We start from the raw sequence: 57,671 nt of genomic DNA on the forward strand, positions 1-57,671 counted from the left end.
CGCCGCACCCAGACCCGCAGCACGGCCACCGGCGAGTCGTATGTCACGTATCGTCTGGTGCGCTCCGAGCGGCGCGCCGGTAAGGTCCGCCAGCGCACCCTGTTGAACCTGGGGCGGCACTTCCCAGTGGCGCAGGCACACTGGTCGGCGTTGTGTGCGCGCATCGAGCAACGGCTCAGCGGCCAGGCGGCGCTGTTCGACGAGGAGGGGAAGGGCCTCCCGCTCGCCGTCGAGCGCCAGGCCGAGCGTATTGCGGCGCGGCTGCTCGCCGAGCAGGGCGGTACGCCGGCACCGGCCGATGCTGGCGGTGTACCCGGCGGTGGGGGTGACGTGCAGTCGGTGGACGTGGACTCGCTCTCACTGGTGCGCCCGCGCTCGGTGGGCGTCGAGCAGCTCGCCCTGTGGGCGCTGCGCCAGGCGGGCTTGGAGGAGCAGCTCCAAGCGCTGGGGCTGACCGGCCCGCAACGTGCGGCGGCGCTGGGGCTGATCGTTGCCCGCATGGCCGCCCCGGGCTCGGAGCGGGCGACGTATCAGTGGCTCGCCCGGCGCAGCGGCCTCGGCGAGCTGCTGGAGGTGGACTTCGAGGCGATGAGCCCGATGCAGCTCTACCGTACCTCCGATATCCTGCTGCGCCACCGCGCGGCCCTCGAAGGGCATCTGTTCGCCCGGGTGAGCGATCTGTTCGCGCTCGCCCCGACAATCACGCTCTACGATCTGACCAACACTTACTTCGAGGGCGAGGCACCGGTCAATCCGGCCGCGCGCCACGGCCACTCCAAGGAGCGGCGCAGCGACTGCCCGCTGCTCACCCTGCGCTGTGCTCGATGCTGCGGCTTTGTGCGCCGCTCGCGGGTCTTCGCTGGCAATGCGGCCGAGGCGCAGACCCTCCAGGGGATGCTCACCGGCCTCGCGGCGCCCGCCGGCGCGCTTGTGGTCATGGACCGCGGGGTGGCCACCGAGGCCAACCTCGCCTGGCTGGCCGAGCAGGGCTACCGCTATCTGGTGGTCAGCCGCGAGCGCCGCCGCGCGGTCGATTTTAAAGAGGCCATCACCCTCGACAACGCCGGCGGGCAGGCCGTGGAGCTACTCAAAGTGCCCTCGGCTGATGGCCAGGAGGTGCGCCTGTATTGTCGCTCCGAGGGCCGCGTGCGCAAGGAGCAAGCGATCGCCGGGCGCCTGATGGACCGCTTCGAGGCTGGGCTCGACAAGCTTGCGACCGGACTCAGCCGGCGGGGCACCACCAAGCGCATCGACAAGCTTTGGGAGCGCATCGGGCGGCTCAAGGAGAAAAGCCGCGGCCTCGGCCAGCACTACCACATTGAAGTGATCGCCGGTGACAGCGGCGAGCGCGCCCGTGCGATCCACTGGCAGCGCCTGCCCGTGAAAGGCTCTCTGGTCACCGAGCCGGGCGTCTATTGCCTGCGCAGCAACGAGACCGGCTGGGACGAGAAGACAATGTGGCGCACCTACATCATGCTCACCGACCTTGAGGCGGTCTTCCGAAGCCTGAAATCGGAGCTCGGCCTGCGCCCGATCTTCCATCACAAGGAAGAGCGCGCCGAGGGGCACCTGTTCATCACCGTGCTCGCCTATCAGTTCGTCCAGCTCATCCGCCACTGCCTCGCCGCCCACGGCATCTGCGAGCGTTGGAGCACGCTACGCGATACCCTCGCCGGCCAGTGCCGGGTCACCGCCACGTTCAACCGCGGCGATGGCCGCACCCTGCACGTGCGCAAGGCCACCCGCGCCGAGCCCGATCAGGCGCGAATCTATCAGGCCCTCGGGGCCGATCCCGCCCCGGGCGGCGTGCAGAAAACAATCGTGTGAGCCCGCTGATTTATAAAATGAACGTAATGTAGTGCCACTCGCCGCCGCGGCCGATCTTAACTCTCTGAGTATCGCGAAGTTATTTTTGGGGACGTTAAACTTGGGCTAGCAACGCTAGTACTACAGTTGTAAATAAATACGCTATACTTCGTTATCAGATAGTTGAACGAAGTGGCGGTAGAGATGAACCATTTCCTGACGCTAGAGAGTTTGCGTGAGCAGGCGGGCGCTTGGGAAGCGGAGCTGGGTAGCTGGGTAGGGCAACTGGGTGGCCATGTCAAGCGTGCCGAAGCCCGTGAGCGGGTGGGGGCCTACCTGCGGGGGCTGCTGGGCGAGGTTGAGCGTCGTAATAGCTGGCAGTTATCCGAATACCAGGGTGAAGCCCATCCGTATGGATTTCAGCACTTGCTCAACCGTGCCCGCTGGGACGAGCAAGGCGTGCGCGATGCCGTGCGGCAGCGTGTCTACGAGGCCCTGAAGGATGCCGCCGGGGTGCTGGTGGTGGATGAGACGGGGTTTATAAAAAAGGGCATACACTCGGCGGGAGTGAAACGCCAGTACAGCGGTACGGCGGGTCGGATCGAGAACGCTCAGATCGGTGTATTTCTCGGTTATGCCAGTTGTTGGGGCCAGGGACTACTGGATCGTGCGCTGTTTGTGCCGCGGGAGTGGTCGGAGGATCGTGCGCGTTGCCGCCGGGCGGGTATACCGGACGAGGTGGTTCATCAGCCCAAGACGGAATTGGCCCGGCAGATGTTGGTGCGTGCCTTGGACAGCGGGGTAAGCGCCCGTTGGGTCACAGCCGATGCGCTCTACGGCGATGATTTTCGACTGCGCTGGATGCTGGAGGAGCGCGGCCAAGGGTATGTGCTGGCCGTCAGCCGCAAAGCCTATGTTTGGCAGGGCTGTAAACAACGCAAAGTGGGGGAGCTGTTGGAGGCCTTGAGGGGCGATGCGCAGGCGCGCTGGTCACGGCTCAGTGCCGGGGCCGGTAGTCAGGGTCCCCGGGAGTACGACTGGACCTGCTTAGCGGTCAACCCGCCGCCGTTCGAAGGCTGGCAGCGGGCGGTACTGGTCCGCCGCAGCTTGGACTCCGAGCAGGAGATGCAGGCGTTTTTCATTTTTGCTCCGAACGGAACGGAGCTGGCGGATTTGGCCTTGGCGGCCGGAGCACGGTGGAACATCGAGCGCTGTTTTCAGGAGAGCAAGTCACAGCTGGGACTGGATCAGTACGAGGTGCGCACCTGGACGGGCTGGCACCGGCATATCACTTTGGTGATGGCGGCTTATGCTCTGCTGGTCACGCTGCGGCGGCACCAGTTGAAAAAAAACCTGCTGCTCAGCCTGGGCGGCCAATGCCCGTGGCCCTCTCTGTGGCCGAGCTGCGACGGTGGCTGTGTCTCACTCCCATCGCCTGGCGACGCGGAGGGCCTGAACAGGCGTTACAGTGGTGCCGCTGGCGTTGGCTACACCAACGCCTCGCTCAGTTCTACCACTGGGTGAGACGGCAGCGAATCGCGGGGATCATCGTCGAGATGTCCGTCGATTATTATTTGCAACTGTAGTACAAGAGTTTGTTGACATTCCAGGTTAAAATACACGCCCAACTTTCTGGAGGAGTTGACCACATGGCTCGAAAATGTCTGCGTGATGACCAGTGGCGACGCATTGAGCATTGGTTACCAGGCAAACAGGGTGATCCAGGGCGCAGCGCGGTCGATAACCGCTTGTTCGTGGAGGCGGTCCTGTGGATCGCTCGCACCGGCGCACCGTGGCGCGATCTGCCGCCAGAATTTGGGCCTTGGAACAGTGTGTACAAGCGTTTCTCGCGGTGGGAGACGAAAGGCGTGTGGCATCGCGTATTCGAGGAATTGGCGCAGGATGCTGACTTCGAGGAGCTGTATCTGGATTCCACCGTCGTGCGTGCTCAGCAGCACGCGGCGGGGGTCGTAAAAAAACGCTCTGCATGACGCGATGGTCGTTGACGCCAGGACAGACGCATGACCTCACTGAGGCGGCGGCGTTGATAGAGGGGCTGTACGCTGAGGTGGTGGTAGCGGACAAACCCTATGATGCCGATGCGTTCTTGTCGAACATCGAACGCAGTGGGGTCACCACGGTCATTCCGCCGCGAACCAACCGACGTGATCAGCGCTGCTTTGATCGTCATCGATATCGGGACCGTAATCTTGTCGAACGATTTTCTGTCGCATGAAACACTTCCGTCGCATTGCCACGCGCTATGAGAAACTCGCCAGCCGCTTCTCGGCTTTTGTTGTACTCGTCGCCGCTTTCATATGGCTGGCTTGAATGTCAACACTCCTCAGCTTAGCAGCCGGTTCAGAATGTGCTCGTATACCGCTGAAATCGTGTTGAGCTCCGCTATGCCAGCGTGTTCGTCTACTTGATGGATAGTTTGGTTGATCGGGCCGAGCTCGATCACTTGGGCACCGGTGCTGGCAACAAAGCGACCGTCAGAAGTGCCACCGGCGGTGGACGTTCGAGCGTGGCGGCCGGTCACGTCATGTACCGCCGCCAACGCCGCATCGAGTAGCGGCCCTTGTTCGGTAAGAAAGGGTTGCGCTGATAATCGCCAGTCGATCTGATATTCCAGGTCGTGGCGCTCGAAGGTGTGTTCTACTTCAAAGCGAATGTCCTCCGCAGTCAGCTCCGTGCAATAACGGAAATTGATATCCGCCTGGAGACTGCCTGGTATCACATTAGTGGCTCCAGTGCCGGCATGAATGTTTGAGATTTGCATGGTGGTGGGTGGAAAACTGGCGTTGCCGTTGTCCCAACGGCGGCTCGTAAGCTCCAGCAGCGCAGGGGCGAACTGGTGAATCGGATTGCTCGCGCGCTGGGGGTAGGCGACGTGGCCCTGAATGCCACGCACGGTCAGATGACCGTGCAGGGAGCCCCGACGACCGATCTTGATGGTATCGCCGATCACGACCTCACTGCTCGGCTCGCCCACGAGGCACATGTCGATGCGCTCACCACGCGCGCGCAAAGCCCGAACCACCCGGGCCGTACCATCGATGGCATCCCCTTCCTCATCGCTGGTAATGAGCAGCGCCACAGAGCCACGTAACGGCCCCCGGTTGTCGCCGAGAAACCGCTCACAAGCGGTGACGAAGGCAGCGAGGCTGCCTTTCATGTCGGCCGCGCCACGACCATACAGCTGCCCCTGTCGCAGACTAGGCTCAAAGGGAGGTGTAGTCCATTGCATCTCGGGACCGCTCGGAACTACGTCGGTATGGCCGACGAAGGTAAGCAATGGGCCGCTATTCCCGTAGCGTGCCCAAAGGTTCTTTACCTCGCCGAAGGCCAGATGCTCGCAACGAAAACCCAATGCCTCCAACCGGGTGGCGAGCAGGGTCTGACAGCCCGCATCCTCGGGAGTCAACGACGGTCGGCGGATCAGTTCGCAGGCAAGGTCGATTGTGGGGGTGCGCTCCATAGTGTCGGAATCCTGTGGCGAGGTGTTGCCACTCACGGTCGCAACAGTTCGTTGATGCCGACCTTGGCGCGGGTCTTCTCATCCACCTGTTTGATGATTACTGCGCAGTAGAGGCTATGGCTGCCGTCCCGCGCGGGCAAACTGCCGGGGACTACCACAGCGCCGGGTGGGACACGGCCGTAACTCACCTCGCCCGTTTCGCGGTTGTATATCTTGGTACTTTGGCCGATGTAGACACCCATCGAAATCACGGCTCCGGCACCGACAATGACGCCCTCGACGACCTCCGAGCGTGCGCCGATAAAACAATTATCCTCGATGATGGTCGGATTGGCCTGCAGAGGTTCGAGTACGCCACCGATGCCGACGCCGCCGGAGAGATGGACGTGCTTGCCGATCTGGGCGCAAGACCCGACCGTGGCCCAGGTATCCACCATGGTGCCCGCATCAACATAGGCACCGATGTTGACGTAGGAGGGCATGAGCACCGCACCGGGGGCAATGTAGGCACCGCGGCGCGCCATGGCGGGCGGGACGACCCGCACACTGTTCGCGGCGAGTTCGCGACTGTTGTAGTCCGTGAACTTGAGCGGCACCTTGTCGAAATATTGGGTCAAGCCGTCACGCATAACCTCGTTGTCGTGTAGACGAAAATGCAGCAGCACGGCCTTTTTCAGCCATTGATTGACCCGCCATTCGCCATCGATTTGCTGCGCCACACGGACTTTGCCGGTGTCGAGCAAGTCCAATACTTCAGCGACGGCATCCCGAAGCTCCGGCGTAGCCGCGCGGGGTGAGAGCTCAGTACGTTTCTCGAACGCCGCCTCGATGACGTTTTTCAATTGCTCCATGGCACTCTCCTGTCTGCCGATAGGTTTTTTGCCCACGGATGGATGATAGCCTCCGAGGCGCGGCTTACTGAGCCCGACTGGCTAGGTACTGCAAACGCTGTGGCACCGTCTCGGCCGTCGAGCGCGCAGCAGTATAAGCCAGTCCGGTCGTATTCCGTAACGCCATCAAACGCCATCGGCGCGTTTGCGCAACTCCTCCTCGTCGGTCAGCATCCGTCGCAGCTGCTCCCGCAGACACTGTTGGCTGGCTGTTCCCAGCGCGCGATTGTTGCGGTCGGTGAGGAAGAAGACATCTTCGGCACGCTCACCCATGGTTGAGATTTTGGCATTTTGCAGGCGTACACCGCAGTGAACAAAAGCATAGCCGACTTGAGCGAGCAGGCCAGGACGGTCGCCGGTGATCAGTTCCATAGCGGTCCGGTCATTATGTGGCTCGGCCGTGAATTCGATTTGGGTTTGGGTGCTGAAATGCCGCAACCGGCGCGGCAGGGTTCGGGTCGACGGCTGTGGCAATGGTTTGCCAGGGCACAGCATAGTGCTGAGATGTTCGATAATCTCGCGTTCGCGGTAGCCGGCGGCGATGGGCTTGCCGGTATCCTCCAGCACCAGGTAGCTATCGAGTGTATGGCCATCGTCGGTCGTGATGATGCGCGCGTCTTGAATATCGAGGCCGAGTTGGTTCAGGGCCGTGACGGTTAAGGCAAAGATGTGGTCTCGATCGCGAGTGTAGACGAATACTTCGGTGCCGCCACGGGTACTGATCGGATCGATTAGAATCAGCGGCCGCTGCGCTGCGCCGCCGAGTTTGTGAATGGCGGCCGTATGCCAGGCGATTTCCGCGGCCGAGTAGCGCAGGAAGTAGTCTGCCGTGAAGGGACGCCAAATCGCACGCACGGTCATGTGGTGCAGTCCGCGCCCGCGCAGCGCCTTGCGTGCCTGAGCCTGCGTCTCGCTAATAAGTTCCTCCGCATCGATGGGATTACCCAGACCGCGTCGGATTGCCCGCTGGGTGAGCTGATAGAGTTCCAGCAGCAACGCCTCACGCCAGGAATTCCAAAGTTTGGGATTGGTGCCCCGAATATCACCGATCGTGAGTAGATAAAGGTAGTTGAGATGCTGCAGGTCACCCACCTTGCAGGCAAATTCGTTGATGACTTGCGGATCGCTGATGTCGCGGCGCTGGGCCGTTGACGACAGGAGCAGGTGATGCCGAACCAGCCAAGCCACCAAGCGGCTGTCGTAGCGGCTCAGGCCGTGATGAAGGCAGAACTGGTAGGCATCCTCGGCACCGAGTTCGGAGTGATCACCGCCCCGTCCCTTGGCGATGTCGTGGAACAACCCGGCTAGGTAGAGTAGCTCGGGCTTGGGCAGGCGATTGATCAGGGCGCTGCAGAAAGGGAATTCATGGGCGAACTCCGGTGCGGCGAAACGACGCAGGTTGCGTACCACCATCAAGATATGAGAGTCCACCGTGTAAGCGTGGAATAGGTCGTATTGCATGCGCCCGGTAATATGCCGAATGGCTGGCAGGTAGCGCCCGAGGATGCCGTAGGTGTGCATTCGGCGCAGCTCATGGGTGATCCCACGCGGTCGGCGCAGGATTTCCATGAACAGGCTGCGGCAGCGTAGATCGTTGCGGAACCGTTCGTCGATGAGGTGATGATGTTGGCGGATCAGTCGGATCGTAGCGGCGCGCACGCCTTTGATTTCGGGGTGTTCTTGAATCAACAGAAACACTTCCAGCAGCGCGAACGGATAGCGCCGGAACACATTGGGATGCGTGACTTCGATGAAGCCACGCTTGATCTGGAAGCGCTTGTTCAGCCGCTGGGGTGCCTCGTCTAGGTCGGCGTAGAGGATTACTTCTTGGTAGAGCTGGAGCAGCATTTCGTTGAGGCAGCTCAATCGCATCACGGTACGGTAGTAGCGCTGCATGAGCTGTTCGACGGCGAGCGTGTGCTCGGTGTCGCGGTAGCCGAATTGTTTGGCGAGGGTGACCTGGTAGTCGAAGAGCAGGCGGTCTTCGCGCCGACCGGTGAGCACGTGCAGGGCGAAGCGCAGGTCCCAGAGAAAATATTGGCCACGCATGAGCGTGCGGTACTCGCTCTCGGTAAGAAACGCATGATCCACCAGATCGTGCAGTGTACCGGCGCCGAACTGGCGTTTTGCCACCCAACCGATCATGTGGATGTCGCGCAGACCGCCCGGGCTTTCCTTGAGATTCGGCTCCAGGTTGTGAGCCGTGTCATGGTGTTTTTCGTGGCGGGCGAGCTGTTCGCGCCATTTGGCCTCGAAGAACTGGCGGCTGGGCCAGATCCGATTCGGGCCGGTGGCCTGTACCATGGATTGATATAGGCTTGGGGAGCCGGCGAGCAGGCGGGACTCCATCAGATTGGTGGCGACGGTGATGTCCTGGGTTGCCTCTCGAACACACTCGGTTAAGCTGCGCACGCTGTGTCCGACCTGTAGGCCGATGTCCCAAAGCTGAGTAACGATGTGTTTAAGAGCGCTGTCCAAACGGTTGCCGGCGGAGTCGGCGAGCACGACCAGGAGGTCGGTATCCGAGCCCGGATGAAGCTCCCCTCGACCGTAACCACCCACGGCGACCAGTGCGGCCTGCTCTGCGGCATCGTCTAGGTGAAGATCCCATACCCGGGTAACCAGCGTGTCCACCAGTTCCGCGCGCAGTGTAACCAGTTCGGCCGCGGGCGTGCCTTCCAGAAAGCGGGCACGCAGGATCTGATCGGCGTTGATAAGACTTTGGCGGAGCAGGGGTGTTGCCGGGTGAGACTCCTGCAGGGCTCGGTCTATCGCATCGACATCGAGCAGGTGGCGATCATCGCGAATGCGGGCAGATGTGCGGCTCATCGGCGTGGGGTTTCACCTCGTAGCGTATTTTCTAGCTGGGTAAGAATCTCGTAGCCGTTTTCGGTTACCAACAGCGTATGCTCCCATTGGGCCGAGAGGCTGTGATCTTTGGTGACGACCGTCCAATGATCCTTGAGCAGCCGGGTCTCGCGACGCCCAGCGTTGATCATGGGTTCGATGGTGAAGGTCATTCCCTCCTGAAGGGCCAGTCCTTGGTCGGGCTTGCCGTAATGAAGCACCTGCGGCTCTTCGTGGAAATTGCGCCCGATTCCATGTCCACAGTACTCGCGCACCACTGAGTAACCATGGCTTTCGGTGAACTGCTGAATGGCGTGGCCGATATCGCCTAGCCGAATGCCGGGGCGTACGCGCTCGATCCCTACCATCATACTCTCGTAGGCTACCTCACAGAGCCGGCGGGCCTGAATGGAGGGTTCAGCCACATAGAACATGCGGCTGGTATCCCCATGGTAGTCATCTTTGATCACGGTCACATCGATGTTGATTATGTCGCCGCGTTTGAGCTTTTTCGCACCGGGGATCCCGTGGCAGACCACGTGGTTGACCGAAGTGCAAATCGATTTCGGAAATCCTCGATAATTGAGGGGCGCGGGGATTGCCTCCAGATCGTTGACGATGTACTCGTGACAGATTCGATCGAGCTCCTCGGTGGTTATCCCAGGTTGCACATACGGCTCGATCATGTTCAAAACGGTGGCTGCCAAACGGCCGGCCAGACGCATCTTCTCGATTTCTTCCGGGCTCTTGATGGTAACGGACATTGAGGGAAACCTTGTTTGAGAACGGGCTTTCGATGAGCCACCAATTCAAGCTCGGCCGCAGCCGAGCGAATGGGTGACAAATTGTGGCTGGGTCAGAAATATGGTATAAAGCGCGCGCTTTCCAGGCAAACGGCGGTTGCATGATCGCCGTATCGTAACCGCAACTACCGGGCTTGGTTCCGGATACACCACACATACATCGTCACACGCGACCGGGTGCCCAATGTGGGTTGTCGCGTGCGGGTGTATGGAGGCTCAACCCGAATGAGGAGACACCAGTCATGGCCAGGGTAACCATGCGGCAAATGCTCGAAGCCGGCGTGCATTTCGGGCATCAGACTCGTTACTGGGATCCGAAGATGGCTCCGTATATCTTCGGCCAGCGTAACAAAATACATATCGTCAACCTTGAGAAGACGTTGCCTCTGTACGATGAGGCCATGAACTACCTAGGTCGGCTTGCCGCCAACGGCGGGCGGATTTTATTTGTAGGGACTAAGCGTGCTGCCCGTGAAGCCCTCCGTGAAGAAGCCGTGCGCTGCGCAATGCCCTACGTCAATCACCGTTGGTTAGGCGGCATGTTGACCAATTTCCGCACGGTAAAGCGCTCCATTCGCCGCTACAAGGATCTTCAGCAGCAAGAGAAGGATGGTACCTTTAACAAGCTGAGCAAGCGCGAGGTGCTCTCGCTGCATCGAGAGATGGGTAAGCTCGAGCGTGCTTTCGGCGGTATCGTCGATATGGAGGCGTTGCCGGATGCGTTGTTCGTCATCGATACCGGTTTCGAGCGGATCGCTGTGCTAGAGGCACGGAAGCTCAACATTCCGGTAGTGGCGGTGGTCGATACCAACAACTCGCCGCGGGCGATTGACTACGTCATACCCGGCAACGATGACGCGTTTCGTGCTGTTCGCCTCTATTTGAAAGGGGCCGCCGATGCGATCATCGATGCTAGGATGGTTGGTATTCGGCCGAGCGGTGACGATGAGTTCATCGAGATCGGGGCGGCGGGCGCCCAAGCAGCCCCCGAGGCTGAACAGCAGGCCGAATAAGCCCCGGCTCCGGCAGGACATTCGATAATGCATCGGCAAGAGGTGAAATCCGCATGGCGATTACCGCGCAAATGGTAAAGCAGCTCCGTGAGCACACCGGCGCTGGGATGATGGAGTGCAAAAAAGCGCTGCAAGAAGCCGACGGGAATACGAATGCTGCGATCGAGGTGCTGCGCAAGCGCGGGCTAGCACAGGCCGATCGCAAAGCCGGGCGCACTGCTGCTGAAGGCGCTATCGTCATCACGTTGAGTAACGATCGTACGCAGGGCGCGATGGTCGAGGTCAATTGTGAGACGGATTTTGTCGCCGCCGACCCGCACTTCAAAGCCTTCACGCAGCGCGTTGCACTGCAAATTCTCGAACAGGCTCCCGCTGATCTCGCAACGCTGATGGGATTGGCGTTGGAGGGTGAGTCGGAAGATACAGTCGAATCGGTTCAGAAATCGCTCATTGCCAGGCTCGGAGAGAATATCCAGATCCGGCGTTTTGTTCGCTACCAGTCCGATACGGGATTGATCAGCTCTTATCTGCATGGCAGCCGTATCGGTGTTCTGCTCGAGATGGAGGGTGGTGATGCCAAGCTGGCACGTGATGTCTGTATGCATATTGCAGCCAGCCGTCCGCTGTGTCTCGACCAAGCCGCCGTTCCTGCTGATGTTTTGGAGAAAGAACGGGAGATCCTGACCGCCCAGGCTCAGAGCAGCGGCAAGCCGGCACAGATCGTGGATAAAATGGTTGCCGGACGGCTCGACAAGTGGTTGGGGGAAATTACTTTACTAGGACAGCCTTTCGTTAAGGATTCGGAGCAGAGCGTCGGTGCGCTCCTTGACCGGGCCAATGCCCGGGTGCTGCGCTTCTCTCGCCATGAGGTCGGCGAGGGCATCGAGAAGAAGCAGACCAACTTCGCCGAGGAGGTCGAGGCTCAGGTCAAGGGTTCCTAAATTTCGTGCGCGCGCCGGGTCCGCCCAGGGTAGGAGACTCCCGCCGATGACCGACCCCAAGTATCGTCGAATACTGCTGAAGCTCAGCGGTGAGGCGCTGCTCGGAGAAGCGCCCTATGGAGTTGATCCCGGGGTTCTGAAACGGCTGGCCGCGGAGATTCACGAGCTCGTCGAGCGGGGCGTGCAGGTTGCGTTGGTTATTGGCGGCGGCAACATTTTTCGTGGCGAGGGTTTGGCCGCCACGGGGATGGATCGAGTAACGGCCGATCAGATGGGTATGCTCGCGACGCTGTTGAATGCGCTCGCGTTACAGGACGCTCTCGAGCAGGAAGCGGTTTTCACCCGCGTGATGTCCGCTATCAAAGTCAATCAGGTGTGTGAAAGCTATATCCGGCGGCGTGCGATCCGCCACTTGGAAAAGGGTCGAGTCGTGATATTCGCGGCGGGTATCGGTAACCCATTTTTTACCACTGACTCGGCAGCCAGCCTGCGCGCCATTGAGATCAACGCTGATATCATGTTCAAGGCGACCAAGGTCGATGGCGTCTACAGCGCCGATCCGGTCAAGGAGCCTGGAGCACAGCGTTACCAGCGTTTGACCTACGATGAGGTGCTCCAGCGTAAGTTGGATGTGATGGACGCGACCGCCATCGTCCTTTGCCGTGATCAGAACATGCCCATCATGGTCTTTGACATCACTCGGCCGGGCGGTCTGCGCGATGTAGTCGAAGGCCGCGCTATTGGGACGTTTGTGGAGAGGGGGTGACGCTCATGACCGAGGACATCAACAAGGACGCCGCCGCACGGATGGGGAAGAGCATTGAAGCCCTGAACCATGAGTTTCATAAGATACGTACCGGAAGAGCCCATACGAGTTTGCTGGATCATATCACCGTGACCTATTACGGCGCGAAAATGCCGCTCAACCAAGTGGCGTCGGTGACTGTTAGTGACCCACGAACACTGAGTGTCACCCCTTGGGAGAAGGGCATGATTCCGGTGGTGGAAAAAGCGATTCTCGAATCGGATCTTGGGTTGACCCCAAACACGGCTGGCGGTGTCATACGTATCCCTCTGCCGCCGTTAACCGAAGAGCGTCGCCGTGAGTTGATTCGTGTCGTCAAGCATGAGACCGAGCAGGCCCGAATCGCAATCCGTAACGTTCGTCGCGATGCCAATAGCGCCCTCAAGGCTCGGCTCAAGGATAAGGAGATCACGGAGGACGATGAAAAGCGTGCTGAGGATGATATTCAAAAACTCACTGATAAGCATATCAGCGAGGTGGACAGTCTGCTCGTCGCCAAAGAAAAGGAGCTGATGGAGGTTTGAGCCGTTACGCCAGGGGGCTGAAGCCCGGCCTGGATGATGAGGGAGGCTGCCATGATGCCTTCGAACGGCGCACTAACCGGGTTACGGCCTTAGGATACTCGAACGAGCCCCGTCGGATGGCCGGCAGCGGTGGAGTTCGGGAGCTGTGATGAGCGACGAGCAAAGCGATTTTCAAGCACCTGACCTGGAGGGTGCCGTTCCCCGGCATGTTGCCATCGTCATGGATGGTAACGGTCGCTGGGCGCAGGCCCGCAGCCAATCCCGTCATCTCGGCCACCGCGCCGGTGCGCGGGCGGTACGCCAAGTCGTTGAGTCCTCGGCGCGGGCAGGAATCAAGGCGCTGACACTGTTCGTCTTTAGCAGCGAGAACTGGCGTCGGCCCGCCGGCGAGGTGGGAATGCTCATGGAACTCCTGATCCGAACCTTGGAAAAGGAGACTCCACAATTGCATAAAAACCGCGTACGGCTACGTTTGATCGGCGAGCGCGATCAGTTCTCACCGCGGTTACAGGCGAACATAATGGCCGCCGAGAATCTCACCGCCGCCAATACCGGGTTACAGCTCAATTTGGCCGCCAGCTACGGTGGGCGTTGGGACATCGCGAGGGCGGCTCGGCGGCTCGCAGAAGAGGTTGCCAACGGCGAGCGGGATCCAGCTTCAATCGATGAATGGGTCTTTGGCACCTACGTTTGCCTAGCGGGACTGCCGGCGCCGGATCTTTTTATTCGCACCGGCGGTGAGCACCGGATCAGCAATTTCCTCCTCTGGCAGCTTGCCTATACTGAGCTCTATTTCACCGAGGTCTTGTGGCCCGATTTCGATGTCAGTGAATTCGAGGCGGCGCTGCGTTGGTTTGCACAACGGCAACGCCGCTTCGGCATGACCTCGGAGCAAGTGGAGCGTCAAGGTCGTGCTTAGATGGCGCGTACTAACGGCTTTGGTTCTCATTCCCGGGGTGCTTTGGCTCGTGTGGCTTGCCCCACCAGCGCTCCTGTCGGTCGCCTTCGCGGGTGTTGCCGTGCTCGGAGCCTGGGAATGGGCGCTTTTGATGAATCTTACCAGCCACGGCAGTCGGTTGGCTTATACGTTCACTATCCTCATTATCGTGTTCGGGGGCTGGCTATGGCTTGGCTCCGGTGGCAGCGCAATGCCGGTGCTGGTCGTGGGTGCGTTATGGTGGCTGGTTGCCATAGCCTGGCTCGTCGCGTTCGTGCGCAATCCCGCTAAGCGGAGGCCGCCTCTGCTTGGCTTTGCGCTGATCGGTGCCGTGGTCCTGGTTGCGTTCTGGTTCGCCATTGTCGCCACTCACGACAAAGAGGCATTTGGTTCTTACTGGGTTACCATGTTGTTGTTCCTAGTCTGGGGCAGTGATACGGGTGGCTATTTTGCCGGCCGGACGTGGGGCCGGCGTAAGCTGGCTCCTCGGCTCAGCCCAGGCAAAACGTGGGAAGGTGTCATCGGCAGCATGATCTTGGGAGTGTTGCTCGGTGGTGTGTATTATGCCTGTGGGCGGGCACTCGGCTTCGCTCCTGCGGGCACAAGCCTGATAGCGTTGCTCGGCCTGGCACTGCTTACCATTGGTATCTCGATAGTCGGTGATTTGTTCGAGAGCATGTTGAAACGACAGCGTGGCATCAAGGACAGCGGCGGTTTGTTACCCGGCCATGGGGGGGTGTTGGATCGCATCGATGGGCTGCTGGCGGCGGCGCCTATCCTAGCATTAGGCGTACGGGGGATTAGCTGAGTGAGCGCATGCAACGCATAACGATACTTGGGGCGAGCGGTTCCATCGGCGTCAATACGTTGGATGTCATTGCTCGTCACCCGCAGCATTTCGAGATCTTTGCGCTGGCGGCCAATCGGGCGGTCGATCGTTTGTTTGAGCAATGCCAGCGATTTCAGCCGCGATACGCGGTGTTGGCCGACGAGCAGGCCGCGGCTACACTGCGCGCGCGGTTGAGCGAGCGGTCTGGCTGCTCGACCCAAGTGCTGGGCGGGACCGAAGCATTGATCGATGTGGCCGGTGCGAGCGAGGTGGATTGCGTTGTCGCAGGTATTGTCGGCAGTGCCGGGTTGTTGCCAACATTGGCCGCCGCTCGCGGCGGCAAGCGGATCTTGCTAGCGAACAAGGAAGCGTTAGTCATGGCTGGCGCGCTATTCTTGACCGAAGCCAAGCGCAACGGTGCGACGTTGGTTCCCGTCGACAGCGAACATAATGCCGTTTATCAATGTCTGCCGCCGGAGTTTGGCCAGCGCCCCCTGTTAGAACTTGGTGTGCGGCGTATTCTGCTGACCGCCTCCGGCGGGCCCTTTCGTTGTCGGCCGCTGGCGGAACTGCAGTGGGTGACTCCGGCGGAGGCTTGTGCCCACCCCAATTGGGTGATGGGTCGGAAGATTTCGGTGGATTCCGCCACCTTGATGAATAAGGGCTTGGAGCTGATCGAAGCCTGTTTGCTGTTTGATGTGGGGCCGGATTGCGTGGAAGCGGTCATTCATCCGCAGAGCATTGTGCATTCGCTGGTGGAGTACGTGGACGGTTCGGTGCTGGCCCAGTTGGGCAATCCTGATATGCGCACGCCGCTGGCGCATGCATTGGCGACACCGGGGCGCCTGGCTTCAGGCACTCGACCACTGGACTTGTTGAATGTGGGCCGGCTTGAGTTCGAAGCTCCCGATCATCGACGTTTTCCTTGCCTAGGTTTGGCCTATCAGGCGATGCAAGCCGGCGAGTCGACCCCGGCGATTCTCAACGCCGCCAATGAGGTAGCCGTTGGGGCTTTCTTGCAGGAGCGCATCCAGTTCACCGCTATTCCTGCGGTGATCGAATCCACCCTCGAGTCGGTTACGGCCGAGGTCATCGAAGACTTGGACCAACTGCTGGCCATGGACCGCTGCAGCCGACGCGCAGCGCAGCATGCCGTAGAGGCGTGGGCTGGGAGGCGTTAATGGGGATTCTCATCGACGTACTGGCCTTCGTAGTAGCCATAGGTGTGTTGGTCATCGTCCACGAATTCGGCCACTTTTGGGTCGCACGTCGCATGGGCATTAAGGTATTGCGCTTTTCGGTCGGATTCGGCCGGCCGATCTGGTCGCGCATAGGCCGTGATGGGACCGAATATGCCGTTGCCGGTATCCCGTTGGGCGGTTATGTGAAAATGCTCGACGAGCGCGAGGCAGAAGTAGCGGAAGAACAGCGGGCGCATGCTTTCAACCGCAAGCCAATTTGGGCCCGCAACCTCGTGGTCGTGGCTGGACCACTGTTTAATTTCCTGTTCGCTATTTTGGCTTATTGGGCGATCTTCGTGATTGGCAGCACTGAGCTGCGCCCAGTCATCGGCAAGGTTGTCGAGGGCACGCCGGCGGCGTCGGCGGGCTTCCAGCGCGGCGATGAGGTGCGGGCGATCGCCGACGAGGCGACACCGAGTTGGACCGATGTGCTCATGGAGCTGCTGGATAAGGGCGCCGGCTCCGGGCAGCTGGCCGTGCAAGTCGAAACCGAGCAGGGCGTCGAAGCCACGCGTTACCTCGATTTGGGGGAAATCGGTCCGCTTGGCAAAAATCCCGACGTGCTCGGCGCCTTGGGTTTTCGTCCCTGGTTACCCCGAGTTGAGCCCAAAGTCAGTCAAGTCTTGCCGGATAGCGCCGCTGCTGCTGCGGGCATCGAGCCGGGTATGACGATCGTGCGCGCCGATGGTCAGCCTATTGATATTTGGCAGGATCTCGTCCGCTATGTCCAGGCTCGGCCCGGAGAGCAAACGACCTTCACCATCGAACAGCATGGCCAACAGCGCCAGGTTGTTGTCACGCTCGGGAGCCGCAGGGCGGAAAACGGTACACGGGTGGGTGTTCTCGGTGTCATGCCAGTCGTCCCACAGCAAGACATCGAGAGCTTGCACCATACCGTTCAGTATGGGCCGATCGAGGCGATCGGCCGTGCCCTGAACCAGACTTGGGATGCCTCCGCGCTAACTGTGAAAATGCTCTGGCGCATGGTGTCGGGCGAGGCTTCCATGAAGAATCTGAGCGGGCCGATCAACATCGCCCAATATGCGGGTGTGTCCGCGAGCCTCGGCGTGACTCCATTTTTGAAATTCCTCGCCATCGTCAGCATCAGTTTGGGCGTGATCAATCTGCTACCGGTGCCGGTGCTTGATGGCGGGCACTTGCTCTATAACAGCATAGAGTGGGTGAAAGGGCGTCCACTATCCGATCGGGCACAAGGGATTGGTCAGCAGATCGGTATCGTTTTGCTGGTCTTCCTCATGGTGTTTGCCTTCTACAATGACTTGGCACGCCTTTTTGGACCCCAATAGTAACAAACAACGCGAGGGGCAATGCAAAGAACGCTACTGGCGGTGGCTCTGCTCGTGCAGATCCACATCGCTGCCGCCGGAGAAGCATTCAAAGTTTCGGACATTCGCATTGAAGGATTGCAGCGGATCTCCGCCGGTACCGTTTTCAACTATTTGCCGATCCAGGTCGGTGATCGCATCGATGTCAAGAAGATAGCCGAGTCCATACGAGTCCTCTACCGCACGGGTTTTTTCCAGGATGTGACGTTGGAGCGGGCTGGCAACGCGCTGATCGTCATTGTAGTGGAGCGCCCGGCGATTGCGCGGATCGAGCTACACGGCAATGATGAAATCGGTAGCGATAAACTGCTCGAGGCCCTAAAAGGAGTAGGACTCGCCGAGGGGCGGGTATTCAACCGCTCTCTGCTTGCCACCGTAGAGCGGGAGTTGCAGCGTCAATATTTCGCGCTCGGTTATTACGACGTGCAGATCGAAAGCACGGTATCACCTCTGCCACGCAATCGGGTTAGCATTCGGCTCGACATTCGCGAGGGAGAGACTGCCTCGGTTCAGCAGATCCAATTCGTTGGCAACAAGCGCTTCAGCGACAGCGATTTGCGCGATCAGTTCGAGCTGGGACCACGTGCTTGGTGGGCGTTTTTTTCCGACTCGGATAAGTATTCGCGGCAGAAGCTGGCTGGAGATTTGGAGCAGTTGCGTTCGTTCTATCAGAACCAGGGATTCATTAACTTTTCGATCACTTCGACCCAAGTCTCCATTACCCCGGATCGGCGACGCATTTATATCACGGTAAATCTTGCGGAGGGCAAGCAATATCATGTGCGCAACATCAAGCTGGCGGGAAAGCTCATCGTTCCGGAGCAGGAGTTGCGCGCCCTGCTTAAAGTGAAGGCGAACGAGCTCTATTCACAGCTCGCGGTAACCAAGAGCAGCGATGCGCTCCGTAAGAAATACGGTGAACTCGGCTATGCGTTCGCCAATGTCAATGCGGTGCCGAACGTTACAGAGCAGGCGAAGACGGTGGATCTCACTTTCTTCGTCGACCCAGCCGAGCGGGTCTATGTGCGACACATCAACATCTCGGGCAACGCACGTACCAGCGATGAGGTGATCCGCCAGGAAATGCAGCAAATAGAAGGCGGTTGGTTGTCCACAGAGAAGGTCAAGCAATCACGCCAACGTCTCAATCGGCTGGGCTTTTTCAAAGAAGTGAACATCGAGACACCGCGTGTGCCGGGCGCGAGCGACCAGGTGGATGTAAATGTCGATGTCGAAGAGCGCCAAACGGGTACTCTGCGGGCTGGCATCGGTTTTGGTACCGGCAGTGGGTTACTGTTGAACCTTGGCGTGCAGCAGGATAATTTTCTGGGTACGGGTGATCGAGTGAGTTTTACTATCAATAATAATCGGATCAATACAATCTATCAGCTCAGTTACCTCGATCGCTTCTATACACTAAGTGGCATCAATCGGCGCATCGGGGCTGCCTATCGCGATACCGACGCTCGCCGGGCCAACTTGGCGAGGTACGGCCTCAAATCAGCCACCGGCAGTTACGGCTACCAGATCCCCTTTAGCAATGAGGATTCCGTTGACGCCGGTCTCGAATATGAAGACCTAGCACTGAATCTCAGTGATGATCCAACGCAGATTCAGCAAGAGTTCATAGAGAGTAACGGCAAGCGCAACCGGGCGTTCAACGTGGCGCTCGGCTGGTTACACGATTCCCGCAATCGAGCGATTTTCCCGGATAGCGGTTGGCGGCACCATATCACCGGGCAGGTGGCGGTCCCCGGCAGCGAGTTGGAGTACTACCGACTCAACTCCGACCAGCAGTATTTCAAGGGTATCACGAAGGCGCTGACGCTGGTGCTGAGTAATACCGTGAGCTATGGGGACGGTTATGGTGATACCAACACGTTGCCGTTTTTTAAGAATTTTTTCGCCGGCGGTATTTCCACGGTGCGCGGCTTCAATATCAACGCGCTTGGCCCGCGCGATGAGAACAACGACCCAACGGGTGGAAATTTCCGGCTGCTCGGTAGCGCAGGGCTGCGCTTCCCGACCCCCTTCGTAGATCCCAACGCGGCCCAACTTACCGCCTTCGTCGATTTCGGCCAAGTCTATGATACGTTCCGGGGCGGGATTGATTTGGGCGAGTTGCGCTATTCGGCGGGCTTGGCGGCAACTTGGTTCTCCCCTTTGGGTCCGTTGACAATAAGTGTGGCGCAACCGTTAAATGCGAGCTCCAATGAAGATACCCAATTCTTCCAATTCTCGGTTGGCTCATTTTTTTGAGTACAAACAGGATCGACGACTAAAGCTTTATGAATATTCGAAACTTACCGACAACGCTTGGTACCATCGTCCTACTGGTAGGGTTGGCGGGAGCCGTTGGGGCGGCCGAGCTCAAGATCGGCTTTGTTAATCCGGCGCGCGTATCCTCGCAGGCGCCGCAGGCAGAAGCGGCTCGGAAAAAGCTGGAGAAAGAGTTTGCCCCTCGGGATAAGGAAATCGTCGCTATGCAGAAGGATTTGAGCAGGCTCGAGACGAGGATGCAGCGCGATGGGGCCGTGATGAGCGATGAGAAAAAGTTGGGTCTGCAGCGCGAGATCATCGCGCGCCGGCGCGACGTTCAGCGCACCCAAGAGGCGTTCCGGGAAGATTTCAACATGCGGCGCAATGAGGAACTCGCCAATCTTCAGCGGCGGATTCTAAAGACTGTAGGTGGTTTTGCCAAAGAGCAGGGTTTTGATCTTATCGTCACCGACGGCGTCATCTATGCCAGTCGCGAGGTCGATATTACGGATCGCATAATAGAACGCCTGCGCCAGGATTATCGCTCGGGTAGAAATTGATGGCCCCGCCAGCCGTAGCTGCCAGGTCCCACTAGGAGAGCGTAGGCACCATGGCAGATCTTAACGGTGCGAGCCTCGCGGAGTTGGCGCGCGTGACCGGAGCGCGGTTGGAAGGGGACGGCACTAAACGGATCCTGCGGGTCGCCTCGCTGCAGGACGCGGGTTCGGATTCATTGAGCTTCCTCGCCACTGACCGGCAGCGGCGCTACCTGACACACACCCACGCCGGGGCCGTGATTCTGCGCCCCCAGGATCTGGCGATGGCACCGGTGGCGGCGCTGGTCTGTGACGATCCTCATGTGGCATTCGCCCGCGCCGCGCAGCACCTTACCGGCGCAAGCCGTCCCTTGGCCGGGATTCATCCGACGGCCTGGGTGCACCCTGAGGCGCTATTGGAAGGGCGGGTAAGCATCGGTCCGCATGCGAGCATCGCGGCCGGCGTCTATCTCGCGCGACGGGTCAGCGTGGCGGCTGGTTGTGTTATCGGGGAGGCGGTTGAAATCGGCGAAGACACCCGTTTGATGGCCAATGTGACGATCTATCCGAATACGATAATCGGTCGGCGCGTTGTCCTCCATTCAGGAGCCGTGCTGGGTTCCGATGGCTTTGGTTATGCCAACGACGCTGGGTGTTGGATCAAGGTGCCCCAATTAGGCCGCGTGATCATCGGTGACGATGTGGAGATTGGCGCCAACACGGCAGTGGATCGAGGGGCGCTCGGGGATACCGTTATCGAGGAAGGCGTCAAAATCGATAATTTAGTTCAGATCGCTCATAACGCGCGCGTGGGAGCTCATACGGCCATGGCGGGTTGCTCTGCCGTATCCGGCAGCACTCGAGTTGGGAAATACTGTAGCATTGCGGGCGGTGCCGGGCTGGCCGGTCACTTACACATCTGTGACCGAACCCAGGTGACTGGCATGACGATGATTACCCACGACATACGCGAGCCCGGTTCTTACTCGTCCGGGACTCAAATGGCACCGACACGGCGGTGGCGCCGCAACGCCGTACGCTTTAATCGGCTCGACGAGATGGCTCGGCAACTGCGGCAGCTCGAGCAGCAGCTCGCGGAACTGCAGGCCAGGGGCAAAACCCTCCCCGGATCAAAATAGCAACAGAGCGCGACAAGCCTATGGACATTCACGGCATTCTCAATTACCTGCCGCATCGTTTCCCGTTTCTGATGATTGACCGGGTACTGGAGTGCATTCCCGGAGAGATGCTCGTGGGTGTCAAAAATGTATCGATCAATGAACCGTATTTTAGCGGACATTTTCCGCAGCGACCGGTGATGCCGGGCGTGCTCATTCTGGAGGCCATGGCGCAGGCGTGCGGCTTGCTCGCCTTCAAGACGCGGGAGCAGCAACCGGATGAGCAGCAGCCGGATGCTACGAAAATCTTCTATTTGGTCGGGATCGAGAAGGCGAAATTCAAGCGACCGGTGGAGCCGGGCGATCAGCTGCGGTTGTCAGTGCGCTTTAGCCGCAGCATGCGCGGCATTTGGATGTTCGAGGCTGAATCGTATGTACAGCAGATCCTTGTTGCGCAGGCGCAGATCCGCTGCACGATGCGGGAAATCTGAGCGTGATCCATCCTCGCGCCGTTATTGCCCCTGCGGCGGAGCTTGCCCATGATGTCGCGGTTGGTCCATATGCGGTCATAGGTCCTGACGTGCAAATTAAGGCCGGAACCTGGATCGGACCGCATGTCGTCATTCAGGGGCCGACCCGGATCGGCGTTAACAACAGGATCTTTCAATTCGCCTCCATTGGCGAAATACCACAGGACAAGAAATTCCAGGGTGAGCGCACCTGGCTTGAAATCGGTGCGGGCAATACCATCCGCGAATACGTCACCATCAACCGCGGCACTGCCGCTGGGGGGGGGATCACCCGGGTGGGTGATGATAATTGGATTATGGCTTACTGCCACATCGCTCATGATTGTCAGGTGGGCAATGCGACGGTTTTCGCCAACAATGCTTCGCTCGCCGGTCATGTGGAGGTACATGACAATTCGATCCTGAGCGGTTTCTCACTGGTGCATCAGTTCAGTCGCCTGGGGCGGCACTGTTTTTTGGCATTTGGAGCCCACGTGGACCGGGATGTGCCACCGTATGTCATGGCCGCCGGGCAGCGCGCCACCCCCCGCGGGATCAATATCAAGGGATTGCAGCGCCATGGCTTTACCAAAGAGACGGTACAGGCACTGAAACGGGCGTATAAGACGTTGTATAGCTCCGGGCTGCGGCTGGATGAAGCCTTGGGGGTGCTGGATGAGATCGGGCATGAGGTTCCCAATGTGGCGGCTTTCAGTCATTTCATCCGGGGCAGCCGGCGCGGCATCATTCGTTGAATCGGCGTCATCCCATGCGGGTGCGGAAAAACCCGCCCGCGAGCGCCGCCGGTGCTCGTTTGCGTGAGTAAACCGGTGATCCCGGTGCGGCGCGGCTACCGGGGTTTTTGCAAAGCTCGCCCGCGCCGCTGAATGTGCGTCTGGGGTCGATATGCAACGCATCGCTATGGTCGCCGGTGAGCTCTCGGGCGATGTGCTCGGTGCCGGGTTGATCCAGGCGCTGAAGCGGCGTCATGCGGGATTACGCATCGAGGGGATCGGCGGACCGGCTATGCGCGCGGCAGGGTTGCACAGCCTATACCCAATGGAGGCGCTCTCGATCATGGGACTGGCGGAGGTGCTGCGCCACTTGCCGCGGTTGGTCGCGTTGCGCCACCGCCTCGTTTGTCACTTCCGCGATCATCCACCCGAGGTGTTCATCGGCATCGATTCGCCCGATTTCAACTTGGGGCTTGAGCGGTGTTTGCGCACGCTTGGCGTGCCTACGGCCCATTATGTGAGTCCGTCCGTGTGGGCCTGGCGGCGGAGTCGTATCAAACGGATCGCCCAATCGGTGGATCTGATGCTTACCTTGTTGCCGTTTGAGCCCCCCTACTACCGGGCGCAGGGCGTGCCGGTGGTGTTTGTTGGTCACCCTACGGCTGATCGCTACGGGTTCGATCTCGATGCCGCGCAATTTCGGAGTTGCCTGGGGCTCTCCGGCGAAGGGCCGGTACTTGCAGTGCTGCCCGGTAGCCGCCAGGGCGAAGTGGCGCGTATCGGCCCCATATTTGCCGCCACAGTGGCTCAACTCGTGCGCCGGCAACCCGAGCTGCAGCTCATTGCAGCCATGGCCACACCGGGGCTGCGTCGATTGTTTCAGCGTCAGCTTGAGGCCGTCGGGTTGAGCCGGTGCCGTCTGATCGAGGACAACGCAAAAGCGGTTATGGGAGCGGCCGATGTTGTGCTCGCCGCTTCGGGCACCGCTACCCTGGAGGCCATGTTGCTCCAACGCCCTATGGTCGTCGCCTATCGCGTTGCTCCTATTACCGCCGGGGTGATAGCCGCGCTGAGATTGATCAAGACACGCTATTTCGCGCTACCCAATCTGCTTGCCGATGAGGCGTTGGTACCCGAATACATTCAAGGCAAGGCGACGCCACAGAACTTGACGCGGGCAGTCGAGGATCTCCTCGCTGACCCGGAGCGAGCGAGCTATTTGCGGCAGCGCTTTCGGCAGCTGCACGGCATTTTGCGATGCAATGCAAATGAGCGAGCAGCGGATGCGTTAGAGCAACTGGTGAGTCCGTGATGCGACCGACGCTTGATTTTCCCGCCCCGGCGGCTTGGACAGCGGGGATCGATGAGGCGGGCCGGGGACCGCTCGCCGGGCCCGTATTGGCTGCGGCCGTGATATTGCCACCGGCGCCAATTGCTGGAATCGCTGACTCGAAGCGCTTATCCGCCGCGCGCCGCAGCGAATTGGCAACGATCATCCGGAATCGTGCCGTGGGATGGGCAATCGGCCGAGCCGAGGTCGAGGAGATCGACCGGCTCAACATCCTCCAGGCGAGCTTGCTGGCAATGCAGCGCGCTGTGGCCGTACTCACGCCCAAGCCGAGCCTTGCCCTAGTGGACGGCCGTGACAAGCCAAGGCTGCCCTGCCGGGTGGAGGCCATCGTGGGCGGGGATGCTTCCGTGCTGGCGATCGGCGCCGCTTCCATATTGGCGAAGGTGGCGCGCGATGCCGAAATGATTATGCTGGAACAGCGCTATCCAGGGTACGGTCTAGCTCGGCATAAAGGCTATGGCACGCGGGAGCACTTGGCTGCACTGCGGCGGCTCGGGCCGGCACCCATACATCGGCGTTCGTTCAAACCGGTACGTACCCTGTTGGGCCTGGGGTATGTGGCCAGTGGGTCGGCGCGCGCGGTGAGTCGCGTGGCCGTGAAGGCCAAACGGCCGTGAGGTATGTAAAGTCAGGGCCAGTGCAATGGAGCGGGTTCGGCCGGCTTGGTGGCTATACGCGCCTTGAATACGTCCCTGTAGGCGCGTAGTCCGTCGTCTAGACGACCTGCGGTCTAGCCAAGCCAGAGGCCGGACCTGCCGCCTGATTATATTTCCGATCGCTTTAGCTTTAATAACCCGCGCGAGGCCATGTCAGCTTTTTTCGCACACCTACATTTACACAGCGAGTTTTCCCTTCAAGACGGCCTGATCCGGGTCAAGCCCCTCATGCAGGCGGTCGCGCAGGCGGGCATGCCGGCCGTGGCGCTTACCGATCAGGGCAATTTGTTCGGCGCGGTGAAGTTCTACCGAGCGGCCGTGAACGCTGGCGTCAAACCTATCATCGGCGCCGAGATCCGAGTTGCGGATGCCGATGCCTCCGAGAGGCCTGCGCGCCTCGTTCTGCTCTGCGCGGATACCCAGGGTTATCGCACGCTTACCCGGCTGCTCACGCGTGGCTACCTCGAGGGCCAGCAGCAGGGTGTGCCGGTTGTTGATCGCGAGTGGTTACGCGGGCGCTGTGCCGGGCTCATCGGTTTGTCAGGCGGTCGCGTGGGGGATGTCGGGCGCGCGCTGTTGTCGGGTGAGCCCGCGCTTGCCGCACGTAAGCTGGAATTCTGGCGTGAACAGTTCGGTGACCGGTATTACTTGGAGCTCCAACGTACTGGGCGCCCGGGGGATGAAGAGCATGTGCAGGCCGCGGTCGAATTGGCTACGGCCCACGGCGTGGCGGTTGTGGCAACCAACGACGTGTGCTTCCTGCGCCCGGAAGATTACGCCGCCCATGAGGTGCGGGTGTGCATCCAGGATGGCCGTACGCTGGCTGATAAGCACCGGCCGCGACACTACAGCGAACAGCAATACCTGCGCTCGCCGAAGGAAATGGCCGAGCTGTTCGCCGATGTCCCCGAGGCATTGGAGAACACGGCGGAGATTGCCCGCCGTTGCAATCTCCATCTGACGCTGAGCCATAGTGCCTTACCCGTATTCCCTATTCCTGAGGGGGCGAGCATCGACGACGTACTGCGTCAGGAGGCCGAGCGGGGGCTGCAAGAGCGGCTGCAATGCTCGTTGGTTACGGATCACCCGGATGGCGTTGAGCTCAGGCGAAGCTACTCCGAGCGCCTTGAGCGCGAGCTGGAAGTGATCAACCAAATGGGATTCCCCAGCTATTTCCTGATCGTGGCGGATTTCATCCGTTGGGCCAAGCGCCAGGGAATCCCGGTGGGTCCGGGGCGCGGCTCGGGTGCGGGTTCTCTAGTGGCCTATGCTTTGCAAATTACGGACTTGGACCCCTTGAGCTACGATTTGCTCTTCGAGCGCTTCCTCAATCCGGAGCGGGTTTCTATGCCCGATTTCGATATCGATTTTTGCATGGAGAACCGCGATCGCGTCATCGATTATGTCGGCGGGCGTTACGGGCGGGACAAGGTCTCGCAGATTGTTACCCACGGTACCATGGCCGCACGTGCCGTGGTGCGTGATGTCGGCCGGGTCCTGGGTCATCCCTACGGCTATGTAGATCGCATCGCCAAAATGATTCCGTTCGAAATCGGGATAACCCTGGAGAAAGCGCTGGCGCAAGAGGAGGAACTGCATCGGCTTTACCGTGAAGACGAGGAGGTGCGGACGTTGCTGGGTATGGCGCGCAAGCTGGAGGGTCTGGCGCGTAACGTAGGGCGACATGCCGGTGGCGTCGTCATCGCGCCTTCCGAACTCACCGATTTCGCCCCGCTGTACTGCGAGCCGGGTGGACAGGGGCTGGCGACGCAGTACGACAAGGACGATATCGAAGCGGTGGGCCTGGTGAAATTCGATTTTCTCGGCCTGCGTACGTTGACGATCATCGATTGGACCGTCAAGGCGGTGAACACCCAGCGCAGCGCCTGTGACGAGCCGGCCCTGGATATCGCCGCCCTCGCGTTGGATGACGCCAAAACCTTTGAACTACTCAAGCGGTGTGCGACCACGGCCGTGTTTCAGCTCGAATCGCGGGGCATGAAAGACCTGATGCGGCGTCTGCAGCCGGATACCTTCGAGGACATCATCGCGTTGGTGGCGTTGTTTCGCCCTGGACCGCTGCAGTCGGGCATGGTGGATGACTTTATTGCGCGCAAACACGGCCGCGCCGCGGTAGCCTATCCCACTCGCGCGCTTCACCACGAGGCGTTGGAGCCGATTCTCAAGTCGACCTACGGCATTATTCTCTATCAAGAGCAGGTAATGCAGATTGCCCAGACGCTGGCTGGGTACAGCCTCGGGGCGGCCGATCTGCTGCGCCGCGCCATGGGTAAGAAAAAGCCGCAGGAGATGGCGCAACAACGCCATATTTTCCTCCAAGGCGCCATCGAGTGTGGTTTAGCCAGGCAGCAAGCCGAAGGGCTCTTTGATTTGATGGAGAAGTTCGCCGGTTATGGCTTCAACAAGTCACATTCCGCGGCTTACGCGCTGCTCGCCTATCAAACTGCTTGGCTCAAGGCCCACTATCCGGCGCCGTTCATGGCGGCGGTGCTTTCCTCCGACATGGACAACACCGACAAGGTGGTTGCTCTGATCGATGAGTGTCGCTGCCTGCAAATTATCCTCGACCCGCCGGATGTCAATCGCTCGGGCTACGCGTTCCAGGCTCGTGAGATGACCCATATCGTCTACGGTCTGGGGGCGGTGAAAGGCCTTGGGCTGTCTGCCATCGAGGCGCTGGTCGAGGCGCGCGAGGCCGGCGGGCCGTATGCCGATTTATTCGATCTTTGCCGCCGGGTTGATCTGCGGCGCGTCAATAAACGGGTCATCGAGACCCTGATTCGTTCGGGCAGCTTGGACGGTCTGGCCGTTAACCGTGCGACCGCCTGGCAGCAGCTGCCGGACGCATTGCGCTCGGCCGAGCAGCAGTGCCGTAATCGGGATACTGGGCAGGTTGACCTATTTGGCTTGGGCGCAACGCCGCTCGAACAAGCCCCACTGACGGTGTCAGATCCAGGCGTACCGGAGTGGGACGAGCAGGAGCGGCTGGCTGCCGAGAAAGCAACACTCGGACTCTACCTGACCGGGCATCCGATCGAGCATTACGAAGCGGAACTCGACGGTATTGTCAGTGCGCGGCTCAATCAAGTGAGCGCCGGTGCCTGCGGTGAGCCGGCGCGCGGCGTTGGGCGCAAGCGGGAAGGGGAGCGTAAAGTGGTCGTCGCCGGTCTCGTGGTGGCGCTGCGCGCACGTCCCACCCAAAACGGCGGGCGGATGGGATTCATCACCCTGGACGACCGTACCGGGCGGATGGATGTTATTGTCTTTCCAGAGGCTTACAAGCGTTTTCAGCATCGATTGGTCAAAGACCAGCTGTTGGTGGTCGAAGGCGTGCTCGGCTATGACGAGTTCACGGACGGTTTTCGAGTCGCCGCTGAGCGCGTGCTCGATATCGGCGAGGCACGCGAGACCTATGCCCGATGCCTCGTCCTTGGTGTCACCGCGGCGCAAGCGGGTGATGGTTTCATCCCGGCGTTGCGCGAGGTCTTAGAGCCGTTTCGGCAAGGTTGTTGCCCGGTTTGGCTTGAATATCAGGGCCGGGGCGCCTGGGTGACATTGCGGTTGGGCTCGGCCTGGCGTGTTCGGCCGACCGATGAGCTGCTCAAGGGCCTCGGCCATGTGGCCGATCCGGCTACGATCCGGATCATCTATTGAGGTGTATCCTGGCGGTGGACTCCATGCGCAGCGCCGCTGTGGTAGACGGCTCGGCCGGTGCCGATTTCTTAGGGTGCGACGAGAAGCCCCGAGTAGGATGTCGAGCATGCTATAATTACAGGTTTTAGGTATCACCGTATCGATCGCGCTGACGCGGGTAGGCATGATGAATTTGAATTGCCTCGACTTCGAACGCCCCATCGCCGAACTAGAAGTGAAGATCGAGGAGTTGCGCTATGCCGGCAATGACGCCGAGGTCAATATCAACGATGAGATCAACCGCTTACAGCAGAAAAGCCGGCAGTTGACCGAACAGATCTTCGCCGCGCTTTCTCCTTGGCAAATTGCTCAGCTCGCCCGGCATCCCCAACGACCCTATACCCTGGATTACTTGCAGCGGATATTCACCGAGTTTGAGGAATTGCACGGCGATCGGCGCTTCGGTGACGATCCGGCGATCGTCGGTGGCGTGGCGCGCCTCGAAGGGCAGCCGGTGATGGTGATCGGCCATCAGAAGGGGCGCGACACCAAGGAGAAGCTCCTGCGCAACTTCGGTATGCCCCGTCCGGAAGGTTATCGCAAGGCCGTGCGGTTGATGCAGTTGGCCGAGCGCCTACGCATGCCGATTTTGACCTTCATCGATACTCCCGGTGCCTATCCGGGAGTCGGGGCCGAAGAGCGCGGCCAGAGCGAGGCGATCGCCTATAACCTCAAAGTCATGGCGGAACTGCGCACGCCGATCGTCAGTACCGTAATCGGTGAAGGTGGCTCGGGCGGCGCGCTGGCAATCGGGGTCAGCGATCGCCTGTTGATGTTGAGCTACAGCACCTATGCCGTGATCTCTCCCGAGGGCTGTGCCGCCATCCTCTGGAAGAGCCCGGAGAAGGCGGCCGAGGCGGCCGAGGCTATGGGGATCACGGCCGAGCAGTTGCATAAGCTGGGGCTGGTCGATGAGGTGCTGCCCGAACCGCTTGGCGGTGCCCACCGCGATTACGCAGCCATGAGCGAGATCCTGCGGGCCGCGTTGCTGGATGCCCTCGCCAAGCTGGTTGATATTGATACCGAGCAGTTGGTGCAGCAGCGCTATGAGCGGCTCATGCAGTTCGGCAGCTACCGTGAGTAGTAGTTGGACGGGTATGGGCGGATTCAGTGTAGCAGCGTTTGCCCTGGCCATGCGGCCTTGGCGGCCGATCCCACGGCTTTGGATTGCCTACAGCGGCGGCTGCGACTCCACCGTCTTGTTGCATGCTGCGGTCACTTCGGGATTGCCCGTGTCTGCGCTGCATGTCGACCACGGTCTGCACCCCGAATCCGGTGACTGGGCGCTGCACTGTCGGGCTCGATGCCAGGCTCTCGGCGTTCCGCTGCGAGTCGAGCCGGTGACGGTACGAGACGGTGGCGAGGGCTTGGAGGCGGCTGCCCGGAAGGCTCGCTACCAGGCCTATGCTGCGATTCTAGCACCGGGCGAGTGCATTGCTACCGCCCATCATGTCGATGACCAGGCCGAGACCGTGCTGTTGCGGATCCTGCGCGGTACAGGCATCGATGGACTCGCGGGTATACCCGCCGAACGGGAGCTTGGTGAAGGGCGGCTGATCCGCCCATTGCTGGGTTTTTGCCGCGCGGAGCTGGTCGCTTATGCGACTCGTCATGAGCTGAGCTGGATCGATGATCCGGCGAACCGGTGCGATCGGCACGACCGTAGCTTCTTGCGTGAGCATGTGGTGCCGCTGCTCGAGACGCGCTGGCCTGGGCTGGCGCAGCGCTTGACGCGGCTTGCCCGCCACGCCGATGCCGCCTCGATGCTGACGGAGCGTTGGGCACGGCGGCAGCTGACGGTTCTGGGTGATGATCCATGCGTTCTTCCCGTAGCCGTGCTGGCCGAGTTCGATGAGGCGGAACGAGTGCAGCTGCTGCGAAGTTGGATCCGGCGGCAGGGTCGACGGCCGCCGCCGGAGCGACGGCTGTGCCGCGGGTTGATGGATTTGCTGCGGGCCGCGCCCGACCGACAACCTGCACTCGTCTGGGCAGACGGTTGCATTCGGCGCTACCGGGGTCGACTGTATCTTTTACCGCCACGTCTGCCGCAACCGCCTGCCATCGGTCTACCATGGGATATGAGGCAGCCGCTGAACATGCCGGAACTGGGCCGCCTGGAGGCCCGACCCAGCGTGGGGCGGGGGCTGCGTGCGCAGTGCGTGCGACAGGCGCCGGTCGAAGTGCGCTTTCGCCAGGGTGGCGAGCACATGCGCCTGCGCGGTCACGCGCGGTCCCACGCACTCAAGCGCTTGCTGCAGGAACGGGGAGTCCCCCCATGGGTACGGGAGCGTTTGCCGTTGATCTTCATCGGTCACGAGCTCGCGGCCGTGGCCGATCTTTTGCTCGCCGAGTCGTTCAGCGCGGGGCCAGCCGAACCCGGATTAGAGCTGTGCTGGCGTTTTTCTGCCGCTCGAGACCGAGCCGCTCCTGCGTTGTGAAGCCAGCGGCATTCTGCTACCTTACCAAGCCATTCTGCGGCCCCGCAGTGCTGTTCCCGATCTTGGTCGCGAAAGCAATTTTATGACGCGCTTCATCTTTATCACGGGCGGTGTCGTCTCCTCGCTGGGGAAAGGCATCGCCGCGGCATCTTTGGGCAGCATCCTTCAGGCCCGCGGTCTCAACGTTACGCTGGTCAAGCTCGATCCCTACATCAATGTCGATCCAGGGACGATGAGTCCGTTTCAGCATGGTGAGGTATTCGTCACCGACGATGGCGCCGAAACGGATTTGGACCTCGGCCACTATGAGCGTTTCGTGCGTACGCGCATGACCTGCGACAATAACTACACTACGGGTCGCATCTATGAAAGCGTCATACGCAAGGAGCGGCGCGGCGACTATTTGGGCAGTACGGTGCAGGTGATTCCACATATCACCGATGAGATCAAGCGCTGTATCAAGCAAGGAGCCGACGCCGCCGACGTGGTCTTGGTAGAGATCGGTGGCACGGTCGGCGACATCGAGTCTCTGCCGTTTTTGGAGGCCATCCGCCAGATGGGCTCAGAGCTCGGGCGTGAGCGCTGTCTGTATCTCCATCTGACGCTGGTGCCGTTTATCGGTGTCGCCGGAGAGATGAAGACCAAGCCCACCCAGCATTCGGTGAAGGAACTGCGTTCGATCGGCATTCAACCGGATATCCTCGTGTGTCGGGCCGCGCGTGCCATTCCTGAAGAGGAGCGGCGCAAGATCGCATTGTTCACTGATGTCCAACCGCAAGCTGTGATCGCCGCGCTCGACGTGGACAATATCTACAAAGTCCCCGAGCTGCTGCACCGGCAGAAATTGGATCAGATTGTGGCCGAGAAGCTCGGTTTGGAGTTGCCACCAGCCAACTTGGCGGATTGGCATCGGGTAGTGCAGGCGATGGAATATCCCAAGGGTCGGGTGACCGTCGCCATGGTTGGTAAGTACGTCAATCTGACCGATGCGTATATATCGCTTAACGAAGCCTTGCGCCATGCTGGTGTGCAAACTCGATTGAAAATCGACATTCGCTATGTCGACTCCGAGGAGATCGAACGCGAGGGTCCCGGGGTTCTTGCCGACGTGGATGCGATTCTGGTGCCGGGCGGTTTCGGGGAGCGAGGTGTGGAGGGAAAGATCAGCGCGGCCGGTTATGCACGGCGCCAGCGCATTCCCTATCTCGGGATTTGCCTGGGGATGCAGGTTGCGGTGATCGAGTTTGCACGCAACGTTGGCGGGCTTGAAGGGGCTCACAGCACGGAGTTCTTGGCGCATCCGCAATATCCGGTCATTGGCCTGATCTCCGAGTGGATGACCCCGGAGGGTTTGGCGGAATATCGCGACGAGCACTCCGATCTGGGTGGAACCATGCGTCTGGGCAGCCAAGCCTGCCGGTTGGTGCCGACCACCTTGGTTCATCGGATTTACGGCAAGGACATGATCCGTGAGCGCCACCGCCATCGCTACGAGTTCAACAACCGCTATGCCGAAGTTTTGGAGCAGGCGGGTCTGCAAATCTCCGGCTGGTCCCGAGATAATAGGTTGGTCGAGGTGGTCGAGCTGCCCGATCATCCCTGGTTTCTCGCCTGCCAATTCCACCCTGAATTCACCTCGGCACCGCGGGATGGTCATCCTTTGTTCACCCAGTTCCTTCGCGCTGCCGCCGATTACCAAAAACGCGCCACTACCGCCGATTCGGTGGGGACGGTTCACACTACGCAGAGGAGCTAAGTTATGGCCGCGTTCGAGCTTTGCGGCTTTCCGGTGGGGCTTGATCAGCCCCTATTTTTGATTGCGGGACCCTGCGTAGTGGAGTCGGAGCAGCTCGCGCTGGACAGCGCCGGCGAGCTTAAGGAAATCTGCCGCACGCTCGCGATTCCATTCGTCTATAAAAGCTCGTTCGATAAAGCCAACCGCTCTTCACACCACAGTTTCCGCGGACCTGGCCTGGAAGCGGGGTTGCGCATTCTCGAGCAGGTGCGCCGCGAGATCGGGGTGCCTGTGTTGACCGATGTTCACGAGGATACACCCCTCAACGAGGTGGCAGCGGTCGTTGATTTGCTGCAGACTCCGGCCTTTCTCTGTCGTCAGACCAACTTCATTCAAAGTGTTGCCCGGCAGGGATTGCCGGTAAACATCAAGAAAGGACAATTTCTTGCGCCCTGGGATATGGTCCATGTGGCCGAGAAAGCCCGCGCGGTGGGTAATCAGCGCATTCTCGTCTGCGAGCGGGGGGTGTCCTTCGGCTATAATAACCTAGTCTGCGATATGCGCTCATTGGCGGCTTTGCGCCAGAGCGGCAGCCCGGTCGTATTCGACGCCACGCACTCGGTCCAATTGCCCGGTGGACAAGGAACGGTTTCGGGAGGCCAGCGCGAGTTTATTCCGGTACTCGCTCGCGCGGCGGTTGCGGCCGGGGTCTGCGGAGTATTCATGGAGACCCATCCCAGGCCCGATGAGGCATTGAGCGATGGTCCCAATTCTTGGCCGCTGGCACGGATGCGCAGCCTGCTTGAGATGCTCAAGGAAATCGACAGCGGGGTTAAACGCCGCGGGCTTATTGAATTGGAGCCGGCATAACGCGGACGTCGCCCCCCGCCCTTAGACATACTAAAGTGGCCCTCGGGCCTGTTAACAATCAGCCGTGGCGTCGCGTGGCTGCCCAAAATGCGGCCAGCCAAGGCGCGAGGAGAGAAGTTTGATTGTTCCAAATGAACGACGAGCAACGCCGGATGGCCGCATTTTGGGCGCCACCCAAAGGGCCGGGGCCATTTCCCCACAATCCTGCGTTATCGCTCGCTTACGTTGCGGGCTACACAGCACTTGCGATGCCTTGTCTTGCGAGAAAATGGCCGCCGGCGCGGCGTCGCAAGTAATTGTTAACAGGCCCTAGGCCGGCTGGCTGAGGAAACACCAACCGATGTCGATCATCAAGACGATCAAGGCTCGAGAAATCCTGGACTCGCGTGGCAATCCAACGGTAGAGGCGGAGGTTGTTCTCGACAACGGGGTGTGCGGCCGCGCGGCGGTCCCCTCGGGAGCGTCGACCGGCACTTTGGAGGCCTGCGAGCTGCGCGACACCGAGCCGCATCGCTATCTCGGCAAGGGTGTGCGCCAGGCCGTGGCTAATGTCGATACCCTTATCAGCGCCGCATTAGCTGGAATGACGGCGGGGGATCAACGCACCATCGACGAACGGATGAATGAGCTGGACGGGACGGAGAATAAGACTCGCCTAGGCGCCAATGCCATTCTCGCCGTTTCTTTGGCGGTGGCGCGCGCATCCGCTGCTGATCAAGGCGTATCGCTGTTTCGCCATCTGCGGCGCGAGCCGCCATATACGCTGCCGGTTCCGTTGCTGAATATCCTCAATGGTGGCGCTCACGCCGACAACCGTATCGATATCCAAGAGTTTATGATCATGCCGGTGGGCTTCGCCTGCTTCAGCGAAGCGCTGCGCTGCGGCAGCGAGGTGTTTCATTCGTTAAAAGCGGTTCTCTGCGAGCGCGGCCTGAGCACTGCTGTCGGTGACGAGGGTGGCTTCGCACCTGATCTGGCTTCCAACGAGGCGGCTCTTGAGCTCATTTTGGAAGGAGTGGAGAAAGCGGGGTACCGCATCGGTGAACAGGTTTTCCTGGCGATGGATCCGGCGAGCTCGGAATTCTATCGCGACGGTGCCTATCATCTGGAGGCGGAAGGCCGGGCTTTCAGCTCCGATGAGTTTGTTGAACTCCTAGGCAGCTGGGTCGATAAATACGCGATCGTCTCCATCGAGGATGGGATGGCGGAGAATGACTGGGATGGTTGGAAAACCCTTACAGAGGCACTGGGAGATCGGGTGCAGCTGGTCGGCGATGACGTGTTCGTCACCAATACCCGCCTCATACAGCAGGGGATTGACCGGGGTATCGCCAACTCCGTTCTCATCAAACCCAATCAGATCGGCACCTTGACGGAGACCCTCGATGCGATTGCCTTAGCGGATCAGGCCGGTTACTCCACGGTGATTTCGCATCGTTCCGCGGAAACGGAAGACACCACGATTGCCGATCTGGCGGTTGCATGCCCGGCGACTCAGATCAAAACGGGGGCGCCGTGCCGGTCTGAGCGGGTGGCGAAATACAATCAGTTGTTGCGTATCGAGGAGGAGTTGGCGGATAACGCGCACTATGCGGGACGGCGGGCTTTTCCTCAGCTGAATCCGCGCGCCTGAAAGGAAGAGCGGCACGTGCGCTGGGTCATCGGTCTTCTGGTGCTGCTATTGTTGGCGTTGCAGTTGCGCCTGTGGCGCGGTGACGGCAATATTGCAGAGGTGCTGCAATTGCGCCAGGCGGTAGCCGAGCAGCGCCAAGAAAATACCGAGCTGCGGCGTCGCAATCAGGCTCTGGCAGCCGATGTGCGGGATCTCAAGCAAGGGTTGCAGGGGCTAGAGGAGCGAGCCCGGCGAGAACTCGGCATGATCGGTCGCGACGAGACTTTTTATCAGGTTGTTTCGCACGATGACGATTGACCGCAGCGGCGGGTGTTGGGCCGTTGTTCCGGCCGCGGGTGCAGGCCGACGCTTTGGGAGCACGCTGGCCAAGCAGTACCTGCAGGTGAACGGACGTTGTGTGCTTGCTTGGACGCTCGAGGCGTTGCTGGCAGTGACCGCCATTCAGCGCATCGTCGTCGCGCTTGCAAGCGATGATGACCTATGGCCTAAGCTTGGTTTTGCCGGTCACCCGCGCATTAGTACTTGTACCGGAGGTGCAAGCCGAGCCGAATCGGTTCTAAACGGCCTGCAGCAGCTCGCCGAGTGGGGCGTGCACCCACAGCAGCCGGTGCTGGTCCATGATGCCGCTCGGCCTTGTGTAACACCCCCCGAGATCGAGCGACTGATTGCCGAGGTGGGGGACCACCCCGATGGCGGTCTATTGGCGATGCCTGTGCGCGACACGTTGAAGCGCGCGGACAGCGAGGGTCGGGTGGTCGTAACGGTGAATCGGAGTGGCTTGTGGCAGGCATTGACACCGCAACTTTTCCCGTTGGGTCGGCTGCGTGCCGCGCTTGAACGCGCGGCGGCGGAAGGTGTCGAGGTCACCGACGAGGCACAGGCGCTGGAGCGCATCGGCGCGTGCCCGCGGTTAGTTGAAGGCGCGTTGCATAACATCAAGCTCACCCATCCTTCCGATCAGGGCTTGGTCGAGCGCATCTTGGCGGGCGTGCGCGCCGCGAAGCCGATATGATGCTGCGCATCGGACAAGGCTTCGATGCACATCGCTTCTGCGACGGGGGGCGTCTGGTGTTGGGTGGGGTGATCATTCCCTTTCACCGGAGCCTGCAGGCGCACTCCGATGGCGATTGTTTGCTGCACGCGATCACCGACGCCTTGCTCGGTGCCGTTGGCGCTGGCGATCTCGGGCGCCACTTTCCGGATACCGACGAGCAGTATGCCGGTATCGATAGCCGCAGGCTGCTGCGTCGGGCGGGGGCGCTGCTGCAGACGCGGGGCTGGGAGACGCTTAATATTGATGCCACGGTCATTGCCCAACGCCCCCGACTCGCGGCTTATCTACCGCAGATGGTAGCAAACGTGGCTGAGGATTTGGGCATCGAAACCGACCGGGTGAACATAAAAGCAACGACGACCGAGGCCATGGGTTTTACCGGACGCGAGGAGGGGCTGGCCGCACTCGCGGTCGCCTTGGTGACCCGCTGCGCAACTTGATGTGAAGCATCGCTCCGGCGGCAAGCTCCGGGCGATCGAGCAATGCTCGGGGGGTATTTTTGCGGCCTTGTTTGGCTCGGACGGCCCTCAAATGCCTGGTGTGCGGTGATGCTGTAGCAGCACGTAGACGGCGCCGGTACCGCCGTCCACCGGCCGGGCGGAGCAGAAAGCGAGCACTTCGGCCCGTTGCCGCAGCCAGCGATCGACTCGGCCTTTGAGGATCGGTCCGCGATTGCTCGAACGCCGGCCCTTGCCGTGGATGATTCGCACGCAGCGATAATCACGGTGACGGCACTGGCTAAGAAAGCGAGTTAAGGCGTGCCGGGCAGTGACGGCGGTCATCCCATGCAAGTCCAGCTCGGCAGCGACGCGGTAATACCCGCGCCTGAGCCGGCGTAATACCCGGTGCTGCAGACCGGGCCGCAGATAGGCGAGCTCCTCGCCGGTTTCGTTGTACGGGATTGATATTCCGTCGGCCGGTAGCAGCAGCGCTTGCAGGACGGCGCGATCATCGGCCCGTCGTTGCAGGGGAACAGGAGCCGGGCGCGGAGCGTCGATATCAGGGGTTTCATCGACATCAAGCGGTTGCACACGCTGCATGGCTGCCCGGAAGAACTCTAAATCGGCATCGTGATCTCGATCGGTCATGATGCTTAATGCCTCTTGAAGGTCCGCCCCTTCGTTACTGTTATCCTAACAGCTGGAATACTTGCATAGGCAAGCGCGAGACAGAGCCGAAACAGAAAAGCAGGGCATGCTCCGAGCTGCGGTGCGCCGAGAGGTGGAGAGGAGTGCATCGAAGCGGGGCCAACGCGTTGCCCGGATTGACCTCGTTGTCACACGGTTTCGCAGGTAAGCGTTGCCGCCGCCGAGCCGCCCTTGCCGCTGGCACAGCAGTACCGGACGAGGGCTCGAAGTGGTGAAGATCGCTGCGCCGAGGCGCGTCATACTTAGGAAGTGCACGCAAGATCATGCGGTTACTGGTCAGCAATGACGATGGTTATCAGGCATGCGGGATCATCGAGCTCGCGCAGGCGTTGCGGGAAGTTGCAGACGTCACGGTCGTGGCCCCGGAACGGGATCGCAGCGGTTCGAGCAACTCACTGACACTGGATTACCCCATTCGAGTCGCGCGCCTCGCGCCCGATGTCTACCGTGTCGAGGGCACGCCGACCGATTGTGTTCATCTGGCGGTCACCGGGCTACTCGACCACCAACCGGACATGGTGATCTCTGGTATCAACGCCGGTGCGAATCTGGGCGATGATGTGCTCTACAGTGGAACCGTTGCGGCTGCGATGGAGGGACGCTTCCTCGGCTTGCCGGCTATCGCGATCTCCTTGGCCGCGGCATCGCCTACCCGCTACGATACTGCTACGCAGGTGGCTCGCCTGCTCTTCGAGCGCTTGAAAATGGATCCACTACCGGCCGATACCATACTCAACGTCAACGTTCCCGACCGCCCGTGGCGGGAGCTCAACGGTTTCGAGGCGACGCGGTTGGGGCAGCGTCATCAAGCCGAGGCGGTTGTACGCGCGGAGGATCCCCGCGGTCGCCCGATCTATTGGATCGGTCCCCCAGGAATGGAACAGGACGCGGGGCCCGGAACCGATTTTCACGCGGTGAACCGCGGTTTTGTCTCGATCACCCCCATTCAGGTCGATCTGACCCGGTATCAAGCATTGGATCAGATCGCAGGATGGATCGAAGGGTTGCGTTGATGGATGGGCGTCGCGTAGTGGGAATCGGTATGACCTCGCAGCGTACGCGTGAGCGGCTGGTGGCGCGTCTCAGCGAAGCCGGCATAACCGACCCACGGGTGCTCAACGCGATCCGCCAGGTACCGCGTCACCTGTTCGTCGAGGAGGCGCTAGCAAGCCGAGCTTATGACAATACCGCCCTGCCCATCGGTTATGGCCAGACTATTTCGCAACCGTTCATCGTCGCCCAGATGACCCAGCTGTTGTTGGAAGGGCAAGCGTTGCACAAAGTGTTGGAGGTGGGTACCGGCTCCGCTTATCAGGCCGCGGTGCTTGCGAATTTGATCCCGTATGTCTTCAGTCTCGAGCGGTTACGCGTGCTGCATAATCGCGCTCATCGGCTGATACGCGAGCTGCGGCTGAGCAATGTTCGTCTGCGCCTGGGAGACGGTCACGAGGGTTGGCCCGGTGAGGCCCCCTTCGATGGCATCATCCTCACGGCGGCGCCGCTGGCGATTCCTAAGAGCTTAACTGAGCAGCTGACTGTAGGTGGTCGACTGGTAGCACCTGTTGGTACGGGCGGAAATCAGAGTATGCGCGTTTGCGAGCGCACTGAGCAGGGGCTGATTTGTCGTGATGTCAGCCGCGTGAGCTTTGTGCCGATGAAGCATGGTCTTGGATGAGGCACCTGTTCAGCCGGCTCTATAGCGCTACGCGGTACGGTGCCGGCCATCCGCGTGCTCCCTGGTTTTTGGCCGCGTTGAGCTTCGCCGAGTCTTCCTTTTTTCCGGTGCCGCCGGATGTCATGTTGGCGCCGATGGTGTTGGTGCAGCCCCGCCGAGCAGTGCATTTCGCCGTGCTGACGACACTGGCATCGGTGCTCGGTGGTTTGCTCGGTTATGTGATCGGCTACTATGCTTTTGAGCTCGTTCGCCCTTTATTGTATTCGTGGGGGCAATGGCAAAGCTATCTCACGGTGCACGATTGGTTCGATCGTTGGGGGTTTTGGGTGATTTTGGTAGCCGGTTTCTCACCGATCCCCTACAAAGTGTTCACGATTGCCGCCGGCGCCATGCACGTTGCCGTAATTCCATTCATCTTGGCTTCTCTGCTTGGCCGAGGGGGGCGGTTCTTTCTGGTGGCTATTCTTGTCGCCTGGGGTGGTGTCAAGCTGGAGCCTTGGCTGCGTACCTACATCGACTGGGTGGGGTGGGTAACCGTTGCTGTCCTCATGCTGGTTGTGGTGTGTCTGCGGTTATTGTGATGGCACGGCGTGTTTTGCTTGGTCTTGGGGTGCTCGCCTTTGTCGCTATAGGCTGCAGCGAATTCAATTACGGTCGCCATGACCTTCGGCCGCGCACCGCGACTGGGCCGCCACCGCAGGTATACATCGTGCGCCAAGGCGATACGCTGTTTTCGGTGGCTTGGCGCTATGGCTTGGATTATCGGAGCATCGCCCGCTGGAATGGCATAGCGTCGCCCTATACGATCTATCCCAAGCAGCGCCTGCGGTTGCGTCCTTCCGCCACGCTCAATCGTCAGGTGGCGGAGCGTCCGAGCCGAGTGAAATCGGCGGCAAAGTCAAAGCCTCTTGCCAAGCCCTCACCCGTTCCCAAGCCTCAGCCTTCTGTGCCGGCTCCCGTCGCCGAGCCGGATTCCGGGATCGTTTGGCGCTGGCCTGCCGAGGGCACTGTTCTGCGGCATTTTCATGCCGATGGTGCGGGTATGAGGGGGATTACGCTGCAGGGTCAGTTGGGTGAGCCGATCCGGGCCGCGGCGGCCGGTCGCGTAGTCTACAGCGGCAATGGATTACGGGGCTACGGTAACTTGATCATTGTCAAACACAACGGCACCTATATCACCGCTTACGGCTACAATCGCGAACTGCTCGTGCGCGAAGGCGATAAGGTTCGTGTCGGGCAGATCATCGCGCGCATGGGGTTGGGTCCAGCGCATCAGCCGGCCGCCCACTTTGAAATTCGGCGCAACGGCAAGCCAGTGGACCCCTTACGGTATTTGCCTCCACCTTGACGAGGGACGGATGCCGAGGCATTGCACGGGATATTCTACGAGCATATATTGGACTGACCAGAAGAAAAACGCTGGTTTTTCCGGCGGTGCCTATGGATGCAGGCGACGCTGAATACCCGCGCACCGCAGCATTGGGCGGGCCCGACGGAGGAGAAGCCATGGCGAAGAAGCAGGCGGTGGAGATCGACACGGACGTTGCGGTAGAGAATCTCGATCTCACCGAGGATGAGTTTGTTCTCGATGAACGGGAGGCAAGCTCAGCTCCAGCTGGAAATCAAGACGAGCAGGACGTGGGAGAGCGTTGCGCACAACGCAAGATGGAACACCAGGACACACTTGATCCCACCCAGATCTATCTCAACGAAATCGGCTATTCGCCGTTATTGACCGCCAAGGAGGAAGTATATTATGCGCGCCGCGCCCAAGGGGGTGACGAATCGGCGCGCAAGCGAATGATCGAGAGCAATTTACGGTTGGTGGTCAAGATTGCGCGGCGCTATATGAATCGTGGGCTCGCTTTTCTCGACCTGATCGAAGAAGGCAATCTGGGCCTCATACGGGCAGTAGAGAAGTTTGATCCTGAGCGTGGGTTTCGCTTTTCCACTTATGCGACCTGGTGGATCCGGCAAACCATCGAACGCGCGATCATGAATCAGACCCGTACGATTCGACTACCAATACACGTTATCAAAGAGATAAATCAGTATCTACGCGTCGCACGGCAATTGGTGCAGCGGTTGGACCACGAACCGACACTTGAGGAGATTGCGATAGCGATGGATCGTTCCATCGAGGACGTGCGTCATATGATGGGGCTCAACGAGGGGGTTACTTCCGTCGATATCCCGATCGGTCGAGATGCCGACCGGGTTTTGCTGGATGCCATTCCCGACGAGGTGAACCCGGACCCTTTTGCTGCATTGCAAGACGAGGATGTCGTTTCTCATTTGGATGCCTGGCTCAATGAACTCACCGAGAAGCAGCGAGCAGTGGTGGAACGGCGTTTTGGCTTGCATGGTCACGAGAAGGCGACGCTGGAGGAGGTGGGTGACGAAATTGGGGTGACGCGTGAGCGGGTTCGCCAAATCCAGATCGATGCGCTGAAAAAGCTGCGTGAAGTGATGGAGCGCTCGGGTTTCTCGCAGGACACTGTCTTCGGTTGACGGCCGCGGTATTGGGCCGAGGACGATTGATAAGGTGGATCTCGGGCGGCTGGGCGATGAGAATGGTTCACGGTACTTCGGTCTGTTTCAGCAGATGATCAGGGCAGCGACGACTCGACGGCCTTCGGACATCAATATATTGTAGGTCCGGCAGGCTGAGGGAGTGTCCATGATTTCAAGGCCAATACCCCGCTCTAGTAGGCTGAGCATGATGTTTCGGGGGGGGAAATGCTGCTGCGGGCCGGTACCGAGTAGTACGATCTCCGGTGCGAGCTCAATGATAGCGTCTATGTGCATGGGTTCCAGCTCCTCGAAATGACGAGGTGGCCAACCTCGAAGGAGCTTATCCGGGGCTACGACAGCGCTGGTTTCGAGCACCCATTCGTTGATGGTGACCCGACCGGGCTCATAGCTTTTGATGCGATAGGCCTTAACATCGCCATTTTCAAGTATCATCTTCATCTTTATCACAGTAACCGTTGTGGCGAGCGGCGTTGCGTTGACAGCGTTTTCACCACTCGGTAGCTTGCCATAAAGCCTCGCTTTTTATTGCGGTGCGCTCGGATTCGGTTCCGAGAAGCTCGGTAAGCGGTTGTGTGTCATGGACATTCAGAGCGGCGACGATCGTGGAACGACAACCCGAGTTGAACGCGGAATTCCCGCGGATTAAACGCCTCCCCCCTTATGTATTCAATATAGTCAATGAACTCAAGGCGAGTGCCCGCGCCCGCGGTGAAGACATCATCGATTTTGGCATGGGCAACCCGGACCGCCCCACCCCCGCTCACATCGTAGAGAAGCTGACCGAGGTGGTGCAGCGCCCCGATACCCACCGTTATTCCATGTCACGGGGTATCCCCCGGTTGCGTAAAGCCATTACCGATTGGTATGCGCGGCGTTTTGACGTCGAGCTCGATCCGCAAAGCGAGGCCATCGTCACCATTGGCTCGAAAGAGGGCTTGGCGCATTTGGCACTCGCCACCTTGGGGCCGGGAGATAATGTTTTAGTACCCAATCCCTCTTATCCGATCCATCCCTATGGAGTAGTGATTGCGGGCGCCGATATCCGCCACGTGCCGTTGACGCCAGAGATCGATTTTTTCGCCGAATTGAAAAGGGCAGTCAAGGATACCTGGCCAAAGCCGAAAATGCTGATCCTAAACTTTCCGGCAAATCCCAGCACGCAGTGTGTCGACCTTGACTTTTTCGAGCAACTGGTCGCCGTGTGTCGTGAGCATGGTATTTGGATCGTCCATGATCTGGCTTATGCGGATATCGTTTTCGATAATTACGTCGCGCCCTCCGTTTTACAGGTGCCGGGCGCCAAAGCAATCGCCGTCGAGTGCTTTTCGTTGTCGAAAAGTTATAACATGCCCGGCTGGCGGGTCGGGTTCCTCTGTGGCAACCCCAAGCTCATCGCTGCATTGGCGCGCATGAAATCATACCTCGACTACGGTATGTTTACGCCGGTTCAGGTCGCGGCCATTGCGGCCCTGGAGGGGCCGCAAGATTGTGTCATCGAGATTCGGGAAACCTACCGTCGGCGCCGAGATGTGCTGTGCGACGGTTTGGTCGCCGCCGGCTGGGAAGTGAGCAAGCCCAAAGCGACGATGTTCGTATGGGCGCCCATACCGTCAGAGTATCGAGCTATGGGCTCGTTGGAGTTCACCAAGAAGCTGCTGAGCGAGGCCAAGGTGGCTGTCTCCCCCGGCATCGGTTTTGGTGAATACGGCGACGATCATGTCCGCTTCGGTTTGATCGAGAACGAACATCGTACTCGGCAGGCTATTCGGGGGATAAAGCAGATGTTGCGCAAAAACGGCCGTTTCTGAGGAGGAGAAGCAGCAGTGAAGGCGGTGAAAGTCGGTCTGCTGGGGCTTGGCACGGTCGGAGGGGGCACGGTCAACCTGTTGGCGCGTAACCGCGACGAGATCACTCGCCGCGCCGGCCGAGCCATCGATGTCGTACATGCCGCCACGCGCCACCTGGATCGACCGCGCACTTGCAGCACGGCCGGGATCCGGCTGACTACCGATCTGTTCGAAGTGGTCGACAATCCTGAGATTGAGATCATCGTCGAGCTCATCGGCGGTGAATCCTTGGCCAAGGAGTTGACGCTACGTGCCATCGACAATGGTAAACACGTCGTAACGGCCAACAAAGCGTTGATTGCCTTACACGGCAACGAGATTTTTCGGCGCGCGCGCGACAAAGGTGCCTCCATCGGCTTTGAGGCGGCGGTGGCGGGCGGTATACCCATCATCAAGGCGGTACGCGAGGCTTTGGTGGGCAATCGGATCGAGTGGCTCGCCGGCATCATCAATGGTACCGCCAACTTTATTCTTAGTGAGATGTTTTACGAGAGCCGAGAGTTCGGTGAGGTGTTAGCCGAAGCGCAGCGCCTGGGTTATGCCGAGGCCGATCCCACTTTTGATGTAGAGGGGATCGATGCTGCTCATAAGCTCACGATTCTGGCATCGATCGCGTTCGGCATCCCGCTGCAGTTCGATAAGGTTCATATCGAGGGGATTACCCATATTAACCGTGAAGACGTGGCTTATGCTGAGGAGTTTGGTTTTAGAATCAAACACTTGGGAATTTGCCGGCGCGACGAACGGGGTATTAGCTTGCGCGTGCATCCGACCTTGCTGCCGGCCAGGCAGCTGCTCTCTAGCGTTGACGGGGTAATGAATGCGGTTATGGTCAAAAGCGATGCGCTTGGCCCCACGCTCTACTATGGAGCCGGAGCTGGAGCCGAGCCCACTGCTTCGGCCGTAGTCGCCGACTTGGTGGACGTGGTCCGAGAATTTACGCTGGAGCCCGAAAACCGCGTGCCCTTCTTGGCTTTCCAGTCCGATGCCTTGTCGCATGAACCGCTGTTACCGCTCCCGGAAATCGAGGCGGCTTACTATCTGCGCATGCAAGCCATGGATCAACCCGGCGTTTTGGCCGAGGTCACGCGCTTGCTTGGAGAAGCCGCGATCAGCATCGAAGCGATCATCCAGAAACAGCCCACCCCCGGCGCCGAGGAGGTGCCCGTGATCATACTCACCCACCGCGTGCGGGAGTGGCAGATCCAGCAAGCCTGTGCGCGTATCGAGCAACTCGACTCCATTCAAGGGTATATTACGCGTATCCGCGTGGAAAGGCTTGACTAGGGCCTGCATAAGAACCCAAGGGAACCATGCCCATGCCGTTTAGGTCTCGATACACCGGCCTTATCGCTAAATACCACGACCGGCTGCCGCTCGCCGACGACGTTCGAGTCATCAGTCTGGGGGAGGGGAATACCCCGCTGATCCGACTCTGCAACCTGCCGCGCCAGTTGGCTCGGGGGGTTGACATCTATGTTAAGTACGAAGGCCTCAATCCAACGGGCTCTTTCAAGGACCGCGGCATGACGGTGGCGGTGACTCAAGCCGTCGCGGAGGGTTGCCGCGCGATCGTCTGCGCCTCTACGGGCAACACCTCCGCCTCGGCGGCGGCCTACGCAGCTCGCTGCGGAATGCGTGTTTTCGTGTTGATACCCGAGGGCAAGATTGCCATCGGCAAGCTGGCGCAGGCCATCATCCATGGCGCGGAAGTCCTGCAGGTTCGAGGCAACTTCGATGCCGGTATGCGCATCGTCCGAGAATTGGCCGAGGAGGGACCGATTACCTTGGTCAACTCTATCAACCCCTATCGACTGCAGGGCCAGAAGACTGCTGCGTTCGAGATCGTAGAGGAACTGGAGCGCGTGCCCGAATTTCACTGTTTGCCGGTCGGTAATGCCGGCAACATCACAGCCCACTGGATCGGCTACAGCGAACTCGCCCTCGGCCATAATGACCCGGGAACCCAGGCGTGCTCTTTTTGTGCTGGGCGCTGCCGCTTTACTTGCGCTATGGTTCGGGAGCGACCACGGATGATCGGATATCAGGCCGCGGGTGCCGCTCCCTTTCTGCGTGCTCAGATGATAGATGATCCGGAGACCGTCGCGACCGCAATCCGCATCGGTCATCCGCAATCCTGGGAACAGGCCTGGGCGGCGAGCCGCGAGTCCGGCGGTTGGTTTGCCGAACTCACCGATCAGGAGATACTCGCCGCGCAGCGGCTACTCGCCGAACAGGAAGGGGTGTTCTGTGAGCCGGCCTCGGCCGCGTCCGTGGCAGGTTGCCTTCGGGATATCCAAACCGGGAAAATTCCCGAGGGCAGCACCGTCGTGTGCACCTTGACGGGTCACGGCCTTAAGGACCCAGATATTGCCAGCCGTGATGCATCGGCCGCCATGCGTACGCTCGAGGCGGATGTCGATGTGGTTAAGCGGGTGATCTTGGATAAGCTGAGCTGATTCCTTTTTTGCCCATGGTTGCGGCGGCGCCAGAGCTCCACATCATCGCGCCCACTCTGCTGGGCCCGCTCCCAAGAGGTGCTTTTCAGACCCAGGTTGAGGGGGTTCGCCCGTCGGCTCTGGAAACGCTGCTCACGCGGGGTCGTCTCAGTCGCTGCAGGCAGTCCGGAGAGCTGAGCGCCGTGTTAGCCGGGTTGCTCGGTCTCGAATCCTTGCCGGTCGGCCCGGTCGCCCTGCTGGGCATGGGTGGCGATCCTGGCGAGAGTTACTGGTTTCGCGCCGCACCCATTCATTTGTACCCGGACCGGGACCGTCTGCTGCTGCTTGCCGGCGCTCAGCTGCAGCCGCGCGAGGATGAGGCCCGAATACTAATCGATGAGTTCAATGCGCTATTCCAGGAAGACGACCTGGAGTTGGTAGCACAAGGCGGGGCATGGTTTCTGCGCACACCCCACGAGCCTGCGATCCAGACCCAGCCCCTGGAGCGTGTCTGCGGCCGCTATATGGATGAGTATCTACCGGTTGGTCCCCAGGCTCGAACTTGGATTGCCTTTCTCAACGAGGCCCAAATGCTGCTCCACAGCAGCGCGGTTAACCGCCGGCGCGAAGCGCGCGGTGAGTTGCCAATTAATGGTTTATGGCTCTGGGGTGGCGGTTATCTACCCCGCTGCAAAAAATACTCTCTCATCGAAGCAGTCTATGCCGATGCCGCCGAGGCCTGCGGCGTTGCCAAACTGCTCGGCATCAAAGCGTTGCTACCGGCGGCCAAACGTCTGGCGCAGATCAAGACGACCGGAGGGCCGACATTGGCTGTATGGCTACGCTCGCAGGCCGCGCTGGTGCAAGGCGATATCGATCAGTGGTGGCAGGCCTTGGCCGCCTTTGAGGAGAGTTGGGCCGCGGACGCCTTAGTGGCCCTGCGTACTGGGGCCTGGCGGGCCGTGCATTTGTATCCTGGCTCCGGGCAGTCCTGGCGCATCACGGCGGCTGATCTGCGCCGTTTCTGGCGGCGTCGGCGCGCGTTTACCCACTGGGTTACGGAAGAACAGATGTAGGGTCTAAGCCATGGTTACTTGGACTATCCGCCGTCGGCCCATTCCCGCAATGATCGAGCAGTTGCCGCAGAATCTGCATCCAGTATTGCGTCGGGTCTATGCGGCGCGCAACGTGTGCGGGCCGGCCGATCTCGAACACGGGTTAAATGAGCTGCATCCACCCCATCTGCTATCGAATGTCGATACAGCGGCGGAGCTGCTGGCTGGGATTCTCATGGCGCAAGGGCGGATCCTGATCGTCGGTGATTTCGATGCCGACGGGGCTACAAGTACGGCCTTGGCAATCCGAGCCTTGCGGGCCATGGGGGCGAAGGCGGTCGACTACCTTGTGCCGAATCGATTTGATTTCGGTTATGGCCTGAGTCCGGAGATCGTGCAGGTGGCGCAAGCACATCGTCCGGATGTCATCATTACGGTCGATAATGGGATATCGAGTCTTGCGGGGGTTGCTGCGGCCAACGCCGCCGGCATCCAGGTGGTGGTCACCGATCACCACTTGCCAGGTCCTCAGCTGCCGGATGCAGCGGTTATCGTCAACCCCAACCTGCCGGGCGATCCGTTTCCGAGCAAGTCGCTTGCAGGGGTGGGCGTGATTTTTTATGTCATGTTGGCGTTGCGTACGTATCTGCGCGCAGCGGGTTGGTTCACGAGCCGCGGAATTGCGGAGCCCAATCTTGCGCAACTGCTGGACCTCGTCGCCTTGGGCACGGTGGCGGATATGGCCGTGCTGGACCGCAATAATCGGATTCTATTGGAGCAGGGGTTGCGGCGCATGCGCGCCGGTCAGGCTTGTCCTGGAATCCTCGCTTTGCTTGCGGTGGCGGGGCGGACATGCCATCGGCTGGTGGCCGCTGATCTCGGGTTTGCAGTGGGTCCACGGTTAAATGCTGCCGGTCGTCTTGAGGACATGTCGAGGGGAGTCGAGTGTTTGCTCACCGATTGTCCGCAGAGCGCTTCGACGATCGCTCGGGAACTGGATGCTCTCAATCGACAGCGTCGAGCGATCGAGCGGGAAATGCAGGAGCAGGCGCTGGCAAGTCTGGAAGTTTTGCAGAACGAGTTTGCGACGGCGAGCTTGCCGCGGGGTTTGTGCTTGCTCGATGCGGGTTGGCATCAGGGTGTAATCGGCATCCTGGCTTCCCGGATCAAGCAGCGCTTGCACCGGCCGGTGATCGCTTTTGCACCGGCTGCTGACGGAAATCTGCGTGGCTCGGCGCGTTCTGTTCCAGGATTGCATATTCGTGATCTATTGGAGCGCGTCAGTAGCCGAAATCCGGGCTTGATCGTTAAATTCGGCGGGCATGCCATGGCCGCCGGTTTGACGCTGCATGAGGGCGATTACGAGCGGTTTCGTTTAGCCTTTGAAGCGACGGTGACGGAAATGGCCTCGGAGGAGATATTCGAGCGCATTGTCCTTACCGATGGCGAGCTTGAACCGGACCAGTTGGATCTGTCATTAGCGCAGACGCTGCGCGTGGCCGGGCCTTGGGGGCAAGGCTTTCCGGAGCCGGTGTTCGATGGGGTGTTCGCAGTCGTCGACCGGCGCATCGTGGGCGAGGAGCATGTCCGGTTTCGTTTACAGGCGTTTCAGAACGAAACGATGCTGAACGCCATCGCCTTCAGCGCCGCTCGACATGGTTGGGATAAAGTGCAGGGTGTCGTGCGGCTCGCTTTCCGGCTCGATGTCAACGAGTTTCGCGGTCGGCAATCGCTCCAGCTAGTGATCGAGCACCTGGAGCCAGCGTCCTGAGCAATCGATCGCCCGAGCCTTATTCGAGGTGGGTAAGTGCAGGATTTCCAGCTGCGCCACCCCCGCCGTCGCGAAAAAACGCTGCCAGGCCTCGAGCCGGGCGTTGAGTCGTCCGGTGTTAGGCTGAGGGAGGGTCACGACCGCGATTCGGCGACCGCTAAGCAGGCGTTGCAGATCGAGATCGATGGCGGGCGGATCGGCGGCAGTCAGTGCGCCGACGATGAAGTATCGGTTCGCCCGGCGACGGTCGGAATTGGACGCTGCGGCGAGTCGGGTAAGGATCTGAGCCAGACTGGGCCAGTCAGTGGGCTCCGCGCTCGCCAGAACCTGATTGAGCAATCTCCGAGTGGCAATTAATACGGCGGCGCGTACGCCCGGTCGGCGCTGCGCGGTGAACGCGGCAAGCCGATTCACTGCAGCGCTTGCATCTAGCGCAGGTATGATTATCTCGAGTGTGTCGCCGGGTTTGAGATCGAGCAGGATCTTATCAAGGCAGCGATCGCTCGCTGAGCCGAGGCCGGCACGCACCCAAGCCGCATCCACTAGCACGGTGACCGCGTGCGTATTCTGGGATAAGCCCATGACGATGGCGGCCATTAGTATGGAGGTCGTGCGCATGAGCTGACCAGTCAGCACGAGCCGTAAGGTTCCAGAGACGGTTGGCTCGCTTCCGGGCGCGCTGCTTTCTCATGCGCTGCGAGCGCAAACCCACCTCTCCGCTTCCAGCAAGGCCTCATTGTTGCACTTGCCGCTTTGAGAGAGTCCCCCGGGCTTTTCCCTCCGCTTCCTTATCGAAGTAGCTCGTATCGCCTGTCATGCGATTGTGCCACACATGCAGCCACCATGATTCGAGCCGTAATGGCATGAAGATGAGCAGATCATAGGCTTGATTCAGAAAGCGGCCCATTCCAAGGCTGAGGACGGCACCTAAATGGCAGAACTCCCCGGCGGCTGTGAGACTCAACGCCAAAGCGCTGCCCAGAACGAATCGTCCGGATTGCAAGACACTTTGCAAGGGGATCGCAACAACGCCTAGGAGGAAGCCGAGACCGAGCGCTAGAGCCGAGTGCGTCAGCGCCGGAATCCAATGGAATTCGGGCCCCGGGAAGCTGGCCTGCCCCGCTTGCAGGAGTTCAACGAGCGCGATGTCTTGGTGGATGAGATAATCGCGCGTCCAAGCCAATGCCACAGTTGCCGAGACTGTGAGCAGGAAAGCAGTTGAGGCGGCTACCCGCAGTCGGTTCCGTATGTGTGGCTCCAAGGCCGCAACCGCGGGTAATAAGTGTGTTACGGCCATGCTCTCCAATACCAGTGCGCCGGCTGTTATTTCGGTTAACAGCATGGCCGCTGCAGTCACGTTGTAAAAAGGAATTCCAATCACCGCGTCGGTACCGTTAGTGATCTCGGCGAGCGGTCGCGCGATCAGTTGAAAGGCGACCACTGCGACGGGGACCACTGCAGTGAGCAAGGCGATCGCACTGAGAAAGCGCACGCTGGCGGCATTGGCAATTTTTTTTATGGGAGATTCTGCGTGCTGGCTTTGGAGACGCAGCATGGCCCGATCGATTCGCCGGGAGCGACGATTGAGCTCGGCAATGGTTGCCTCCAGGCTGCCAAGCCGACGCTCCACCATGCGCCAATAGGGCTGCATGCGGGCCAGGAGGCGATGGCGGCGGTGCTGGGCCGTCCTATATTCCAGCAGCGCCTGATGAGCGGCCCGATCCAGGGTGTTGGTTAAGTCTTCTAGAATGCGCTGAACGGCTGGGTCGTTGCGCCCAGGGCTATGGGTGAGGGTCGATACGGCCTCAAGCCATTCCGGTGGGCGGGGCGAAGGGGGCACCGATTCCCGATAATCTTGCTCGACGCGGGTAATCTGTTCACCTAAGCGCCGGGACAAGCTGGGGAAGGTGGCAAGCTCACGCTCGACGCCAAGCGCGACCCGACGGAATTCACGATCCAGTGATCGCTTAGCTTGATTACGGGCCAATGCGAGTAGATAGCTGCGATTGCGCCGGCGCACGAAGGTGCCGGCCGCTATCAGACGGCGCGCGAACTGCCGCAGTTGCCGTGCCAGCAGACGGCAGGTGGTTTGAATTAGGGTTTGGGCGCGTTTGCGTGCTAGATAGAGCACCCCTAGCAGGAAGATGAGCCACATCAGCAGCGATAATACGGTGGATTCTGCCCATAATAGTGTCAGCAATATGCTTGATTCCATAGCTGTGCGCTATCCAGCCGACCCAAAGTGCATGATCTAATGATTCTGGGTGTCCTTAACCCGTGAGGTAGGGCGAGCGAGGGTCTGGCTTCTCTCCTGCCTCATCCCACCACCCCATGCAGCGCGGCGAGGCGACGCTGACCAGCAGCTCGATCCACAGTGTAGGTTCGCTGCGCCGCGGCTGAAGTGACGGGATTCAAACTCCGAGCATTCACGATGTGAACGGCCCTGCTGGCATTGGCCGGTGCGTGTTCGCCGCAATCGGTGGTTCTCAGTTGAAGTTCGCTTGCGACCAGTTACTGCGCGGAGTTTGCGCTCTGAGTACCCGCATGTCGGTGGCGATCCGTGCCGCCTCCTTTAGTAGGGTGTCCGGCAGCTCGTCTTCATCGATTTCGTCGAGAGACTGAATCGACGGCTGGTCAGATGCACGCAGCAACTGATTGATCGCAGCAAGCCGGGTCTGCTCCGAGTGCTCACGCTGTTGCCGCCGAATCTTCTCGTTGAGTGAGACCTCAGTGCGCGCCCGCTGCGTGCGCAGCTGTCGGTATTCATCCGTTACAGCCTGCAGTCCAGGATCAGTAGCCATGCGCACGGCATGCTGCTTTTCCAAGCTTGCCAGCCACCGTTGAACATCGCCGGCCGGCTGGAAGCGCACCGGTGCAATACGATCCCACGGCAGCGCAAACGGTTCGGCCATTTCACCAACGCGGTTGTCGTTGGTGACCGCAGGCAGAGCAATGTCAGGTTTGACGCCGACTCGCTGGGTGCTCTCTCCCGTAATACGATAAAATTTTGCGATGGTCAGCTTGAGGCGCCCGCCCGGGGAGTCCTGTTCATCGAGCTCAAGGCGACCCAAGTCGATCATGCTTTGAACCGTGCCCTTGCCGAAGGTCTGATCGCCGATGATGAGACCGCGGCCATAATCCTGAATCGCGGCCGCGAAGATCTCGGATGCAGAGGCGCTGAATCGGTCCACCATGACCACCAGTGGACCTTGGTAGGCGACGGTATGCCCATCGTTGTCGCGGAGCACCTCACGTTCGCCCGTTCGGCGGCGCACTTGGACTACAGGCCCATCCTCGATGAACAAACCCGTCGTCTTGGTGGCTTCCTGCAAAGAACCACCGGCGTTGCCGCGCAGATCGATTACTAAGCCATCGATGCCTTGCTGCACCAGCTCGTTCAATAGCTTGTGGACATCACGGGTGGTGCTGCGATAATCCTTGCCACCCAGTCGGGCCGCCTGGAAGTCGATGTAGAAGGCCGGTATTTTAATGACCCCAATATGGTACTCACGGTCGTTGTGAGGGATCGGCAGGCGCTCGGACTGCGCGGCTTGTTCCTTTAGTTGAATGCGATTGCGCACCAGCTGCACCACCTTGGGTGTGGCGTTGGCTCCGCCTTTGGCCGGAAGTACTTGTAACCGAACGGTCGTTGCGGCGGGGCCGCGAATCAGTTCGACCACGTCCCCGAGTCGCCATCCGACCACGTCCTGGATCGTACCCTTATTTTGGCCGACGCCGATGATCTTGTCGCCTGGGGCGAGCTGCCCGCTCTTGGCGGCCGGCCCGCCCGGAATAAGCTCGACCACCTCAGTGTGGTCGCCTTCGCTGCGCAGCAATGCCCCGACACCCTCCAATGACAGACTCATGTTGATATCGAAGTTCTCCGAGCTGCGGGGCGAGAGATAACTGCTGTGTGGATCGAAAGCGCCGGCCCAGGCATTCATATATATTTGGAAAACGTCCTCTTCATGGAACTGAGCGACGCTGCGTGCCATGCGCTGGTAGCGGTCGCGCAGCGTCGAGCGAATCTCCGCTGCGTCTTTTCCGGTGAGTTTTAACGTGAGCGCATCGTTTTTCACCCGCTTGCGCCAGATCCGGTCGAGCCGAGCCTCATCCGCCGCCCATGGGGCTTTGGAACGATCGAGATCGAAGGTTTCGTCGGTGGTGAACTCAAATGGTTTGGCGAGTTCGGTGACGGCGAACTGGCTGCGTTCCTTGACCCGCTGGCGATAGACATCGAAGATGTCAAACGCGGGTGTTATTTCGCCTTCGCGCAGCAGATCATCCAAACGGGTGCGGTATTGGGAGTAGCGTGCCAGATCGCTCGCTAGAAAATAGTAGCGTTGCGGATCCAGCGCGGTGAAATACGCGGTATACACCTGGCGGGAGAGCGTGTCATCGAGGGGCTGATTGCGGTAGTGATATTGCGCTAAAAAAGCGCCGATCATTTGCTCGGCATACGCGAAATGCGAGTCCGGTCGCGGCGAGGGCGGATTCGTCAACGCCAACACCCCGTAGCCGGCAAGCAAAAAGCTTGCTAGCGCAATTGGCAACCAGCGCCATAAGGATGGTACCCGGCTTATCGTCATCCCCGTTTACTCCACGGCTCGATCGAGGCTCCGAGCTACGATCTCGTATACATCCTTGGACAATCCCTCTTGAGCGTAGATCCGTTCCAGTTGTTGGTGCATGCAGGAGCTTCTTCTCGGATCGTGGCGCCCCCAGCGGCTGAGGGGTGTAACCAGCCGAGCCGCTACCTGTGGGTTGATCCCGTCCAGTTCGAGAACCCGATCGGCAAGAAAAGTATAGCCAGCCCCAGAGACGTCATGGAAGCACGCTGGATTACCTTGGGCGAATGCACCTAGCAGCGAGCGGACCTTGTTCGGATTGCGGATATCGAAGGCCGGATGCGCCGTTAGCTGGATTACGCGGGCGAGGGTGTCGGAGCGGCTGGACAGCGCTTGAACCCGAAGCCATTTGTCCACCACCAGCGGCTCGTGTTGCCAGCGGCGGTAGAAATCCGCCAGCGACGCTTCAGCTTCAGAGGCGTTGCTGTCGACCAGCAGTGCAAGGGCCGCCAGCGCATCCGTCATGTTATCGGCCGTTGCGTATTGGTCGAGACACCGCTGTAGCTCCGTGGAGTTTTGCAAGGTTGCCAGGTAGCCCAAGACGGCGTTTTTGAGGCGACGGTAGCCGGCCGCCGCCGCCGTGTTTTCGGTCTTATTCCCCTGCTCAACGCAAAGTGCGTAGCGTGCTCTCAGCTCTTCGCTCAGATGTTCGGCGAGGTTGCAGCGCATGGCTTCGCGTGCGATATGAATGCCCTCGACGTCGATAACCTTCATCTGCTCGGCTAGAAAATTCTCGCTCGGCAGCGCCAGGGCCTCGGCAAGCAAGGCGGGGTCGGTTTCGGTGTCGCATAAAGTACGCCGGAAAGCCGTGCGGAAGCGCTCGGGTATCGACCCGCGCCCCTCGTTGACCCAGCGCAGTAGAATGCGCGCACTGAGTTGCTGGCCTGCCTCCCAGCGATTGAACTCATCGCTGTCATGGCCAAACAAGAACGCGAGCTGGTCCTCCGTATAGGCATAGTCCAGTTTTACCGGTGCCGAGAACCCACGCAGCAAAGAGGGGATGGGGCGCTGCGGGATATCGAGAAAGCGGAATGTCTCCCGCTCATGGCGCAGTTCCAGCACGCGGCTGCCGGTGGTGATTGCCTGGGTTTCGTTCTCTAGGCGCAGCGGCAGATCGTGTCCTTCGGCGTTCAACAGTCCGACGATCACAGGGATATGCAGCGGCTGTTTGTGCGGCTGGCCTGGCGTGGCAGGGGTATGTTGGCGAATATGCAGGGTGTAGCGGCCCGAGCCGGGCTCATACTCGTCGTGAACCTCCAGGCACGGTGTGCCCGCTTGGCTGTACCACAGACCGAACTGCTCGAGATCTATCCCGTTGGCTTCGGCCATCGCCATGAGGAAATCGCGGCAGGTTACCGCTTGGCCGTCGTGGCGTTGCAGATAGAGCGCCAACCCCTGGCAAAACCCCTCCTGGCCGAGGAGGCTGTGGTACATTCGAATGACTTCTGCCCCCTTCATATACACGGTCGCCGTGTAGAAATTATTGATCTCGACGTACTTATCGGGGCGTACCGAATGCGCCATCGGGCCGGCATCTTCCGGGAATTGCGCGGCGCGCAGGCCGCGGACCTCCTGGATCCGTTTCACGGCCGCGGCACCCATGGCCGCAGTGAACTGTTGTTCGCGAAATACGGTCAGTCCTTCCTTGAGGCTGAGCTGAAACCAGTCCCGTAACGTGACCCGGTTACCGGTCCAATTGTGGAAGTACTCATGGCCCACCACGGCCAGGATGTCCTCATAGTCGGAGTCGGTGGCGGTCTCCGGGCGGGCGAGGATGTACTGGGTGTTGAAAATATTGAGCCCCTTGTTCTCCATGGCCCCCATGTTGAAATCGCCCACCGCCACGATCATGTAGTCGTTCAGATCGCATTCCAGGTCGTAGGTTGCCTCGTCCCAGCGCATGGCGGCTTGTAGGCAGGCCATGGCGTGTTCCGTTTTGTCGAGATTCTCGCGCTCGGTGAAAATTCTCAGCCGCACCGTGCGGCCCGAGGCCGTCACATGGCGGTCTTCATGGCAGGCGAGATCCCCGGCCACCAGCGCGAACAGGTAGCTCGGTTTCGGGAACGGGTCTTCCCAGCGGACCCAGTGGCGATTACCCGCGGCTTGCCCTTGGGCCACTTGGTTGCCATTACTGAGCAGCACCGGGTAGCGGTCACGATCCGCCTCGATCGTGGTCGTAAAACGGGCCATCACGTCCGGGCGGTCCAGGAAGAATGTGATGCGCCGAAAGCCCTGGGCCTCGCATTGGGTGCAGAACATCGCACCGGATCGATACAAACCCTCCAGGCGCATGTTCTCTTGAGGACGAATGCGAGTGATTACCTCAAGGGTGCACTGCGAGGGTACTCGTTCGATGGTGAGGCTTTCTGCGTCCAGTCGATAATCTTCCTGGGTCAAGGGCACGCCGTCCAGCGCCAGTCCCAGGAGCTCGAGCTCGATACCGTTCAGGCGCAACGGCTGTGGCTGGGCGTTGTCGGAATCATTGCGCCGCAGTTCGAGGCGCGCGTGAACAGTCGTCTGCTCCTGGTGTAGATCGAAGTGCAGAGCTACATGATCGACCAGATAATCCGGCGCTGAGTAATCGCGGCGATGGACGGTAGTGGGCTGATGTGCCATGGAAGATCCGTTTTTTCCCTATTGGTCAGTCGGTTGTACGCCTGGTGCAGGCCTTTTGAAGTTAGCTTAACCTGAATGGCGCAGCGGCGCATCCTCGGGTCTTCGCTGCGGCGCTCGGCGCGCTTTGCGATCCGTCGTTCAAAAACGCACGCCGGCGCGAAAGCAGGTTAAGATGCGCGCTTATAGCATTGATCAGAGATCGGATGCGGGATTTCTTAGGTGCCGAGATATGACTTACGGTTGGAGGTAATTGATGTCCGTCGGATTCGGTGATGCAGCAAGCGGCGTAGTTACGCCTGCCGAACCGCAGCTCGAAATCCTCGTGTACCAGCCGTCGAAGCCTGTGTTCCGAGCTCCATTGCTGTTTCTGCACGGCGCCTTTGTCGCGGCGTGGTGCTGGGAAGTTCACTTTTTGCCCTATTTCGTGCGGCACGGCTTTACCGTCTACGCGCCGAGCTTGCGAGGCCACGGTCGCAGCGCCGGTGGGCAGCAGTTGCAGCAGACCGGGATAGACGAGTTTGTATGCGACCTCGAACGGGTGGTGGCTGGGCTGGAGCATCCGCCTGTGTTGATCGGGCATTCCATGGGGGGGTTCGTGATTCAGAAATACCTTGAGCGTCATACCGCGCCAGCGGTGGTGCTCATGGCCTCGGTTCCCCCTTCTGGGCTTATGCAGTCAAGCATGCGGCTGATGTTGGCTGACCCGTTGCTGCTGACGCAGCTTACGGCGTTGCAAGGTATCGGTCCCGGTGCTATGGACCTGAGCAGCGCCCAGCGTGCGGTATTCTCTGGTCAACTACCGGAGGCGGAACTGCTCGAATATGCCCGCCATCTGCAGCCGGAATCGCAGCGGGCGCTGTGGGACATGACGGTCGGTGCACTGCCGTGCCCGTGGCGGATGCAGACGCCGCCGATGCTGGTTATCGGCGCGCAAGACGATGCCTTGTTCTCGGTTGCGGAAGTCGAGCAGACGGCCCGGGCCTACAACGCCGATCTGCATCTGCAGCCGGATATGGGGCACGCGGTCATGCTCGAACTGGGCTGGCGCTCGTTGGCAGAGCGCGTCCTCGACTGGTTGGTTGCTAAGCGCTTGGTGGCTCCGTTTGAGCCTTGACCTGATAGGCGGCGCGTCCCGCCGCCGTTGCGGTCGGGAAGGTTCTCTTGCCGCTGCTTACCAGCGGTACTTATCCCAGAGCTCCGGGTTGGCCCAATTGTTTGGAGACAGCCAGTCTGGAGTTGTCTTATAGGTTGCGATATCGAACTGGTACAGCAACAGCCGCTCGCCCTCTGCCCCGGTTGCCGCGCCGTATGGCGTGAATCCGAGCCGAATCAGTGAGCGGCGGTTCCAGGGGCCATCAGCCAGACCGGGTGCTACGATGACCAGCACTTTGCGTGCATAAACATCGCGCAGCCGTGCCAGCAAAACCCCGCTTTCCAACGCGGCTAAAGCCGTATCGGCTTGGACTAGGGCTAGGTCGTGGATGCTCAGGGCGGGCAGCCGTTGCGCTGCCTCTGCGCTGGAAAGGTGGGTGAGCGTCTCATCCGCACCGGTGAGTGTTTTGACAAGAACGGCCAAAGAATCGCCAATAACCAGAATCGAACTCGGGCGGAGTTCCTCCAGCACGCTCTGCAGCCGCGCGTTTAGGGTCTCATCTGCCATCGCTTGGCCCCGGGTTTTGGGCTTGCCATGAACTCGAGGATTTGGCTCGAAAGCCGGTTATTTGCCCCTGCCGGTCGCTATAAGACAAGTTTACGTGTCGGACAATTTGCGCATTCGCTCACAGCATCTAGTCAAGAAGCGGGGGATCGTATCGCTATTGCTAACAGTCCGCCTGCGCCGTGTCGCAAAGTCCACGGTATCACAGTAAACGATAGGCGTCAGGAGTCT

At 60.1% G+C, this 57,671-nt stretch carries 49 protein-coding genes and 1 pseudogene (1 of these 50 only partly in view); 39 read left to right on the forward strand and 11 right to left on the reverse strand.

The annotated features are described in order from the left end of the window. The 3 genes and pseudogenes from NB231_RS01245 to NB231_RS17275 form a co-directional block, all read left to right on the forward strand. Positions 1-1,827 carry the 3' portion of an IS1634 family transposase gene (locus tag NB231_RS01245; RefSeq protein WP_004999092.1) on the forward strand. 9 nt of this gene lie to the left of the window's left edge, so 1,827 of the gene's 1,836 nt are visible here — the last part of the coding sequence; its start codon lies beyond the left edge, outside the window; it ends in the stop codon at positions 1,825-1,827. Between the two features lie 183 nt (positions 1,828-2,010). Then, on the forward strand, positions 2,011-3,330 hold the full coding sequence (locus NB231_RS01250; protein ID WP_004999094.1) for an IS701 family transposase: 1,320 nt from the start codon (positions 2,011-2,013) through the stop codon (positions 3,328-3,330). Between the two features lie 125 nt (positions 3,331-3,455). Then, a pseudogene (locus NB231_RS17275) lies at positions 3,456-4,137 on the forward strand (IS5 family transposase). A 13-nt stretch (positions 4,138-4,150) separates the two neighbouring features. On the opposite strand, the gene dapE reads toward NB231_RS17275, so the two are convergent. The 4 genes from dapE to map all read right to left on the reverse strand — a co-directional run bounded on the left by dapE (position 4,151) and on the right by map (position 9,788). Continuing rightward, the gene (gene dapE / locus NB231_RS01265) at positions 4,151-5,287 is read right to left on the reverse strand and encodes a succinyl-diaminopimelate desuccinylase (protein WP_004999103.1); all 1,137 of its coding nucleotides are present in this window, start codon (positions 5,285-5,287) and stop codon (positions 4,151-4,153) included. A gap of 32 nt (positions 5,288-5,319) precedes the next feature. Next, positions 5,320-6,138, reverse strand: coding sequence for a 2,3,4,5-tetrahydropyridine-2,6-dicarboxylate N-succinyltransferase (dapD, locus tag NB231_RS01270; RefSeq protein WP_004999106.1), 819 nt, complete (start codon positions 6,136-6,138; stop codon positions 5,320-5,322). A 165-nt stretch (positions 6,139-6,303) separates the two neighbouring features. Beyond that, positions 6,304-9,006 (reverse strand): [protein-PII] uridylyltransferase, encoded by a 2,703-nt coding sequence (gene glnD / locus NB231_RS01275; protein ID WP_004999108.1) that lies wholly within the window; start codon positions 9,004-9,006, stop codon positions 6,304-6,306. Then, entirely contained in the window at positions 9,003-9,788 is a 786-nt protein-coding gene (gene map, locus NB231_RS01280; protein ID WP_004999112.1) for a type I methionyl aminopeptidase, read from the reverse strand. The genes glnD and map overlap by 4 nt, the downstream gene beginning before the upstream one ends. A 281-nt stretch (positions 9,789-10,069) precedes the next feature. On the opposite strand from map, the gene rpsB reads away from it, so the two are divergent. The 25 genes from rpsB to ispF all read left to right on the forward strand — a co-directional run bounded on the left by rpsB (position 10,070) and on the right by ispF (position 36,510). Next, positions 10,070-10,840 carry a 30S ribosomal protein S2 gene (rpsB, locus tag NB231_RS01285; RefSeq protein WP_004999114.1) on the forward strand — a complete coding sequence of 257 codons (771 nt, stop codon included), beginning with the start codon at positions 10,070-10,072 and terminating at the stop codon, positions 10,838-10,840. Positions 10,841-10,893: 53 nt separating this feature from the next. Then, positions 10,894-11,781 (forward strand): translation elongation factor Ts, encoded by an 888-nt coding sequence (gene tsf / locus NB231_RS01290; protein ID WP_004999116.1) that lies wholly within the window; start codon positions 10,894-10,896, stop codon positions 11,779-11,781. A 46-nt stretch (positions 11,782-11,827) separates the two neighbouring features. Beyond that, entirely contained in the window at positions 11,828-12,547 is a 720-nt protein-coding gene (pyrH, locus tag NB231_RS01295; RefSeq protein ID WP_004999121.1) for a UMP kinase, read from the forward strand. 5 nt (positions 12,548-12,552) lie between these two features. Continuing rightward, a complete protein-coding gene (gene frr, locus NB231_RS01300) occupies positions 12,553-13,110 on the forward strand; it encodes a ribosome recycling factor (protein WP_004999123.1) in 558 nt (185 codons plus the stop codon). Then, on the forward strand, positions 13,107-13,259 hold the full coding sequence (locus NB231_RS19305; protein ID WP_232210361.1) for a hypothetical protein: 153 nt from the start codon (positions 13,107-13,109) through the stop codon (positions 13,257-13,259). The genes frr and NB231_RS19305 overlap by 4 nt, the downstream gene beginning before the upstream one ends. Then, positions 13,259-14,029 carry a polyprenyl diphosphate synthase gene (gene uppS / locus NB231_RS01305; protein ID WP_004999124.1) on the forward strand — a complete coding sequence of 257 codons (771 nt, stop codon included), beginning with the start codon at positions 13,259-13,261 and terminating at the stop codon, positions 14,027-14,029. Before NB231_RS19305 ends, uppS begins: the two co-directional genes overlap by 1 nt. Beyond that, complete coding sequence (locus tag NB231_RS01310; protein WP_040661531.1) at positions 14,022-14,855, forward strand: phosphatidate cytidylyltransferase; 834 nt, start codon at positions 14,022-14,024, stop codon at positions 14,853-14,855. The genes uppS and NB231_RS01310 overlap by 8 nt, the downstream gene beginning before the upstream one ends. Before the next feature lie 8 nt (positions 14,856-14,863). Further along, positions 14,864-16,057 (forward strand): 1-deoxy-D-xylulose-5-phosphate reductoisomerase, encoded by a 1,194-nt coding sequence (gene ispC / locus NB231_RS01315; protein ID WP_004999128.1) that lies wholly within the window; start codon positions 14,864-14,866, stop codon positions 16,055-16,057. Continuing rightward, complete coding sequence (gene rseP / locus NB231_RS01320; protein ID WP_004999130.1) at positions 16,057-17,424, forward strand: RIP metalloprotease RseP; 1,368 nt, start codon at positions 16,057-16,059, stop codon at positions 17,422-17,424. Before ispC ends, rseP begins: the two co-directional genes overlap by 1 nt. Positions 17,425-17,445: 21 nt before the next feature. Beyond that, positions 17,446-19,722 (forward strand): outer membrane protein assembly factor BamA, encoded by a 2,277-nt coding sequence (gene bamA / locus NB231_RS01325; protein WP_004999131.1) that lies wholly within the window; start codon positions 17,446-17,448, stop codon positions 19,720-19,722. A 29-nt stretch (positions 19,723-19,751) separates the two neighbouring features. Then, positions 19,752-20,282, forward strand: coding sequence for an OmpH family outer membrane protein (locus NB231_RS01330; RefSeq protein ID WP_004999132.1), 531 nt, complete (start codon positions 19,752-19,754; stop codon positions 20,280-20,282). A gap of 50 nt (positions 20,283-20,332) precedes the next feature. Beyond that, positions 20,333-21,397 carry a UDP-3-O-(3-hydroxymyristoyl)glucosamine N-acyltransferase gene (gene lpxD, locus NB231_RS01335; protein ID WP_004999133.1) on the forward strand — a complete coding sequence of 355 codons (1,065 nt, stop codon included), beginning with the start codon at positions 20,333-20,335 and terminating at the stop codon, positions 21,395-21,397. A 20-nt stretch (positions 21,398-21,417) separates the two neighbouring features. After that, the gene (fabZ, locus tag NB231_RS01340; protein WP_004999134.1) at positions 21,418-21,867 is read left to right on the forward strand and encodes a 3-hydroxyacyl-ACP dehydratase FabZ; all 450 of its coding nucleotides are present in this window, start codon (positions 21,418-21,420) and stop codon (positions 21,865-21,867) included. A gap of 2 nt (positions 21,868-21,869) precedes the next feature. Further along, entirely contained in the window at positions 21,870-22,640 is a 771-nt protein-coding gene (lpxA, locus tag NB231_RS01345) for an acyl-ACP--UDP-N-acetylglucosamine O-acyltransferase (protein ID WP_004999136.1), read from the forward strand. A 151-nt stretch (positions 22,641-22,791) separates the two neighbouring features. Then, on the forward strand, positions 22,792-23,931 hold the full coding sequence (gene lpxB, locus NB231_RS01350; RefSeq protein WP_004999138.1) for a lipid-A-disaccharide synthase: 1,140 nt from the start codon (positions 22,792-22,794) through the stop codon (positions 23,929-23,931). Continuing rightward, positions 23,931-24,587 (forward strand): ribonuclease HII, encoded by a 657-nt coding sequence (gene rnhB / locus NB231_RS01355; protein WP_004999140.1) that lies wholly within the window; start codon positions 23,931-23,933, stop codon positions 24,585-24,587. Before lpxB ends, rnhB begins: the two co-directional genes overlap by 1 nt. A 189-nt stretch (positions 24,588-24,776) precedes the next feature. Then, a complete protein-coding gene (dnaE, locus tag NB231_RS01360) occupies positions 24,777-28,301 on the forward strand; it encodes a DNA polymerase III subunit alpha (protein ID WP_004999141.1) in 3,525 nt (1,174 codons plus the stop codon). Between the two features lie 166 nt (positions 28,302-28,467). Beyond that, entirely contained in the window at positions 28,468-29,424 is a 957-nt protein-coding gene (locus NB231_RS01365; RefSeq protein ID WP_040662779.1) for an acetyl-CoA carboxylase carboxyltransferase subunit alpha, read from the forward strand. Positions 29,425-29,437: 13 nt separating this feature from the next. Next, entirely contained in the window at positions 29,438-30,778 is a 1,341-nt protein-coding gene (gene tilS, locus NB231_RS01370; RefSeq protein ID WP_004999144.1) for a tRNA lysidine(34) synthetase TilS, read from the forward strand. Positions 30,779-30,860: 82 nt separating this feature from the next. Next, positions 30,861-32,534 carry a CTP synthase gene (locus tag NB231_RS01375; RefSeq protein ID WP_004999145.1) on the forward strand — a complete coding sequence of 558 codons (1,674 nt, stop codon included), beginning with the start codon at positions 30,861-30,863 and terminating at the stop codon, positions 32,532-32,534. A gap of 3 nt (positions 32,535-32,537) precedes the next feature. Continuing rightward, the gene (gene kdsA, locus NB231_RS01380) at positions 32,538-33,383 is read left to right on the forward strand and encodes a 3-deoxy-8-phosphooctulonate synthase (RefSeq protein WP_004999146.1); all 846 of its coding nucleotides are present in this window, start codon (positions 32,538-32,540) and stop codon (positions 33,381-33,383) included. A gap of 340 nt (positions 33,384-33,723) precedes the next feature. Further along, on the forward strand, positions 33,724-35,016 hold the full coding sequence (gene eno, locus NB231_RS01385; RefSeq protein WP_004999148.1) for a phosphopyruvate hydratase: 1,293 nt from the start codon (positions 33,724-33,726) through the stop codon (positions 35,014-35,016). Positions 35,017-35,031: 15 nt separating this feature from the next. Continuing rightward, on the forward strand, positions 35,032-35,313 hold the full coding sequence (gene ftsB, locus NB231_RS01390; RefSeq protein WP_004999149.1) for a cell division protein FtsB: 282 nt from the start codon (positions 35,032-35,034) through the stop codon (positions 35,311-35,313). Further along, positions 35,303-36,028, forward strand: a complete 726-nt coding sequence (ispD, locus tag NB231_RS01395; RefSeq protein ID WP_004999150.1) for a 2-C-methyl-D-erythritol 4-phosphate cytidylyltransferase — start codon at positions 35,303-35,305, stop codon at positions 36,026-36,028. Before ftsB ends, ispD begins: the two co-directional genes overlap by 11 nt. Beyond that, a complete protein-coding gene (ispF, locus tag NB231_RS01400; protein WP_004999151.1) occupies positions 36,025-36,510 on the forward strand; it encodes a 2-C-methyl-D-erythritol 2,4-cyclodiphosphate synthase in 486 nt (161 codons plus the stop codon). The genes ispD and ispF overlap by 4 nt, the downstream gene beginning before the upstream one ends. Positions 36,511-36,597: 87 nt before the next feature. On the opposite strand, the gene NB231_RS01405 is transcribed toward ispF, so the two are convergent. Further along, a complete protein-coding gene (locus tag NB231_RS01405) occupies positions 36,598-37,158 on the reverse strand; it encodes a Smr/MutS family protein (RefSeq protein ID WP_004999152.1) in 561 nt (186 codons plus the stop codon). Positions 37,159-37,481: 323 nt separating this feature from the next. Here NB231_RS01405 and surE point away from each other — a divergent pair, with 323 nt between their 5' ends. From surE to rpoS, 5 genes are all read left to right on the forward strand, one after another. Beyond that, the gene (surE, locus tag NB231_RS01410; protein ID WP_004999153.1) at positions 37,482-38,231 is read left to right on the forward strand and encodes a 5'/3'-nucleotidase SurE; all 750 of its coding nucleotides are present in this window, start codon (positions 37,482-37,484) and stop codon (positions 38,229-38,231) included. Next, positions 38,231-38,893 carry a protein-L-isoaspartate(D-aspartate) O-methyltransferase gene (locus tag NB231_RS01415; RefSeq protein WP_004999154.1) on the forward strand — a complete coding sequence of 221 codons (663 nt, stop codon included), beginning with the start codon at positions 38,231-38,233 and terminating at the stop codon, positions 38,891-38,893. The genes surE and NB231_RS01415 overlap by 1 nt, the downstream gene beginning before the upstream one ends. Further along, positions 38,890-39,474, forward strand: a complete 585-nt coding sequence (locus NB231_RS01420) for a YqaA family protein (protein ID WP_004999155.1) — start codon at positions 38,890-38,892, stop codon at positions 39,472-39,474. Before NB231_RS01415 ends, NB231_RS01420 begins: the two co-directional genes overlap by 4 nt. Continuing rightward, positions 39,474-40,241: a peptidoglycan DD-metalloendopeptidase family protein gene (locus tag NB231_RS01425; protein WP_004999157.1), complete on the forward strand. Its 768-nt coding sequence runs from the start codon at positions 39,474-39,476 to the stop codon at positions 40,239-40,241. Before NB231_RS01420 ends, NB231_RS01425 begins: the two co-directional genes overlap by 1 nt. A 158-nt stretch (positions 40,242-40,399) precedes the next feature. Next, positions 40,400-41,404 carry an RNA polymerase sigma factor RpoS gene (gene rpoS, locus NB231_RS01430; RefSeq protein WP_040661540.1) on the forward strand — a complete coding sequence of 335 codons (1,005 nt, stop codon included), beginning with the start codon at positions 40,400-40,402 and terminating at the stop codon, positions 41,402-41,404. An 87-nt stretch (positions 41,405-41,491) separates the two neighbouring features. On the opposite strand, the gene NB231_RS01435 is transcribed toward rpoS, so the two are convergent. Then, positions 41,492-41,866 (reverse strand): Mth938-like domain-containing protein, encoded by a 375-nt coding sequence (locus NB231_RS01435; RefSeq protein WP_004999159.1) that lies wholly within the window; start codon positions 41,864-41,866, stop codon positions 41,492-41,494. A 182-nt stretch (positions 41,867-42,048) separates the two neighbouring features. On the opposite strand from NB231_RS01435, the gene alaC reads away from it, so the two are divergent. Genes alaC through recJ form a run of 5 tightly spaced genes read left to right on the forward strand, consistent with a single transcriptional unit; the run spans position 42,049 to position 48,539 of the window. Then, positions 42,049-43,236: an alanine transaminase gene (gene alaC, locus NB231_RS01440; protein WP_040662789.1), complete on the forward strand. Its 1,188-nt coding sequence runs from the start codon at positions 42,049-42,051 to the stop codon at positions 43,234-43,236. 15 nt (positions 43,237-43,251) lie between these two features. Continuing rightward, a complete protein-coding gene (locus NB231_RS01445; RefSeq protein ID WP_004999161.1) occupies positions 43,252-44,562 on the forward strand; it encodes a homoserine dehydrogenase in 1,311 nt (436 codons plus the stop codon). Positions 44,563-44,594: 32 nt separating this feature from the next. After that, positions 44,595-45,734, forward strand: coding sequence for a threonine synthase (gene thrC, locus NB231_RS01450; RefSeq protein ID WP_004999162.1), 1,140 nt, complete (start codon positions 44,595-44,597; stop codon positions 45,732-45,734). Between the two features lie 14 nt (positions 45,735-45,748). After that, positions 45,749-46,789: a hypothetical protein gene (locus tag NB231_RS16545; RefSeq protein ID WP_004999163.1), complete on the forward strand. Its 1,041-nt coding sequence runs from the start codon at positions 45,749-45,751 to the stop codon at positions 46,787-46,789. A 10-nt stretch (positions 46,790-46,799) separates the two neighbouring features. Next, positions 46,800-48,539, forward strand: a complete 1,740-nt coding sequence (gene recJ, locus NB231_RS01460) for a single-stranded-DNA-specific exonuclease RecJ (protein ID WP_040661543.1) — start codon at positions 46,800-46,802, stop codon at positions 48,537-48,539. Here recJ and NB231_RS01465 read toward each other — a convergent pair. The 4 genes from NB231_RS01465 to pepN all read right to left on the reverse strand — a co-directional run bounded on the left by NB231_RS01465 (position 48,507) and on the right by pepN (position 55,783). After that, a complete protein-coding gene (locus NB231_RS01465) occupies positions 48,507-49,175 on the reverse strand; it encodes a hypothetical protein (protein WP_156776856.1) in 669 nt (222 codons plus the stop codon). The genes recJ and NB231_RS01465 overlap by 33 nt on opposite strands. A 97-nt stretch (positions 49,176-49,272) precedes the next feature. Further along, the gene (locus NB231_RS01470) at positions 49,273-50,754 is read right to left on the reverse strand and encodes a hypothetical protein (protein ID WP_004999167.1); all 1,482 of its coding nucleotides are present in this window, start codon (positions 50,752-50,754) and stop codon (positions 49,273-49,275) included. 271 nt (positions 50,755-51,025) lie between these two features. Beyond that, on the reverse strand, positions 51,026-53,128 hold the full coding sequence (locus NB231_RS01475; protein ID WP_004999169.1) for a carboxy terminal-processing peptidase: 2,103 nt from the start codon (positions 53,126-53,128) through the stop codon (positions 51,026-51,028). A 6-nt stretch (positions 53,129-53,134) separates the two neighbouring features. Further along, positions 53,135-55,783 (reverse strand): aminopeptidase N, encoded by a 2,649-nt coding sequence (gene pepN / locus NB231_RS01480; RefSeq protein ID WP_004999170.1) that lies wholly within the window; start codon positions 55,781-55,783, stop codon positions 53,135-53,137. A gap of 253 nt (positions 55,784-56,036) precedes the next feature. Here pepN and NB231_RS01485 point away from each other — a divergent pair, with 253 nt between their 5' ends. Further along, on the forward strand, positions 56,037-56,897 hold the full coding sequence (locus tag NB231_RS01485) for an alpha/beta hydrolase (RefSeq protein ID WP_004999171.1): 861 nt from the start codon (positions 56,037-56,039) through the stop codon (positions 56,895-56,897). Positions 56,898-56,954: 57 nt separating this feature from the next. Here the strand turns inward: NB231_RS01485 and NB231_RS16550 are convergent, their stop codons facing one another. After that, positions 56,955-57,443, reverse strand: coding sequence for a DUF6231 family protein (locus NB231_RS16550; protein ID WP_004999172.1), 489 nt, complete (start codon positions 57,441-57,443; stop codon positions 56,955-56,957). Positions 57,444-57,671: the final 228 nt, after the last annotated feature.

Origin of the sequence: Nitrococcus mobilis Nb-231 (genome assembly GCF_000153205.1) — a bacterium.
In the GTDB taxonomy this organism is placed as follows: Bacteria; Pseudomonadota; Gammaproteobacteria; order Nitrococcales; family Nitrococcaceae; genus Nitrococcus; species Nitrococcus mobilis.

Coding starts and splice junctions, on each gene's coding strand:
- surE (WP_004999153.1), top strand. CDS start 37,482: ATGCGGTTACTGGTCAGCAATGACGATGGTTATCAGGCATGCGGGATC.
- bamA (WP_004999131.1), top strand. CDS start 17,446: ATGCAAAGAACGCTACTGGCGGTGGCTCTGCTCGTGCAGATCCACATC.
- dapE (WP_004999103.1), bottom strand. CDS start 5,287: ATGGAGCGCACCCCCACAATCGACCTTGCCTGCGAACTGATCCGCCGA.
- uppS (WP_004999124.1), top strand. CDS start 13,259: ATGAGCGACGAGCAAAGCGATTTTCAAGCACCTGACCTGGAGGGTGCC.
- rnhB (WP_004999140.1), top strand. CDS start 23,931: ATGCGACCGACGCTTGATTTTCCCGCCCCGGCGGCTTGGACAGCGGGG.
- NB231_RS01420 (WP_004999155.1), top strand. CDS start 38,890: ATGAGGCACCTGTTCAGCCGGCTCTATAGCGCTACGCGGTACGGTGCC.
- NB231_RS01435 (WP_004999159.1), bottom strand. CDS start 41,866: ATGAAGATGATACTTGAAAATGGCGATGTTAAGGCCTATCGCATCAAA.
- dnaE (WP_004999141.1), top strand. CDS start 24,777: ATGTCAGCTTTTTTCGCACACCTACATTTACACAGCGAGTTTTCCCTT.
- map (WP_004999112.1), bottom strand. CDS start 9,788: ATGTCCGTTACCATCAAGAGCCCGGAAGAAATCGAGAAGATGCGTCTG.
- tsf (WP_004999116.1), top strand. CDS start 10,894: ATGGCGATTACCGCGCAAATGGTAAAGCAGCTCCGTGAGCACACCGGC.
- NB231_RS01405 (WP_004999152.1), bottom strand. CDS start 37,158: ATGACCGATCGAGATCACGATGCCGATTTAGAGTTCTTCCGGGCAGCC.
- NB231_RS16545 (WP_004999163.1), top strand. CDS start 45,749: ATGGTTGCGGCGGCGCCAGAGCTCCACATCATCGCGCCCACTCTGCTG.
- frr (WP_004999123.1), top strand. CDS start 12,553: ATGACCGAGGACATCAACAAGGACGCCGCCGCACGGATGGGGAAGAGC.
- NB231_RS01330 (WP_004999132.1), top strand. CDS start 19,752: ATGAATATTCGAAACTTACCGACAACGCTTGGTACCATCGTCCTACTG.
- rseP (WP_004999130.1), top strand. CDS start 16,057: ATGGGGATTCTCATCGACGTACTGGCCTTCGTAGTAGCCATAGGTGTG.
- kdsA (WP_004999146.1), top strand. CDS start 32,538: ATGGCCGCGTTCGAGCTTTGCGGCTTTCCGGTGGGGCTTGATCAGCCC.
- pyrH (WP_004999121.1), top strand. CDS start 11,828: ATGACCGACCCCAAGTATCGTCGAATACTGCTGAAGCTCAGCGGTGAG.
- tilS (WP_004999144.1), top strand. CDS start 29,438: ATGGGCGGATTCAGTGTAGCAGCGTTTGCCCTGGCCATGCGGCCTTGG.
- fabZ (WP_004999134.1), top strand. CDS start 21,418: ATGGACATTCACGGCATTCTCAATTACCTGCCGCATCGTTTCCCGTTT.
- NB231_RS01415 (WP_004999154.1), top strand. CDS start 38,231: ATGGATGGGCGTCGCGTAGTGGGAATCGGTATGACCTCGCAGCGTACG.
- eno (WP_004999148.1), top strand. CDS start 33,724: ATGTCGATCATCAAGACGATCAAGGCTCGAGAAATCCTGGACTCGCGT.
- ispF (WP_004999151.1), top strand. CDS start 36,025: ATGATGCTGCGCATCGGACAAGGCTTCGATGCACATCGCTTCTGCGAC.
- glnD (WP_004999108.1), bottom strand. CDS start 9,006: ATGAGCCGCACATCTGCCCGCATTCGCGATGATCGCCACCTGCTCGAT.
- ispD (WP_004999150.1), top strand. CDS start 35,303: ATGACGATTGACCGCAGCGGCGGGTGTTGGGCCGTTGTTCCGGCCGCG.
- rpsB (WP_004999114.1), top strand. CDS start 10,070: ATGGCCAGGGTAACCATGCGGCAAATGCTCGAAGCCGGCGTGCATTTC.
- thrC (WP_004999162.1), top strand. CDS start 44,595: ATGCCGTTTAGGTCTCGATACACCGGCCTTATCGCTAAATACCACGAC.
- lpxB (WP_004999138.1), top strand. CDS start 22,792: ATGCAACGCATCGCTATGGTCGCCGGTGAGCTCTCGGGCGATGTGCTC.
- NB231_RS16550 (WP_004999172.1), bottom strand. CDS start 57,443: ATGGCAGATGAGACCCTAAACGCGCGGCTGCAGAGCGTGCTGGAGGAA.
- rpoS (WP_040661540.1), top strand. CDS start 40,400: ATGGCGAAGAAGCAGGCGGTGGAGATCGACACGGACGTTGCGGTAGAG.
- NB231_RS01475 (WP_004999169.1), bottom strand. CDS start 53,128: ATGACGATAAGCCGGGTACCATCCTTATGGCGCTGGTTGCCAATTGCG.
- NB231_RS01485 (WP_004999171.1), top strand. CDS start 56,037: ATGTCCGTCGGATTCGGTGATGCAGCAAGCGGCGTAGTTACGCCTGCC.
- recJ (WP_040661543.1), top strand. CDS start 46,800: ATGGTTACTTGGACTATCCGCCGTCGGCCCATTCCCGCAATGATCGAG.
- NB231_RS01365 (WP_040662779.1), top strand. CDS start 28,468: ATGAATTTGAATTGCCTCGACTTCGAACGCCCCATCGCCGAACTAGAA.
- pepN (WP_004999170.1), bottom strand. CDS start 55,783: ATGGCACATCAGCCCACTACCGTCCATCGCCGCGATTACTCAGCGCCG.
- dapD (WP_004999106.1), bottom strand. CDS start 6,138: ATGGAGCAATTGAAAAACGTCATCGAGGCGGCGTTCGAGAAACGTACT.
- lpxD (WP_004999133.1), top strand. CDS start 20,333: ATGGCAGATCTTAACGGTGCGAGCCTCGCGGAGTTGGCGCGCGTGACC.
- ispC (WP_004999128.1), top strand. CDS start 14,864: ATGCAACGCATAACGATACTTGGGGCGAGCGGTTCCATCGGCGTCAAT.
- NB231_RS01375 (WP_004999145.1), top strand. CDS start 30,861: ATGACGCGCTTCATCTTTATCACGGGCGGTGTCGTCTCCTCGCTGGGG.
- NB231_RS01425 (WP_004999157.1), top strand. CDS start 39,474: ATGGCACGGCGTGTTTTGCTTGGTCTTGGGGTGCTCGCCTTTGTCGCT.
- NB231_RS01470 (WP_004999167.1), bottom strand. CDS start 50,754: ATGGAATCAAGCATATTGCTGACACTATTATGGGCAGAATCCACCGTA.
- NB231_RS01250 (WP_004999094.1), top strand. CDS start 2,011: ATGAACCATTTCCTGACGCTAGAGAGTTTGCGTGAGCAGGCGGGCGCT.